The organism is Bacteroides sp. AR20 (assembly GCF_964250605.1).
Lineage (GTDB): Bacteria > Bacteroidota > Bacteroidia > Bacteroidales > Bacteroidaceae > Bacteroides > Bacteroides uniformis.
The window spans coordinates 173,015-230,685 of sequence record NZ_CAXUGK010000003.1; the positions used below are offsets into that span (position 1 = coordinate 173,015).

36 protein-coding genes and 2 tRNA genes (2 of these 38 running past the window's edge) are annotated in these 57,671 nt (G+C 49.6%); 20 read left to right on the forward strand and 18 right to left on the reverse strand.

Translation table 11 applies throughout. The features are described 5' to 3' along the window. The 14 genes from ACESTD_RS03150 to ACESTD_RS03215 form a co-directional block, all read right to left on the reverse strand. Positions 1-1,962, reverse strand: the 5' portion of a protein-coding gene (locus ACESTD_RS03150; RefSeq protein WP_120128550.1) for a glycoside hydrolase family 3 N-terminal domain-containing protein. Its footprint begins 309 nt before the window's first position; only the first 1,962 of its 2,271 coding nucleotides appear in the window; the start codon lies at positions 1,960-1,962; its stop codon lies beyond the left edge, outside the window. 11 nt (positions 1,963-1,973) lie between these two features. After that, positions 1,974-2,825 carry an endonuclease/exonuclease/phosphatase family protein gene (locus tag ACESTD_RS03155; RefSeq protein WP_373158654.1) on the reverse strand — a complete coding sequence of 284 codons (852 nt, stop codon included), beginning with the start codon at positions 2,823-2,825 and terminating at the stop codon, positions 1,974-1,976. Positions 2,826-2,887: 62 nt separating this feature from the next. Further along, positions 2,888-4,219 carry a glucoamylase family protein gene (locus ACESTD_RS03160; RefSeq protein ID WP_118274618.1) on the reverse strand — a complete coding sequence of 444 codons (1,332 nt, stop codon included), beginning with the start codon at positions 4,217-4,219 and terminating at the stop codon, positions 2,888-2,890. A 68-nt stretch (positions 4,220-4,287) separates the two neighbouring features. Further along, entirely contained in the window at positions 4,288-5,796 is a 1,509-nt protein-coding gene (locus ACESTD_RS03165) for a RagB/SusD family nutrient uptake outer membrane protein (RefSeq protein ID WP_373158653.1), read from the reverse strand. Between the two features lie 25 nt (positions 5,797-5,821). Continuing rightward, positions 5,822-8,827, reverse strand: coding sequence for a TonB-dependent receptor (locus ACESTD_RS03170; protein WP_120128556.1), 3,006 nt, complete (start codon positions 8,825-8,827; stop codon positions 5,822-5,824). 173 nt (positions 8,828-9,000) lie between these two features. Then, positions 9,001-10,152 (reverse strand): glycoside hydrolase family 172 protein, encoded by a 1,152-nt coding sequence (locus ACESTD_RS03175; RefSeq protein ID WP_243634936.1) that lies wholly within the window; start codon positions 10,150-10,152, stop codon positions 9,001-9,003. 18 nt (positions 10,153-10,170) lie between these two features. Continuing rightward, positions 10,171-11,367 carry a glycoside hydrolase family 172 protein gene (locus ACESTD_RS03180; protein ID WP_098031783.1) on the reverse strand — a complete coding sequence of 399 codons (1,197 nt, stop codon included), beginning with the start codon at positions 11,365-11,367 and terminating at the stop codon, positions 10,171-10,173. A gap of 35 nt (positions 11,368-11,402) precedes the next feature. Further along, positions 11,403-12,968 (reverse strand): arylsulfatase, encoded by a 1,566-nt coding sequence (locus tag ACESTD_RS03185; protein ID WP_373158652.1) that lies wholly within the window; start codon positions 12,966-12,968, stop codon positions 11,403-11,405. Between the two features lie 47 nt (positions 12,969-13,015). Further along, entirely contained in the window at positions 13,016-15,667 is a 2,652-nt protein-coding gene (locus ACESTD_RS03190; RefSeq protein ID WP_195288320.1) for a glycoside hydrolase family 2 TIM barrel-domain containing protein, read from the reverse strand. Positions 15,668-15,819: 152 nt separating this feature from the next. Then, complete coding sequence (bglX, locus tag ACESTD_RS03195; RefSeq protein WP_373138244.1) at positions 15,820-18,066, reverse strand: beta-glucosidase BglX; 2,247 nt, start codon at positions 18,064-18,066, stop codon at positions 15,820-15,822. 212 nt (positions 18,067-18,278) lie between these two features. Next, positions 18,279-21,113, reverse strand: coding sequence for a hypothetical protein (locus tag ACESTD_RS03200; protein WP_373158651.1), 2,835 nt, complete (start codon positions 21,111-21,113; stop codon positions 18,279-18,281). Between the two features lie 120 nt (positions 21,114-21,233). Beyond that, a complete protein-coding gene (locus ACESTD_RS03205) occupies positions 21,234-22,631 on the reverse strand; it encodes a DUF5723 family protein (protein WP_373158650.1) in 1,398 nt (465 codons plus the stop codon). 154 nt (positions 22,632-22,785) lie between these two features. After that, positions 22,786-24,552 carry a S41 family peptidase gene (locus ACESTD_RS03210; RefSeq protein WP_151874973.1) on the reverse strand — a complete coding sequence of 589 codons (1,767 nt, stop codon included), beginning with the start codon at positions 24,550-24,552 and terminating at the stop codon, positions 22,786-22,788. 22 nt (positions 24,553-24,574) lie between these two features. After that, positions 24,575-25,558, reverse strand: a complete 984-nt coding sequence (locus tag ACESTD_RS03215; protein WP_373158649.1) for an adenosine kinase — start codon at positions 25,556-25,558, stop codon at positions 24,575-24,577. A gap of 81 nt (positions 25,559-25,639) precedes the next feature. On the opposite strand from ACESTD_RS03215, the gene ACESTD_RS03220 reads away from it, so the two are divergent. From ACESTD_RS03220 to ACESTD_RS03230, 3 genes are all read left to right on the forward strand, one after another. Further along, positions 25,640-25,713, forward strand: a tRNA-Asn gene (locus tag ACESTD_RS03220). A 21-nt stretch (positions 25,714-25,734) separates the two neighbouring features. Beyond that, a tRNA-Asn gene (locus ACESTD_RS03225) sits at positions 25,735-25,808 on the forward strand. Between the two features lie 183 nt (positions 25,809-25,991). After that, a complete protein-coding gene (locus tag ACESTD_RS03230) occupies positions 25,992-26,600 on the forward strand; it encodes an outer membrane beta-barrel protein (RefSeq protein WP_229077943.1) in 609 nt (202 codons plus the stop codon). A 1-nt stretch (position 26,601) separates the two neighbouring features. On the opposite strand, the gene ACESTD_RS03235 is transcribed toward ACESTD_RS03230, so the two are convergent. From ACESTD_RS03235 to ACESTD_RS03245, 3 genes are read right to left on the reverse strand one after another with little or no spacing between them, the layout of a single operon-like run. Beyond that, positions 26,602-27,306 (reverse strand): ComF family protein, encoded by a 705-nt coding sequence (locus ACESTD_RS03235; RefSeq protein ID WP_057258845.1) that lies wholly within the window; start codon positions 27,304-27,306, stop codon positions 26,602-26,604. 53 nt (positions 27,307-27,359) lie between these two features. Continuing rightward, the gene (locus ACESTD_RS03240) at positions 27,360-28,157 is read right to left on the reverse strand and encodes an inositol monophosphatase family protein (protein ID WP_178291784.1); all 798 of its coding nucleotides are present in this window, start codon (positions 28,155-28,157) and stop codon (positions 27,360-27,362) included. A gap of 11 nt (positions 28,158-28,168) precedes the next feature. Continuing rightward, positions 28,169-28,642: a hypothetical protein gene (locus ACESTD_RS03245; protein WP_373158648.1), complete on the reverse strand. Its 474-nt coding sequence runs from the start codon at positions 28,640-28,642 to the stop codon at positions 28,169-28,171. A gap of 315 nt (positions 28,643-28,957) precedes the next feature. Between ACESTD_RS03245 and ACESTD_RS03250 the strand changes: the two genes are divergently transcribed. Beyond that, complete coding sequence (locus tag ACESTD_RS03250; protein ID WP_117902719.1) at positions 28,958-29,938, forward strand: IS982 family transposase; 981 nt, start codon at positions 28,958-28,960, stop codon at positions 29,936-29,938. A gap of 238 nt (positions 29,939-30,176) precedes the next feature. Further along, positions 30,177-31,172, forward strand: coding sequence for a DUF5106 domain-containing protein (locus ACESTD_RS03255; protein ID WP_057088866.1), 996 nt, complete (start codon positions 30,177-30,179; stop codon positions 31,170-31,172). Between the two features lie 152 nt (positions 31,173-31,324). Here ACESTD_RS03255 and ACESTD_RS03260 read toward each other — a convergent pair whose 3' ends face one another. Then, positions 31,325-32,533 carry an ROK family transcriptional regulator gene (locus tag ACESTD_RS03260; RefSeq protein ID WP_057088894.1) on the reverse strand — a complete coding sequence of 403 codons (1,209 nt, stop codon included), beginning with the start codon at positions 32,531-32,533 and terminating at the stop codon, positions 31,325-31,327. A 330-nt stretch (positions 32,534-32,863) separates the two neighbouring features. On the opposite strand from ACESTD_RS03260, the gene ACESTD_RS03265 reads away from it, so the two are divergent. The 15 genes from ACESTD_RS03265 to ACESTD_RS03335 form a co-directional block, all read left to right on the forward strand. Continuing rightward, positions 32,864-33,946, forward strand: coding sequence for a DUF4434 domain-containing protein (locus ACESTD_RS03265; RefSeq protein WP_373158647.1), 1,083 nt, complete (start codon positions 32,864-32,866; stop codon positions 33,944-33,946). Beyond that, on the forward strand, positions 33,936-35,420 hold the full coding sequence (locus ACESTD_RS03270; RefSeq protein WP_262893316.1) for a sugar porter family MFS transporter: 1,485 nt from the start codon (positions 33,936-33,938) through the stop codon (positions 35,418-35,420). Before ACESTD_RS03265 ends, ACESTD_RS03270 begins: the two co-directional genes overlap by 11 nt. Positions 35,421-35,469: 49 nt before the next feature. Further along, the gene (locus ACESTD_RS03275) at positions 35,470-36,639 is read left to right on the forward strand and encodes an AGE family epimerase/isomerase (protein WP_195288310.1); all 1,170 of its coding nucleotides are present in this window, start codon (positions 35,470-35,472) and stop codon (positions 36,637-36,639) included. 89 nt (positions 36,640-36,728) lie between these two features. Further along, positions 36,729-39,926, forward strand: coding sequence for a TonB-dependent receptor (locus ACESTD_RS03280; RefSeq protein WP_057088857.1), 3,198 nt, complete (start codon positions 36,729-36,731; stop codon positions 39,924-39,926). A gap of 13 nt (positions 39,927-39,939) precedes the next feature. Beyond that, positions 39,940-41,601, forward strand: a complete 1,662-nt coding sequence (locus ACESTD_RS03285) for a RagB/SusD family nutrient uptake outer membrane protein (RefSeq protein WP_057088855.1) — start codon at positions 39,940-39,942, stop codon at positions 41,599-41,601. Positions 41,602-41,622: 21 nt separating this feature from the next. Then, the gene (locus ACESTD_RS03290; RefSeq protein ID WP_057088852.1) at positions 41,623-43,320 is read left to right on the forward strand and encodes a DUF5018 domain-containing protein; all 1,698 of its coding nucleotides are present in this window, start codon (positions 41,623-41,625) and stop codon (positions 43,318-43,320) included. A 401-nt stretch (positions 43,321-43,721) separates the two neighbouring features. Further along, entirely contained in the window at positions 43,722-45,113 is a 1,392-nt protein-coding gene (locus ACESTD_RS03295) for an alpha amylase family protein (RefSeq protein ID WP_057088851.1), read from the forward strand. A 121-nt stretch (positions 45,114-45,234) separates the two neighbouring features. Further along, a complete protein-coding gene (locus ACESTD_RS03300) occupies positions 45,235-46,515 on the forward strand; it encodes a DUF4434 domain-containing protein (RefSeq protein ID WP_081027306.1) in 1,281 nt (426 codons plus the stop codon). A 131-nt stretch (positions 46,516-46,646) separates the two neighbouring features. Then, positions 46,647-48,065 carry a calcineurin-like phosphoesterase C-terminal domain-containing protein gene (locus ACESTD_RS03305; protein ID WP_057088847.1) on the forward strand — a complete coding sequence of 473 codons (1,419 nt, stop codon included), beginning with the start codon at positions 46,647-46,649 and terminating at the stop codon, positions 48,063-48,065. Then, a complete protein-coding gene (locus ACESTD_RS03310; protein ID WP_373158646.1) occupies positions 48,062-49,927 on the forward strand; it encodes an FAD-dependent oxidoreductase in 1,866 nt (621 codons plus the stop codon). Before ACESTD_RS03305 ends, ACESTD_RS03310 begins: the two co-directional genes overlap by 4 nt. Before the next feature lie 130 nt (positions 49,928-50,057). After that, positions 50,058-51,389: an alpha amylase family protein gene (locus ACESTD_RS03315; RefSeq protein WP_057088892.1), complete on the forward strand. Its 1,332-nt coding sequence runs from the start codon at positions 50,058-50,060 to the stop codon at positions 51,387-51,389. A 45-nt stretch (positions 51,390-51,434) separates the two neighbouring features. Then, complete coding sequence (locus tag ACESTD_RS03320) at positions 51,435-52,868, forward strand: DUF5009 domain-containing protein (RefSeq protein ID WP_373158645.1); 1,434 nt, start codon at positions 51,435-51,437, stop codon at positions 52,866-52,868. 126 nt (positions 52,869-52,994) lie between these two features. Continuing rightward, positions 52,995-54,095, forward strand: coding sequence for an SGNH/GDSL hydrolase family protein (locus ACESTD_RS03325; RefSeq protein ID WP_057088888.1), 1,101 nt, complete (start codon positions 52,995-52,997; stop codon positions 54,093-54,095). Positions 54,096-54,117: 22 nt separating this feature from the next. Next, positions 54,118-56,460 (forward strand): family 20 glycosylhydrolase, encoded by a 2,343-nt coding sequence (locus tag ACESTD_RS03330; protein WP_117902449.1) that lies wholly within the window; start codon positions 54,118-54,120, stop codon positions 56,458-56,460. A 196-nt stretch (positions 56,461-56,656) separates the two neighbouring features. Beyond that, on the forward strand, positions 56,657-57,671 hold the 5' portion of the coding sequence (locus tag ACESTD_RS03335) for a DUF4434 domain-containing protein (protein ID WP_057088842.1). 530 nt of this gene lie beyond the right edge of the window; only the first 1,015 of its 1,545 coding nucleotides appear in the window; its start codon is at positions 56,657-56,659; its stop codon lies off the right edge, out of view.

The window sequence follows — 57,671 nt, forward strand, 5'->3', positions numbered from 1 at the left end:
TTTCAGCTCCTCCTTGTCCAATTTCAAGTTATCCACCTCAAAGCTAGTATAACTTAAGCCATATCCAAAAGGATAAAGCGGAGAATTGGGACAGTCAATATAAGAAGACTTGTAGTCCATCTTCGGATTGTCCGGAGGAAGCGGTCGTCCGGTGTTCTTGTGGTTATAGTAAAGCGGGAGCTGCCCCACCGAACGTGGAAAACTCATTGTCAGCTTTCCGGCAGGATTATAGTCGCCTGCGATGACATCGGCAATGGCATGACCACCCATCGTGCCCGGATACCAGGCTTCGAGAATAGCATCCATATTCTCGTCCTCCCAAGTAAGTTCCAGCGGACGACCGTTCATCAATACCAATCCGATGGGCTTACCCGTTTTCTTAAGTTCCTTCAGCAAGTCGCGCTGCGAAGCAGGCAGGGTGATGTCCGTGCGGCAAGCAGCCTCGGCACTCCAGTTCTGGTCTTCACCGGCAGCAACCAGAATGACATCTGCCTGACGAGCCACGGACACAGCTTGTGCAAATCCTGCAGTTCCAGGCTTGCGAAGATTGCAGCCTTCGGCATAAAGAAAACGTACGTTCGAGTTTCCGTACTTTTTTTCCAACCCTTCAAAAAGAGTGACACTCCGTTGACGGTCTCCCCGTCCACCCCAACCACCGTTCACACTGTTACGTTCTTTCACCATAGGACCTATCAAGGCTACAGTCTTACGTTCGGAGGGTTGTATCGGGAAAAAGTTATTCTCATTCTTCAACAATACTACCGACTTACGAGCAGCATCGCGCGCTGCTTCCAAGAACTCGGGTTTCATGATAGTAGCCTTCTCACGCTCCTCATTCAGATAGCGGTAAGGATCGTCCATAATGCCTAAAAGGAATTTCATCTCCAGAATGCGGCGTACGGCATTATCAATGGTTTCTTCGTTCACCTTGCCCTCTTTCACGGCTTGCAGCAGATGTGCATGAAACACACCTCCGGTCATATCCATCTCGATGCCCGCATTGGCAGCCAACTCGGCGGCATGAGCCTCGTCGCGTGCCACGCCGTGGGGAACAAGCTCATTGATAGCCGTATAATCCGTCACTACAAAACCGTTGAACCCCCACTCATCGCAAAGCACATCCTGATAAAGGAATTTACTGGAAGTGCAAGGCACACCGGAAATCTCATTGAAGGCAGTCATGAAAGTAGCCACACCCGCATCTTTGGCAGCCTTGAAAGGCGGGAAATAAATATCGCGCAAAGAGCGCTCGGACACATCAGTCGTATTATAATCACGACCTGCTTCAGCAGCACCATATGCACAGAAGTGTTTGGCGCAAGCCAGCATCTTGTCCAGCCGCATCAAGTCTTCGGGCTTCTCACCCTGGAAACCACGTACACGTGCGGCAGAGAGCAATGAACCCAGATAAGGATCCTCACCAGAGCCTTCCATTACCCGTCCCCAACGTGCATCACGTGAAATGTCCACCATGGGGGCAAAAGTCCAGTTAACACCCACTGCCGAAGCTTCGGCAGCGGCAATGGACGCACTTCTTTCTGCCAGTTCGGCGTCCCAGGCACACGACTCGGCCAAAGGAATAGGGAATATCGTTTTAAAACCGTGTATCACATCGAAAGCAAAGAGCACTGGAATCTTCAACCGGGATTCCGCTAGCGCCGTCTCTTGTGTCTTGCGGATGGCGGCAGAAGAAGTGGCATGGAAAAGACTACCTATGTATCCTTTCTTCAATAGAGGTTCAATGTCCGTATTTACTTGCGGACCGGTCACAATATCGCTCTTGGCAGAATATTGGGTCATCTGACCTATTTTCTCTTCAAGTGTCATCAAGGCAAGTACAGAATCGACACGCTCTTCTATCCGTTTGTCACCGCTGTAACTCTGCCAATCACCGGCTCCTGAAGTACATGCCATACCCACAGAAAGTATCAGGGCAGCTCCAATCAATAATTTCTTTTTCATAGTAAATGCTTTTATAGTTTTAAGATAGCCATTACGGGAGCATGATCGGAGAGATAGCCGTTGTCCGGCTTATCATCAATGGTTCGGTAACGCTCCACCTCTACAGCACCTTTTATAAAAATAAAATCTATCAACCTACGTTTCTCTACCGGGATGCGCCCGAAGTCATGGAAACTCCATGTCGGTCCGTAAGCGACTTTCGCCGTAACGCAAGCATTCTTCATTCCACCTTCCGTCAATACAGTGACCGGCTCGGAATCTACCGTTCCATTAAAGTCTCCGGTAACAATTACCGGAAGGTCACCCGCCATTTGTTTTATCTTCTCAAGTATCAGCACGGCACTTTCGCGACGTGCCACTTTACCTACATGATCGAAATGAGTATTGAAAGCAGCTATTTCCCTACCACTCACCTTGTCTTTCAGTACCGCCCAAGTCACAATACGCTCGCAAGCCGCATCCCAGCCTTTCTTTCCGATGGAATCAGGAGTTTCACTCAGCCCAAAATTTCCACTCTTCAATAGTTCGAAACGGTCTGTCTTACAGAAAAGAGAGCAATACTCACCTTTCTCTTCTCCATCTGCACGACCTACACCGAGAGCGGTATATTGCGGAAGACGCTCCTTCAAGTCATCGAGTTGGTTCTTCACCACCTCTTGCATGCCTATAATGTCCGGAGCATAATAAGCAATCATTTGTGCCGCATGGTCCTTGCGGTATTTCCAATTGTTCATACTGTCCGCCACATGATCCAAACGGATGTTGAACGACATCACCTCTACTTTGGCTTCCGGTTGCCTGCCGCACGAGGCGACAAGCAATGCGAAAACAACCAATACACTATTGATAAACACGTTTTTCATGGTTACAAACCTTTTTAATCTATGTAAAACCTAATCAGAATCAAAGAATCCTATCAAACAACCTAATCGACCTTGTTCAAATAAGGAGAAGTAAAGCCTAATCTCCTCAAACCCTTCTGCACATCGGGATGACTCATGAAAAGTTTCCAAATCAAACCGGTACGATAGTTCTCTATCATCACAATAATCGGCCCTTGGTCAATGGCAAGATACGAAGGTGCAAACCAATTCTCCGTCAAATTGAACGCATCCTTGAAACCATATTCACCCCAAAGACGGTCACCCAACTCTTCATAGAAATAACGCATGGCTTCCAAAGAATATTCAGGTGCATATGGAATAGAGGAAAGAGCAGCGGTAGGTGTAATCACACCACGGTCATTACCGGGACTATGGGCAGAATAACCTTTGTCACCGTCACTGGCAGTCAATCCCCAACATTTTTCGCCGTAACCCTTGTAACCCTTCGGATTGTCAATGCAGTAGGCACGGTTAATCAAGGTATGAGCCTTCATCTGTTCCTCGTAATCGGCATAACGATCTTTCAAGCCACGTGGGTCAAGCCCCATGTAAGAATAATGAGTGAAGAAGAGAGGACCTCCCTTTCCGTGGTTGTTTCCAAGAGGAAGCTTGATACCGTAATACTCCCGACCGTTCAGAAAAGTATTCGCATTGGCCCAGCCTTTATGATAAACGCTCTCGGCAATCGGATAAGTAGGGGAAGACGCGCCCAAAATGTAAACAATGTGACACTCGTTATGACCTTTAATCTGATGATTCATCGCCCATCCGTTGTTTGGCGACCAATGCCAATACATCACATCTTGTCCCTGAGTAAAAAAGTTCCATTCTGCTTGACGCCACAGATTATTGATTATCCAGCGGATACGGTTTTCCGTCGGATTATCCTTTGTAAAATACTGATGGGCAGCCAACAAGCCTTCGAACATGAAAGCGGATTCTACAATATCCGCTCCATCGTCCTTACGACTGAAAGGAATGGTCTTGCCGGTTTTACCGTTCATCCAATGTGCCCACATGCCGTGATAGCTGTCGGTATTCTTGTCGCTCAGAAAGCGGACTATCTTCAACATACGTTCAGCGCCCTGTTCGCGAGTGACAAAACCACGCTCTATGCCGACAATGATAGCCATCACTCCGAAACCCGAGCCACCGATGGTAGCTGTCTCGGCACCTCCGTTGCTCCGTTCATGTGCCAATCCTGATTCGGGATGGGCAAAATCCCAAAAGTAACGGAAAGTTTGCTTCTGGACAAGAGTCATGAGTTCATCATCGGAGAGTTGCTTTTCTGTCACATCAGATGGTGGATTTATGGCATTTACCGAGCACGAACAAACCCCAAAAAACAAGAAAAAAAGAAATATATTTTTCATAATACCTATTTTTAAACATTTTAACCACATAAGAAGTAGGAGTAGCCTAAGGCTACTCCTCACACACCTTATTTATTTTGCTTCAATATTCCTTGAGAAATATCAATCTGCTTCTGTGGAATGTAGAATGTAGAATGCTGGCTCATATTGAAGTTTGTCTTTCCATGGGCCTTCAGCATCTTTTCCGCATATCCGGGAACAACTTTATCAGCACGAATCAAATCAAAGAAACGGTGTCCTTCCATTGCTAATTCAATGCGGCGCTCATTACATATGATTTCACGCAACTTAGCTTTATTCCTCTCTGTTATTTTAGGTAATACAGTGGGATCATCACCGGACTTACGAGCACGGTCTCTGACCAATTCCAATTTAGCCAGGGCGTCATCTACTAATGGATCGCTTTCACCATTTGCCAACTCATTGCAGGCCTCAGCATACATTAACAGTACATCCGCATAACGCAGAAAATACAAGTGGCAATTTTGTTTAGCAAAATTATTGGCATTCCAATAAGTTGTAGGCCACATTGTCTTTTTATTGGCGCGCGGTTGTACTCCCGGTTCGTCCTTGAAGTTTATAACCCCAACTCCTTCCATATTTTCGCCATCGTAAATGATAGTAGCCTCCCGTCTCGGATCACCTGATTCATAAGCCTTATCCAAAGATTCTGACGGAGAACAGAATCCCCAACCTTTGAAACCTCTGACACCTTGCCACTTCACATATTCGGAAGCCTTATCTCTCGTCTTGTCTGATCCCCACAAATACTGGTCGGCCAGCATCACTTCATCAGAATAATAAGAATCCGGGCTAAACAAATCACGGTAATTGTGATGCAGGTTATATTCTCCCCTACTTATTACCTGCCCTGCATATTGTTTTACACTTGCATAATCTTGACGGAACAAATAAACTTTAGCCAACAAGCCTTCTGCAGTTCCTTTCGTAACTCTTCCTCGCTCAGCAATCCCCCATTCATCACGGGTTGGCAAATTCATTGCCGCATAAGACAAGTCATCAATAATCTGCTGATAAATAGCTTCTTCAGAAGCGCATGGCTGATCGTATTCATCGGGATTCTGAACTTTAGTAACCAAAGGTACGCCACCGTAAGTTCTCACCAAGTTAAAGTAAAAGAAACCACGGAAAAAACGCGCCTGTGCAATGCTTCTAATCTTTAACTGCTCATCTTTCAACACATCCAAATTATCCAATGCTACGTTACAGAATCCGATTCCTTTATAATTGCCAGTCCACCAGCCGTTCAATTCAGAAGTATAAACATCATAAGTAAAATCATTCAATGAATTCACGCGAGCATAACTACCGTCTGCCGGTGAACTTCCTGTATCAGAATTGTCACTCGGCACCTCCATAATGCCAAACCAAGAAAACCCGATCAAGTCCCAACTTTTCATTTGAGAATATATAGCATTAATTCCCATCAAAGCACCTTCTTCTTCCCCGAAGAAAATATCTTGCGTCAATTTCCCTTGCGGCTTTGTATCCAAAAAATCAGAACAAGAGGTAAAGACCAATGCTGAAGCTAATAAAAGTGAATATATCTTTTTCATAATCATTTCCTATTTTTATTTTCCATTAGAATGTAAGATTCAAGCCAAAACGACAAGTAGCGGTAATCGGATAAATATCACGGTCAAGCCCCCCTAAGATTTCGGGAGTAAATCCGTTATAATTCGTAAAATAAAGCAGGTTATTACCTGAGAAGTACAATCTCAAATTCTGGATATGCACTTTTTGCATCAAGTTTTTTGGGAATGTATATCCTAATTCCACAGTCTGTAACTTCACATAGTTGCCACTCTCAACATAACGGTCGGAAACAAAATAATTGTTACCCTCAAATGTCATGCGCGGAATGGAAGTATTCCTATTGTTTTCAGTCCATCTATCCAAGAACGAACGATCCCAGTTATCAACACCAGCATTTCTTTCAGCTTGTTTGGCATTATAAATCTTATTACCAAAATTACCCTGCAAATCAATTGACAAATCAAAGCCTTTCCAAGCGGCAGTTATACCCAAACCACCGATAAACTTCGGAGTAGGAGAGCCTAAATCCGTACGGTCTTCAGCAGTTATATATCCATTGCCATCCGTATCTGCATAAATCAGATCACCCGGAGCTACATTTGCCTGATACTTCTTCTTCGCATCACCGGAAGCAGCCGCAGCCATCGCATTATACTGCTCAATCTCCTCATTACTTTGGAAAATACCAATAGTCTTGTAACCATAAAAATACTTGATTGGCATTCCTTCTTCTGTCATATGAACACTTTTTCCGGAACCTATATCCCCACTGGTGATACGTTTACCTCCCAAATTAGTCACCTCATTCTTAATTGTAGTTCCAGTCAAGCGGATGCCATAACGAAAATCCTTAAACGAGTCTTCCCATTTCACCGTAAAATCAAGTCCAGAGTTACGTACTGAGCCCACGTTTGTTTCTACAGAGGCAAGTCCTACAGAAGCAGGAACATCCACATTTACCAACATTTCTTTTGTATCTCTTCTGTAATAGTCAAACTCTAAAGAAAAGCGATTATTGAACAAGCCTAAATCAAAACCAAGATCCAACTGCTCTGAACGTTCCCAATGGATTTGTGTATTATAAAGAGAAGTTACAGTACCACCAGAATAATAATCACCACCAAATACAGCATCATAAGTAGGGGCTACATTAGCCAATGCATAATATTTGTCATTACCAATCTTATCATTACCAATTTGCCCCCAGCTACCTCTAATCTTCAAGTTACTCAACCATTCAACATTATCTTTAATAAAAGCTTCTTCAGAAATCCTCCATCCGGCAGCTACTGACGGAAAATATCCCCAACGGTTATCCGGTCCAAACTTCGAAGAGCCATCGGCACGTATAGAAGCCGTCAACAAATATCTGTCCATTAAAGCATAGTTGGCACGGAACAAGTAAGACATCATGGCTTCATGTTTTCCATTATTCTCAAGTCCACGTGTATCGCTTGAAGACTGATCCAAATACCAATAGTCTTCCACTTCTGAGAAGAAACTACGTCCTGACCCGCCTAACTTTTCATTAGTGTATTTTTGAGCAGTAATACCACCCAAAAGATTCAGACGATTTTTATCATTGATTTGCCAATCATAAGTCAAGATATTCTCCCACAGCCAAGTAAAATCTCTAGTCCATGTTTTAGACAAGCTGTTCTCATCTACCTTTTGATACTCCGAGATATAATACTTAGGAGTAAAATTACGACTTCTACCATTAATATAATCAATGCCCAAGCTGGTCTTAAAATTCAACCCTTTAATAACTTCCCAATTCAAGAATGCACTACCCACAATTCTATCTTTCCAATTATCACTATTCATATAATGGAGGGTAGCAAGCGGATTAGCAGTAGATGCCACCTGAGGATCGGAGAAATTACCATTCTCATCATAAGGAGTAATGATAGGACTCAGTTTATAAGCAGATTTTACAACTCCCTTATTTTCATTTTTTGTATGACTAAAAGAAGCCGATAAGTTATGCCCGATAGTCAAATGTTTGTTTATTTTATATGAATTATTGGCACGCAAAGTAAAACGGTCATAAGAATTTTCCTTTATGATACCATCCTGTTGGAAATATCCGGCACTCAAATTATAACGTACCTTTTCTGTTCCGCCACTAACAGCAACTTGATAATCACGGACAGACGCTACTCGGAAAATCTCATCGAACCAATTGGTCCCTTTTCCGAAAGAAGCCGGGTCATCATAAACAAGACCGCCATCTGGATTAATATTCAAGTTAGCTTCATTTTGCAGCATAGCATATTCAGAAGCCGTACACATCTCAAACTTACCGCTATTTTGGAACTGAAATCCTTCACTGGCAGTAATGTTCACCTGTGCTTTACCTTCAGCACCTTGCTTGGTGGTAACAATGATTACACCGTTAGCACCGCGAGAACCATACATGGCAGTAGCAGAAGCATCCTTCAATACCTCCATGGACTCAATATCATGGTTACTCAGGAATGATATATCGTCCATAAACATTCCATCAACCACATAGAGCGGATTGCTATTATTAGTAGTACCGATACCACGAATGCGCACTTCAGGAGAGCTACCCGGAGCACCGCTTGCAGAGATAAATACACCGGACACACGACCTTGCAATGCGTTAGCCACATTAGGTGTAGAAATCTTTTTCAAATCATCGCTCTTGATAGAACCAACAGCACCGGTCAAGTCTGATTTACGCTGTACACCATAGCCTACAACTACAACTTCATCAATCAACATATTGTCTTCTTGCATTACTACATTAATAGTAGTACGACCATTCACTGCTATTTCTTGGTCTTTCATACCAATATAGCTATAAAGCAAGACAGCGTTACTGGGAACATTGGTAATCTTATAATCACCATCAAGTCCAGTAACGACTCCTTGTTGAGGAGCCCCCTTTACCGAAACTGTAGCACCAATAACAGTCATTCCCGTCTTGTCGGAAACGACACCCGAAACCGTAATTTTGTTCTGCGCCATCGAAACAACGGCAAACAACAACATCACACATGTAATTAATAAATTTTTCTTCATTTTGTATTGATTTAAAATTCTTTTGCAAAAGTATAGGAGCAATTGATGTATGTCAAAAAACAAACTACCACAAGATTACCACAACCTGCTCAAGCACTACAACGTAACTACTACAGCATTGTATAAAACACTAATTACCAACAACATACACTAGGAAGTTATTTAAAGATTATTCAGACTGCAGGCCTATCCAAATAGAAATATGCTGTTGAAGTTACATGATCTTGGCGGTAGAAATTAACAAATCCTGGCGGAAAGTCTTTATCCGTGATATGTAGGTCTGAATCTTCATCTAATAAACGATAGAATTTCAGTTTACCGCTTCTATCTATAGTAACCGGTACAAGAGGAACCTTCGCCTTGTACAGTTCGAGTACCTTTTGATATGGAGCACCTCCAATCTGCTGCAATGTAACTCTTATATCATGACGAAAATAAATCGGGTCCTGCACGTGGAAACGATACATACTCCACCAACAACTGTCCGCATTTGCAATCGGACAACCTTGATAACGGTGGGAATACTCGCCCTGCCCCCAAGCCGTACCAATATAGTCTTCAACTCCCGTACCACTCAATGTGGGAAATTCCTTATCTCCGTCAATGTAGAACTTGATTTCACCTTCTCCCCACCAAGTAGTTTCATACGCCTTATTGGCAAAGATACCCAAGCTTACCCCCAAAAAGCGCCCCTTGCCCGATAGTTGGGGAAGAACAGTATAATCCACTCCCAACTTGGTGGATTTGTCTTCACGCCAGACAGCATGAAAATAGCTCATCTCCGAATCCCATTCCGGCAATTTAGTAAAGTTGATATCATAAAACAAGTGTGTCAGGTCCTCATCCGAGGTATTCACAAACACCACTTTGGCACCGATACGGTAAGGCATCGGAATAGAACAGTTAAAAGAACGCTTCTCCGGATTAGAAAAGAAACAGTTCTCAAAACGAGATGTACGTGACAGCGGATTCCCAAAAAAATCTCCCAATGGGACATCCACTGCCGGAACAACAGAATTATCCCAATAAAACTTGATACGCAACGCACGAAGCATCTTAGGGTTACGTTTGCTGACTGTCAGCCAAATACGGTTAATGATCCCGGGTCCTTGCTGAGACAACAAAACACAGCTGTCTCCCGCCATGATTCTGCCGAAAGCACTTCCTTTTGCACCTTTATTGACTTGAGCTGCCGTTCCCTTGGCACCGGTAGGATTTTCAAAACTTGTCCACCGCGTTTCATGACCTTCAGGCACTTTCCATATTTGGGCATGCCCCAAAAGAGTAAATGCTAATAAAACAGATATAACTAATAATGTCTTCATTTCATATCCTCCAGCAATTTATTCATTTCCCCAAAGGTCAGCCTTATTCCCTTTATTCTTTCTCCACTCATGACGCCATTTGTGCATCATCACATTGTTTACCATCGGCTTCAGCTTACGGCCCGCCTTGTCGGGTATGGTGGGAACAGCCGTCGCCTTGTCCTGATACCAGTAGGCAACGGTGGCCAGGTCGAGGGTCAGGCAATTGTTGTGCCCATGCTCAATGGTGGCTTTCAGCCCTTTCTCAAAGAAGACGGGATCTTGAATAAAGAACCGATAGACATGTGTACGCCCCAAGAATCCGACATCATTATTCACACGTGGATAGCCGAAGTAGATATGCTGGTAGGGCTCTTTCGGGCACCAGGCGGTGTTGAACAAATCTTCCGTACCGGTTCCTATCAAGGAAGACTGTTTTTCACCGTCGATGAACCACATGTCATCGCCTTCACCATACCACATGGGGGTAGGGCACTGTACATAATAATTCAATCCCACAAAATGGCCCTTTCCCTTGATATCGGCAAACACATAATTGTCGGCTCCGTCCTTATTCTCCGTCTGCTTACCCACGGAACCCCACTCGGTCTCCCCCTCGGGAAGCGCTTCGGTAATCTCACGGTTGAACCACGCATGGAAACGCCCCATGTCCTTGGGCAGTTCCTTCATCTCCACATAGTCTATGTAGTAGTAGAAGGCGCCGATGTTGACATCCGTCTGATTCTCTATCTCAATGCGCGCACCTTTGGCAAAAGGCATGGCGAAATAGCTGCACAAACCCGTACCACCGTTGGGACCGGAAGAAAGTGCAAAAGAAGCATAGTTATACTGTTCGTTCCATCCCTGGCCGAAAAAGGGACCGATGGGGGACACGACAGAAGGTTCGTCGCTGCCGTCCCAGTACATCCGAAGGATGATGTCGTTACGGGAAAGCTGGCGCGGTCCCGGAGACATCGTTATCCAGATATGGTTGATTACGCCTGCCCCCTTGATGTCGGCCAAGACAGCCGTTTCGCCCGGCTTGATGGCCTTCAGGTGGTCACGGTTGTTGCCCGTACGGTCATAACTGCTGACACGGCGGTTGCGCAAGCCTTCCTTCATCTTGGCAAGGTCATACATTTCACTAGACATATTGGTCTGCGCAAAAGCGCTGCCTACTCCCATCAAAAGGGAGAATAAACCTACAAAAAACTTTTTCATCACGGTATTCTTCATTTTTCAAATTATGTTTTTCATCAATCTATCGGTTGTCACTTTCTTGTGGCATCCGACTTCCTTATCTTCTCCTCCAGTATCCGCGCCAGCCTGCGTGCCACTTTGGGATGCTGTTCATACACATTTGTGGTCTGGTATGGGTCTTCCTCCAGATTGTAAAGCTGCACAGAGGGTGCATCCGGCTTTATCCGGGCATTTTCTATATCGCTGTTCACCCGATGGGTGAGCTGGAAAGCGGATGCCCCGCCCAAGTCATGGTCACCGACATTCTTTCCGGTAAATCCGCCGCTGTTTTGCGCCGGAATATAGACCCACTTCCCTTTGCGAATGGAAAGATGGCTCTTTTGGGAAGGACAGATTATAATATGGTCCCGAATCATTTTCCCGGGATTTCCGACAAGGGCAGGAAGCATGTTGAAACTGTCCGGCCCGTCCTGCTCCTGCAATTCATATCCTGTGAGGGCAGCCAAAGTGGCAAGCATGTCAACATTGGACATCAACTGGTTGGATACGCTGCCCGCAGGAATCCTGCCCGGCCAGCGGACAATCATAGGAATGCGATGCCCGCCTTCCCAAGCTCCGAACTTGAAACCAAGAAGCTTGCCGTTGATATGGTGTCCTGCCTTCCAAGCTCTCTGCCCTCCATGATTCAGCATTCCCCCGTTGTCACTGGTGAAGATGAGCAGAGTATTTCCCGCCAGCCCTTCCTCATCGAGGGTACGCATAATCTCGCCTACCACCCAGTCCAATTCATGGATTGAATCACCGTAAGGTCCTGCCTCACTGGTACCTACAAAGCGTTCGGCCGGTGTAAAAGGATGATGGATGTTGGTGGTAGCATAATACAAGAAGAAAGGTGAATCCTTATGTTCCTTTATCCACTGCACGGCCCGGTCTTTCAAAGTAGTGGCTACAGCCCGGTCTTTGTACAAACGGTGCGCAGCCGTGGCTCCACCAATAGAGTTGATACCGAATTTTTCATCGAACTCCTCCGTTTCTGCCCTCTTGCCTCTTACAAACGGGTCGTTGGAATCATAACCCACCACATGATGGTTCTCCACATAAACAAAAGGTGGATGACTGTTGAGAATAGGCACACCGAAGTAATAATCGAATCCCAATTCAAGTGGTCCGGGAGCCAGTTCCTTGTTCCAGTCCATCTTTTCGTCCGTACGGAATCCAAGATGCCACTTCCCCACGATGGCAGTGGAATAGCCGGAACGTTTCATCACATCCGCAATTGTGGTGCGTGCCGTATCAATTTGCAGAGTCTGATTCAGGAAGATTGCCCCCCAAATATCCTCACGGCAAGGATATTGACCAGTCATTAGTCCATAACGTGAAGGCGTGGAAACAGCCGAGGATGAATGAGCGTCCGTAAAGCTACGGCCCTGCGATGCCAGACGGTCTATATTGGGAGTCTTGACCTTGGTGGCACCGTAACAACCAATGCCGCCATAGCCCAAGTCATCAACGTTGATAATGATTACATTGGGCTTGACCTCAGTGGAAGCCGGAGATTGCTGCGCGACGGCAGGCAAAGCGCTGAATCCCATCCCTACTGTGAAGGAGAGGGACCCGGTGAGAAGTTTGTGTTTCATGTTTCACTCAATTTATCGGTTAATACAACATCCTTGCAAATAGAAGGTCAATGAATCCTGAATATCTTTATCCCATTCAAGAACGTCATTCCCTTCACCGCCTCAAAGTCCACTGTAAGGTTTCCACCGGTTACGGCAATACGCAATTTCTTGGATATGCAACGGTTCCCGCCTACTTCTATCGCCGGAGAGAAATGGCTCAACCAAGGCCGACCGTTGACAGAAACATTGAAGACACTGCCGCGGAAATCGGCATTGTCTAGGGTAGCGACAGCTCCCAAATCGTAAGTCACCCGTTCGGAACGTGCGTTCAGGTCAGCAAAAAGAAGTTCCACTTCATAGTCGCCGTCGGGCAAGTCGAAGCGATAGGCTTTGATGCCCTTGCGTTTGGTCTGGAGCAAAGGAACGTTACGGGTGTCTTTCACTTCGGCAGTGGTTCCGATACGTCCCGGAGAACGGCGGAAAATCTCTCCACCTATGTAGCCCCAACTCCCAGGAGTATAAGCTTGGTCGGGAAGCCAGCAAAGATCACTCTTGTCATCCGTAAAGAAACAGTTGCTGCCCACGTTCACTGCAAGTTCCAGCTGTCCGGAGCCGGCTGCCGCGATATAGCGAGGCTGCATCTTCACAAAAATGTCCGAAACCTGCTCCACCTTCTTCCCTTGATAGATGCCGGATGCTACAAGCGTGTTTCTTCCCACAACAAGAGGTACCCGCCACCCAGCATGGCAATTCTCAATGTCTTGTACAGAGAGTTTTTTCCCATTGACAGACAGCTCTACCTTATCCAGATTGGAATACACTTTCACCGGATGTTCCACTGCTTCGCCGTCCGAAACCACAGTCCGATGCTTCCAGTCATCCACAGCAATGTGCAGCACCGGAATATCCTTACGCAAAAATGCCTGAAAATAATAAAACACATCTTTAGGCCGGCGATCATTGTACATCAGCCCTTTATTATTAATGTGTGGCGTAGCCTCCTGGCGATTGGCAGAACTGAAATCAATGAAATTCCACTCTGTGGCGCCGACTATGAACGGCCGCCTCATGATAGCGGGCAGATAGTATTCGAGGTACAACTGCTGCCATTGCATGGAGAAATCGAATATCTGCGGCTCGAGCGACTGCAAGCGCGGGTCGGAACCGGCACCGAACTCACTGATTATTAACGGACGGTGCGGGTATTTACGATGCTCTTCGTCCACAAAGCGGTCGAAAGACTTGAAGTCGTTCTCATACCAGCCCTGATAAAGGTTCCAACCGGAAATGTCGGTGATATTGCTGAGACCGATTTTATTGTAAATCTGATTGCCGTGGTAGGCCATCGTACTCAGACGGTAGGGGTCTTCCCTCTTCAGAGTTTCCTCCAGATGCCGGGCAAGCGCCAAGGTATTCTCGTAGAAACCGTTGAGCCGTTGTTTCTTCACCCGATACTGCAGCTGGATGACAGCCTCGTTCATATACCCCCACATAATGACGGACGGATGGTTGTAATGCTGGCGAATCATTTCGCGCAAGGCGCTTGTGGCATTCGCGCGGAACTCGTCACCCAAAGCTATCAAATCTACTACCGGAATCTCCTCCCATACCAGCATGCCAAGTTCGTCGCAAGCACGCAACACGGCATCGTCCTGCGGGTAATGTGCCAGACGGACAAAGTTCACACCCATGTCTTTCAGCAACTGCATATCCCTGCGGTGCATCTCATCCGAAAGCGCTATGCCCATCGGCATCTGGTCCTGATGACGGCAAGCTCCCATAAGTTTCAGGGGTTCCCCATTCAACTTGAAGCCTTCCTGCGCATCCACGCTGAACCAGCGGACCCCCAAAGGGACACGTGTCTCATCTTTCAACACCTTGCCACGCACATCTTTCAAAGAAACTTTCACGCTGTACAGATAAGGGGAATCGGGCGACCACAACTGTGGCTTTTCCAACTGTAACCGCTCCTCGAAGGCGAACGCCCCGTCGGCATCTATCCGGACGCTGCGCAAAGATTGGGCTACGGTCTTCCCATCGGTATCCAGCACCTCGACGTCCAACTTCAACACCGCACGCCGCACATCACGGTTCACCAAAGTCCCACGCACACTGATTTCCGCCCTATCCTCACTCACGGAAGGCAAATCGACATAAATGCCCGTAGAGGCATAGTCGGTAAGGCTGATGTGCTGCTTTGCAGCACTGATGAGCCACACATTGCGGTAGATGCCGCCAAAGATGGTGAAGTCGCCGGACAAAGGAGGTATCCGGTCGTTCTGATTATTGACGTGCACCATCAGCAGATTCGGGGCATCAGTCCTTACTTTATCCGTAATGTCTACGGTAAAGGCAGAGTAACCTCCTTTGTGGGTAGTGAGCAGCTCGCCGTTGAGGTACACATCTGCCAGAGAATTGACAGCATCAAATTTCAGGTAAAGCTGCTTATCCCGCATCTGCGCGGCATCCGTACGGAACTCTTTCTTATACCAGGAAGAAGCCCTGCGGTAGTTACGGGTAGAATAGGCATCCGTATTCCAGGTATGTGGCAGATGTACCTGTTCCCAACCTTCCTCATGACATCGCACTTTCTGGAACCGATTGTCATTATACGCAACATAATACCAGCCGTCATTGAAACTCTGAACCACCCGCCCGGCATTGACAACCGGGTACATGGTGGACAGACACAATATTAATAAAAATATTTTCTTCATGTTTTTCAATAGATTATATTATTCCACACAAGTCAGGCAAATACTGCAAGAATGCTGCATATAGTTTGCAGTGAAAATGCAGACAATATGCAGCAACAATGCCATCTCAACGCAGTGTCTCGAATGCTGCATATTGCCGCCTCGGGAATCAGTTAGAGTAACGTGAACGTTGCTTTCTTTACGTCCCGGCTATTTCTGCCAATCATCACCTCAAAGTTACCGGACTCGCATACAAAATCAAGATTGTAGTTGTAGAACTTCAGCAATTCGGGGGTAATCTTGAAAGATACTTTTTTAGATTCGCCGGCTTTCAGGAAAATCTTTTCAAAGCCTTTCAACTCTTTCACCGGACGGGTTACACTTCCCACAAGGTCACGAATATAAAGTTGAACCACTTCTGCACCGTCTCTCTTGCCGGTATTGGTCACAGTCACGGTAGCAGTCAGTTCGCCCTTATCCGTCATGCTAGTCTTGTCCAAAGCCACGTCGCTATAAGAGAATGTTGTATAGCTCAAGCCGAAACCAAAGGGATAAAGCGGTTCATTGTCTATGTCTATATAGTTGCTGCGGAATTTCTGGAACCATGCACCGTCGGCAAGAGGGCGGCCCGTGTTCTTGTGGTTGTAGAACAAAGGAATCTGTCCCACGCTCTTCGGGAAAGTCGTAGTCAGCTTCCCACTCGGATTCACATCACCAAACAATACATCACCGATGGCAAAACCTGCCTCACTGCCCGCAAACCATACATTCAGAATGGCCGGCACGTTTGCCTGCTCCCAGTTCAGTACCAGCGGACGACCGGTAAACAGCACCAGTACCACCGGTTTTCCCGTTTTCAATAATTCCTGTAACAGTATGCGTTGGGTGTCCGTCATTTCAAGATTCGTGCGGCAACTGCTCTCTCCACTCATTTCCGAAGACTCACCGAGCGCAGCCACAATAACATCCGATTTGGCAGCCACGGCAAGAGCCTCGTCCAGCAACTCCTTGTCCGAACGATTGTCACGGTGTAAAGAACGTCCGAACATAGTGGCACGTTTCTCATATTCGGCATCACTCATCAAATTACAGCCTTTCGCAGTCAGTATTTCGGCTTTACCGCCTGCTACCGCCTTCAAACCTTCAGCCAAAGAAGTAGCATTCTTCAATACGGCAGCCACACTCCAAGTACCCGGCATATTACTGCGGCTGTCTGCCAACGGACCTACCACAGCAATAGTGCCCTTCTTGGCCAGCGGAAGCACATTACCCTCGTTCTTCAGCAACACCAAGCTCTCCGAAGCAATCTTACGCGCAACGGCACGATGCTCTTTGGTAAAGATTTGCTTCTTGGCACGCTTCACATCACAGTATTTATAAGGATTATCGAACAAGCCCAACTTGTACTTAGCTTCCAAAATACGGCGACAAGCCACATTAATTGCTTCTTCTGTCACTTTTCCTTCTGTCAATGACTTCTTGAGCGTACCAACAAATGCATCGCTCACCATATCCATATCTACACCAGCATTCAGCGCCAACGCGGCAACAGTCTGCGTATCGCCCATCCCATGGTCGGTCATTTCTGTAATTCCGGTATAATCTGTCACTACAAAACCGTCAAACCCCCACTGCTTACGCAATACATCCGTCATCAACCACTTGTTTCCAGTGGCAGGAATGCCATCGACCTCATTGAAAGAGGCCATCGCACTGCCCACACCGGCATCAACCGCCGCCTGATAGGGCAACATGTATTCATTGAACATGCGCTGATGGCTCATATCTACTGTATTATAGTCACGTCCTGCCTCACCGGCACCATACAAGGCAAAATGCTTTACACAAGCCATAATCTCATCATTACGGCTCATATCCTTTCCCTGATAACCACGTACCATGGCCTGCGCAATGGCTGCTCCCAGAAACGGGTCTTCACCGTTGCCCTCGGACACACGCCCCCAACGGGCATCACGGCAAATATCCACCATCGGACTGAATGTCCAGCAAATACCGTCGGCACTGGACTCAATAGCCGCAATACGCGCCGATTCTTCAACCGCCTTCATATCCCATGTACACGACAATCCCAAAGGAATGGGAAACACCGTTTCATATCCATGAATAACATCCATACCGAATAAGAGAGGAATACCCAAACGACTTTCTTCAACCGCCTGCTTCTGTACATCGCGGATACGTTCCACACCTTTCAGATTGAAAAGCCCGCCCACTTCACCGGCACGAATACGTTTGGCCACATTACTACTTTTAGCCTGACCGGTCGTAATCTCACCGGTAACCGGCAGATTCAACTGACCTATTTTCTCTTCCAGGGTCATCTTCTTCATTAAATCGTCAATGAAACGATTCATATCGACCGGAGATTTCTGCGCATACGCACTAACGGCAGTAAACATCAACAAGGCTAAAAATGATTGTAACTTGAAAAGTAAATGCTTCATGTCTTTCATGCTTTTAATTTATAGAAATATTATTTTGCTGCAAATAAAAGAAAAGCATGCGACAACCTCCACATCCCGCACTACAATAAAAGTACATCCATCACTAAAAAACAAAATAGGAAGTACAATATTAGTACTTCCCCCATTAATATTTTACTGTAAAACAGTTATTTAAAATTTATAAGGAAATCAGTTAGACTTTCTTCCGGAAGCAGATTGAATTTCTTGCGCAACCGGTATCTTGCAGCATCAACCCCACGCGTGGAAATATTGAGCAACTTCGATATCTCCTTTGTCGGCATATTCAAGCGGAGCAATGCACAAAAGCGTAAATCTCCTGAAGTCAAATCTGTATATTGAAGTTTCAGATTACGGAAGAAGTTTTCGTGTATACGGTCAAAATTAGCCTGAAACATAGTCCAATTCTCTTTATCGGACACTATATTGCTATTAACTAAAGTGAGCAGCTTATCCAAGTTCTTACGGCCATACTGCCCCGACAACTTTTGCCGCTGTATCTCTTCTTTCAAGGAATTCAGAAATTCCTGATGGGCGATATTTGTCATTACCACACTGGACAACTCCTTGCTTTTAAAACGCAAATCGGCCTCAAGCTGCTCCTTTTCCAACTCAACAATCTTCTTCTCTTGCCGCTCGAGTTCTGCCTGATGGGCTACGCGCTGCCGTTCAATCACACGGTCTTTCTTTTTCTTCACGAAACGGTAGACCAGATATTGCAACAAAGCCAACAGACACAATCCTGCCAAGATATAACTTCCCACAGCCCAATAAGACAAGTACCACGGAGATAATATCTCAAAAGGAAGCTCTACCGATGCCAAAACCCTATCAGTATTATATATCTCAGCTTGGAAAATATAATTTCCATAAGGAAGACGGGCATACATTTTCTGCAAACTGCGTCCACTGGGCACCCATTGTTCGGAATAGCCATCCAACTTATATCTTACCTTATAAGTATAATCACTATAAACCGGATAACACAAGGTAAAACTCACTGTATTAAATTCGGACTCCACCCGGACTCCCGGCTGCGCCACCAATGTTTTCCGCTCACCACTGAATTCATCAATAGCCCGCATTCCCGAAATCCATAAAGAACGTTTGACTCGGGATTTATACAACGAAGAACTATCCGTCTCAATACGGGCAATGGCATTGTTCAGGCAAAGATAGGAATGATTATTTCTCTTGTCATAAGCCACGCTTCCACGCTCTTCCACTGCCAGACCGTCAAACAAAGAATATGGAATCCGGAGTTCTATATCGAAAGTATTTATCGCACATTTCACCAAATACACCGTTCTGTCCCCTACAAACCAATAACGATCTCCACTTGCACGACTCACAGTCTTGATTTCCCTCAATTCCGCCAATTGTTCATTCATCGTTTCATAAGGAACAATCGAGTCGGTCATATCTTCATAAGTATAAAAGTATTCTCCATTAGAAAAAACCACCCGACCATTGATTTTAAAAAGCGTGAAACTTCCACCCTCTACTTCTCCCAAACTCTCATACTTCCGCACATCCTTTACCAGCTTCATATCCGGATCAATCCGAAAGCGATACAAACCATTCCTTAAGTGTTTCGCCCAGATATTCCCCTGATGGTCCACTTCTATATGGCGAATCATGTGACTGAACCCACGTAAGGACCGAGTAAAATAATACTCTCCCGAAGCAGTTTCCGTATATAAATTCAAAAGCGCATAAGTCCCCTCCAATAAAAAAGACTGTTCCTTCAATTCAATCTTTTCCATACACATCCCTCCCTTTGCGTCAGCCACCTGCTTTGACTTCAATCCCGATATAAGGAAAGTACCCTTGTTGTGTCCGCAAAAAATCTGTTTTCCCCATTCATCGACGAACCACGCTTGTTCTTCCAAGCCCGGAACCAATTCAGCCTTTCCATCCTTAAGCCAATAAAGTCCTTGATTAGAAGCAATATAAGCTTCATTTTCCCTTACTAGAACATCATATACCATACCTATTTTACGAAACGGAGGTTCATAATAATAGATTAGAGAATTATTGTGTATATAGGCAATACCTTCATCCAAAGCTGTCCATATATTATTGTCATCATCACAATACAACTTCAAAACAGTATTGTTCTGTAGTTTATTATCCGTATTGACCTTCCAAATCAGCTTTCCTTTTTTATCCAACGCATATATGCCATCGGATATTGTGCCAACAACGTAGCAACTGTCTTTGGTCATCACCGCACGATTAATGGTATGCTTCCTGAATACATCATCACATTCGGTTTCCCATTTTTCCACCCTCCCATCTCGATACAGGAAACCTCCCTGATTACGGGTAAACATTAAAACCGCATCATCATAAGGGAGCCCGGCCAGGACATCACTATCTCCAAATGCTTTTCTGGGAATAAGTTCTTTCATTTCCCTACCGGCAAAGACATAAAGTCCACCGTTTATTCTTTGAGAATAAAAAGTATTTCCAACCTGGAACAAATTCAGTGGAAGGTTCTTCATTCGAATACCTTCTACCGAATTTCCATTATAAAAAAAGAGAGAACCGAATGATTGAAATACAATTTCTCCTTGAACGCAAGCAATATCCCAGATTTCGTCATTATGAAACGCAAAATCTTTCACCTTATTTTTCAATGAATGATATTCAAGAGTGTCATAAGGAGTACGGACAAAATAACCGAATTCTTCGTAAGAGCCTACATAAATTCTTCCATCTTCACTGATATATATAGCACGCACAATTCCTTTTGTCGGTAATTCATACAGCCGCCAAGCACTTCCATCAAATTCCAACAGCCCACTGTTATTACCGAAATACATCACTCCTCTTTCGTCTTGAGCAATGGCCCAATTCTGAATACCGGCATTATAATCCGACACCGAATAGTTCCTCACTATAGGAGAAAAAGGTATGGGTGAAGCTTGCAGCAAACTACTGAAAACCAAAAACAAGAGAAACGTTATTGCAATTCTCATGAGTACTGTTTATAGGTATTTACCAGCAAAGATAAAGCTTTTTGCGTTTTCGTAAAAACAAAATCGCAGATTATCCTCTTTTATAGAAAGATAACCCGCGACAACTGATAACTCACTTTATTAATTTTCAGCCGTTTTCTGTTTTCCCAAAGGAATAGAAACCCCCAAGTAAGCATTGACATTCTTCGTATTCTTGCCAAAGAACATATAATCTGTTCCTGCAAAGAAGGAACCCAGCTTCAATGCCAGACCGAAGGTTTTACCAGCTCCTTGAAGTACGGAATAGCTGGCAGCTACATTGAAAGCATTCGTCGGACGGATGCAGGCAGAGAAAGTCAACTCATTCAAAGTTTTCGGTTTGGCAAAACGACCGGTATACAAGGCACCCACTACCAGCCAATCATTCAATAAGGCATATTCAGCGCCAAGAACCATTGTAGAAGTCAATCCACGGGTACGGCTCTTCTCAGAAGCCTCCTCCGTCTTGAGCTTCAACATGTCATAGTTAAGAATCTCGCCGCTGTTCACAATATTCATGAACTCCTGCTGCGAGGCCGGGTCAAGAAGATCATAAGTCTGCTCTGCATTAGCTCGCGCTATACTGGTATTCGATTTAGACCATTTGATAAAACCCAAATCAAGAACTGAAGCAGAAAGTGTCAATTTATCCAGTAACTTGTAAGATACTCCCAAATCAATAGCCCCACCATATCCGGCAAAACCAAAACTGCCAAAATCGATTTCATCGATATAATCACCATTCTCATTCTCGGGAAGTTCTAACAGCTTTGACGAGTTCTCCAAAGTTGCATCCACTTGAATGGAAGCTTTACTCGTCACTCCTGAAGAGCCGACAGAAGGAGTTTCCACATGAATCTGGTTGATGTTCAGCTTTAAGTTACCGATACCCAGCAGCATCTTCACCTTACCACCTACAGCCAGTCGGTCTGTGATATTCCTTGCAAAGCCAAGGCCGACTTCCGCATAGGAATTTATCTCAAGCTTCTGTCCATTAATGGTTTCGTTAATACCCAAATAGTCAGAAATATTGTCACCGAACTCCCGGCTGCTCATGTTATTCATAAACTGGAACATGGTTTTCGGTATGGCGGCACCGATATCATTACGCAACCCCACATTGACTGACCAGAAGTTCTTTCCTTTATACCACCCGGCAGACAGAATGTCGGTACTCAAATTCACATTCAAGTTATTGGTAGCATCCAGTCGGTTCATAAAGTCATTGCTCATGAAATAGTCGCTGTCATCACTGTTTTCAATAATGTCCATAATATCCCTATACCCCAGGGAACTGGAGTTGACGGTAGCATTCAACGAACCTATCACGGGAATATTCAGATAACCGCGTCCCGGCATCAAGGCCGGATTGAGCTGCATACGCTGGTTACTTCCTTCCATAAAGTAGGAAGTGCACAGGAACTGGGCTTGTCCGGAAAGAGAGAAGCAAAGCAACAATACCACAGACAGCCATACTTTCAGAGAATTCAATTGTTTCATAACCTTGTCAATATTTTCATTATCACCTGCAAAAATATAAAACAAGTTAATACCCTACAAACAACTTAACCGGATAGTCGTGTATAAAAGGCTTATACAGAGACTATCCGGTATAAATTAAGGAGCAAATAAAAGAATCCTCTTAAGAGTGTCCTTATACTATTTCATCATAAACATGTTCATTTGCTCTCGTAGCGGTACTCAGAAAAACCGGGGCTGTCTCCTTTCTTTGTTGCAGAGACATTGACGTCACTGCCGGAGCACTCAACATTTCCTTATATTTTTCCGGAGCAGTGAGTATCTTTACAGCCTCTTTCAAATCATCATCATCTTTCAACTGCTGGATAATGCTTCCACGCTGGAAATAATAACGCTTGATGATTTCTACCGCAATCATGCTCTTGATGTCCTTGGAGAAATGGTCAAGGTCACGGTCCAGATTATGCGACAATTTTTTCTCCAGCGCTTCAAACTCTTTCGAAGCATCAGTCAGATAGCCCTCAAATTCGGCCATCTCCTTCAGGTTCTTCAGCATCTTCTCTGTCTGCTGGTCGTATTTGAAGTCCGCCTTTTTCACCATCGCCTTGAAGTCCGCGTAATCGGCATCTGTAATTTCAAACTTCTCTGCTGAAGGAATGGTAGGATGTTTCAAGCAATAGTCCGTAGCATAATTGAAAATAAGATTGTCATTGACAAGATAGAACAGAATGTTGGGCAGCTTCTCCTGCTTCACCGCAATGTCCGGAGTCACGCCTCCACCATCACGCACTTCACGTCCGGCAGCCGTATGGAACACGGTAGTAAGGCTGTCCGGAATACGTCCCACACTGCCGTCCTCATTCCGGTGCTTGTAGTCGATAGCCTGCACACAACGGCCGCTGGGAATATAATATTTGGAAGTCGTCAGCTTCATGGTACCACCGTATGGCAACGGACGGGTGGTCTGCACCAATCCCTTACCGAAAGTACGGTTACCGATAATGACCGCACGGTCAAGGTCCTGCAAAGAGCCTGCAAGGATTTCTGACGAAGAAGCCGTTCCGCCATTGACCAGAACAGCCAAAGGAATTTCCAAATCCAACGGTTCACGCAACGTCTTGTAGGTATTGCTGGCTTGCTTAATCTTACCCTTTGTCGTCACAAGTGTTTTTCCGCGAGGCAGAAAGAAATTGGCTATCTCTATGGACTCATCCAGCAAGCCGCCTCCATTATTCCGCAGGTCAATCACCAACGAAGTCATCCCCCGCTTCTTCAAGTCCAGAAAAGCCTGCTTGAACTCCTTGGAAGGATTCCCCGAGAAGGTGCTGAGATTGATATAACCTATATTATTATCCAGCACCGTATAATAAGGTATGAACGGCAATTGGATGGAACGGCGCACAATGTCGAAATCCAACGGTTTCTCTGTACCGGGACGCTGCACTTTCAGCTTGAAGCTGGTACCCACTTGTCCGCGGAGCATCTCGCTGACTTCCTGGTTATTCTTTCCGGCAAGGTCTTTTCCGTCAATCTCCATCAAAATATCTCCGGCTTTCAGGCCTACATCGGCAGCGGGCATATTCTCATATGGCTCAGATATCATGGAACGTTTCAGTTTCGGGTTCCAAGTAATCACAGAACCTATACCACCATAGGAATTCTTCAGCATCTGCTCCAGTTCGCTTTGGTCATCTTCCGGATAATACTCCGTGTAGGGGTCCAGCGAGTAGAGCATGGCATCAATACCTTCACGGATAGTCTTGTTCGGATCAATCGTATCCACGTAAAACATATCCAACTCTTTCACAATGGAATTGAATATATCCAGATTCTTTGCTATTTGGAAACTACGGCTATCACCACTCTTAAACCCCCAAAAACAAACGGCTCCCGCTACAATTAGCAAGGCAACCATCCAGCGTATCTTTAAAATTCTTCTCATAATATGTCTATGTGATAATATGCTAATTAATTAATAAAATTTCTTCCTTAATTTTTTCCCATTGTGCTACCTGAAGCTCCGTACCCACCACTTGTATCACATCTTTGGAGAGAAGGGAGCCTATCTTGCCACATTTCTCCAGCGAGTAACCACACGTCAGTCCATACAAGAAACCCGCCGCAAAATAGTCACCCGCTCCTGTAGTGTCCACCACTTTCTCTACCGGAGCCGCTTGTACCTGCACCATCTCTGTACCTTTACGAATCAGAGAACCACGGGCACCCACCTTTACAATGGCTATGCTACACATTTTGGCAATGATGTCCAATGCTTCCTCCGGTTCCTTACCTGTAAAGGCCTTTACCTCTTCTTCATTGGCAAAAACAATATCCACATATTTGTTAACCAACAGAGAGAAAAATTCAAGGTCTCCTTCTACTATATTGTAGCTCGCCATGTCCAAACATACTTGTAAACCGGCCTCTTTAGCCAGCTCAATGGCACGGAGAATCATATCATGGTCTTGCACCAGATACCCCTCTATAAACAAATAAGCATATCCTTTGAACATATCCAGCGAAAGATCTTCCGCCTTCAATGTAGAAGCCGCCCCCAAATAAGTGCCGAAAGTACGCTCTCCATCAGGAGAAATGAAAGTAGAGGCTACACCGGACGGAAGGGTAGTGGAAAGCAATAAATCCGCCTCTGTCCCATGCTCCAGCAGACTATCCCGGAAAAAGTTACCATAAAAGTCATTGCTTACTTTTCCGATGAATCCCGTACCCGCACCAAGGCATGCCATTGCCCGAATTGCGTTTCCGGCAGAACCTCCGTTAGCCAGATGCGTCTCCATCCGGCTGAAATACTCACTAATTTTCAAGAACTTATCTTCATCAATCAGAGTCATACTTCCTTTCGGGAGCTGCATCTCCGTCAAAATATTATCATCCTCAATGATTGCCAGTGCATCAACCAAAGCATTGCCCAACCCAATTATTTTATCCATCTTCGATATTTTTTTTGCAAAGATATTGCATATTTCAAAATATCCTATTACTTTTGCAGCGCATTTGAGAAAAAACAACATTCTTCCTTAGCTCAGTCGGTTAGAGCATCTGACTGTTAATCAGAGGGTCCTTGGTTCAAGTCCAAGAGGAAGAGCGAAAAAAATTGAATGCATATTCTTCCTTAGCTCAGTCGGTTAGAGCATCTGACTGTTAATCAGAGGGTCCTTGGTTCAAGTCCAAGAGGAAGAGCAAAAAGGTTCGTCAATTAGGCGAACATTTTTTTGTTTTCTCCATCAGCCGCACTTAACAAACAAACGGAAATCTTTCATCTTTCATGAAATTAACATATATTTGTGGAATATTTATAGGGAATTTATCCCGACCTTCTGTCTTTATTTGCAGAACCATGAAATTTAATTCAAAAATACAACTATGATGAGAACAGCCCAACTTTTTTTAATCATCGGATTGACTGTATGTACATTTTGCAAAGCACAAGACATACCCGTTCTGCCCCAAGAAAAGTTCCGGCACCATGAATTTTCCGTCAGCTATGGTTTCCTGCCCATTACCGATGCCAACAGCATGGCCGAGGAGTGCTTCGCTCCGGTACTGAGTTTCGGAGTTTATACACGCGAAAAGACAAACTACTACGGTGCCCTGAATATCAGCTACATTTATAGATTCAACCGCAAAATCAGCCTGGGAGTAACCGGAGGAATAACCGGCAACAAAGGGACAGCCAGCAGCCTTTACGAAGCTTTGGATGAAAACACCAAAGACAACCGAAGGTATCTGTATGTTCTTCCCACCTTCCGGTGGCACTGGTTTACCCGCCCCAAATTCTCTCTGTATACCTCAGCAGGGCTCGGTGCCTATTTCCTTCGGAACAGTTTTGGAGGAGAAGTCTTTCACAAGACAAGATTCGCTTATCAATTCAGTTTTCTAGGCATCGAATACGGAAGCCGGTTTGCCTTCTTCACAGAATTCGGAGTAGGATATACCGGAACAATCGTAGCAGGCGGCCGTTATCGTTTCTGACTTATGAGGTCGCTACCGCCAGTGTCAATACACTGATGCGCACACCCTCCACTTCCTTGAGCGCATCGGCACAAGCCGTAGTGGTGGCACCGGTAGTCAATACGTCATCTATAATCAGTACATGCTTCCTTGCAAAAGCGTCAGCACGACGCAGACAGAAGATACCGTCCACATTCTCCCACCGTTCATAAGAGGATTTACGGGTCTGCGTTTCCGTATGCCTCATACGGGCAACGGAAGCAGTATCCATGGGAATACCGGTGACAGCGGAAACGCCGCGGGCTATACATTCGCTCTGATTGTACCCACGCATTTTCCGCTTACGCGGATGCAGAGGAACGGGGACAATGACATCCACATCACTGAAGAAACCGGTAGCCGACAACTCCGCCGCCATAAACCGCCCCATCACTTCGCCAAGGTCTTTCCTCCCTCCATATTTCAACTGATGGAGAATGCGGCGGAAATCACTCCCTTTATGGTAAAAGAAACAAGATGTAGCATGTTCCAGAGGTATCTTCCCCCAAAACATACGTTCCACCGGATTGTCCTTACGAAGATGATAGTTTGTCCGGGGCATATCCATATTGCACTTCATGCAGATGCCCTCTTCACCCTCTTGCAAGATAGCACCACACACGGCACACTGACGCGGGAAGAAGAGATGGACAAAAGAAAAGAACCAGGTTTTAACTATGTTTTTCATCGTATAGTATTAAAAAAACGGCAACAGAGCAATACACTCCATCGCCTTGTTTGCTATAATGGCGAGACCTCACCTGCCAGCTTCAAGAACAACGGATGCAGCGGTCCGTTAGTGGCAATGATATGATGTCCGTCCAAAAAGGCGTCACTACCGCAAAAGTCAGTGATTCTTCCACCAGCCTCCAGCACCATCAGCGCAGCCGCAGAAAAGTCCCATTTGCCGATAAACGCCTCAAGCCAGGCATCAAAACGTCCGGCAGCCACATAGCAGATGGCAAGCGCAGCAGAACCGGTCATGCGGATACCTGCCACACGCCCGTAAAGTTCATGAATCAAATGCTCACCGGTACGTGCATACCGGTCGGAATTATAAGGGAGTTCCGTCACTACAAAGGCGTCCTCCACCTGCTGGACAGACGAGACCTCCATCCGTTCTCCATTCACATAAGCGCCACCTCCCTGCCAGGCATAAAAACATTCATCCCGGCAAGGGTCATAAACAACTCCCAGCAACAGAGAATCCTTGTCGCGCAAAGCGATGCTGACACAATAGGGAGCATTATCATGAATATAATTCGTTGTCCCATCCAACGGGTCCACTACCCAACAGTAGGGTTCATCGTGATAGACAGCAGAACCTTCCTCGGCTATAAATCCAGCCTCGGGAAGAAGTTCCCGAAGCGCAGCCACCACCCGCTTCTCCGATTCCTTGTCTACATAAGAGACATAATCATGAGGTTGTTTCTTCCGTACCGCTTCCCGGCTGAAGTTTTTCCGCTCTTCTTTCAAGAAATATCCGGCTTCGCGGGCTATGCAGCAGACAGACTCTGTCAATATCTTCAAATCTTCCATCTCTCTACATATTAGTTCCCCGCAGCCCCTTCTGCCTGCCGGTAAATAAGCCGACCACGCTGGCTGACCGTCCATCTTCCATCTTCCAAACGCACATTCTTTGTATCATCATCTTCCACATTCCAAACATATCCCCCCGCAGGAAGGCCACGGCGCTCCAGAATCTCATTCGGCATTCCCTCTTCCGAAAAGAACAGTTCCACTTGGGTAGAATCGGGACTGAACACCAGAAACAACATCTTCTCCGCATCATCCACAGCGTTCATACGGACTCCTTTTTCCCACAGACGGATACAGTCTTTCTGAGTCTCACTCCAGGTATATCCGGCAGATGCAATGCAGCCATGCTTATCCTTATCATCACCAACGACATGTACCGTATCGGCTTGTCCAACAACTTCCGCAGTCTTTCTACTCTTGCTACCACAAGCCACAAACAGTGCTCCGACACATAGCAAGCACATAAATGTTCCTCTTACATTCATCTTTTCTCTTTTTAATTGCTTTTTGCTTGACAAAGTTAAGAACAAATAACCAATTTAAAAAATTTCCATTCATTATCAATGACATTCAGCCATAAATATTCAAATGAATAAAGTTTAGAATAAAACGGTTACCGTTCTAAACAAGAAAAGAATGTTCACCCACTTAATCATATATTACGACCACATAATCACAAAATGTCACAAATAGTACATTAGCGTCTAAAACAGCCTTGTAGGGCTACACACATTTTCATAAATTTGTAAAACATGTTATACTTCTATACCCGTTGGCGGAATTAAATTCAAAGAATACTTATGTCTAAAAAGTTGCGCATATCGTTGATTTTTGGTAATTTAGTAGTGGCCAAACTATTAAATACAAATCCCCGTATGCACAACTTATATACAAAATTCGCCAAAATTCTTGAGATATGCAAGCAGCTTTCTGATAAACTTGTGAATGAAAAAGGAAACATTCCTCGTCGTGGTCCAATTTCTAAATTTTCGGATTTGGAAGTTGTTGCATTATCTCTTGCAGCTGAATCTGAAAGTATAGACAGCGAGAACTGGCTCTTCGAATCAAAGCTCAATGAATACCAAGACAAGATACCCAATCTCATATCACGCAGGCAATTCAATGACCGGCGGAAACACACCGCGGGATTGTGTAAGCAAATCCGTAAGCGAATGGCGGAGATTATAGACGGCGGAGAAAACCTCTTTTTTGTGGATTCCAAACCTATAGAGGTATGCCGTGTTGCAAGAGGGAAACGGTGTAAAATGGGACGTACAGGAGAGTTCTCGCAAGCACCGGATTTCGGATTCTGTGCGGCACAGAATACTTATTATTTTGGCTACAAACTCCATGCTGTCTGTGGATTAAGCGGTGTCATACATTCTTATGACCTTTCAAAGGCAAGTATGGATGACCGTAAGTTCATGAAGGATGTCAAGCTCATTTATCACGACTGCAACATGTATGGGGACAAAGGATATATCGGAGCGGACATACAACTTGATTTGTTTGAAACAGCGCATATAAGGCTTGAATGTCCCTATCGTATCAACCAAAAAGACTGGAAGCCCACTTTCATTCCTTATGCAAAGGCCCGCAAGAGAATAGAAACGCTCTTCTCACAACTGACGAATCAGTTTATGACCATCAGAAACTATGCTAAAATAACAAACGGTCTATTTGCCAGAATTATTGGCAAGATTAGTGCGATGACCGTATTGCAATATATCAACTTTATTAACGGAAAACCTATTGGGAGAATTAAATACGCACTAATTTAATTCCGCCAATGGGTATGCAATCATTCTTTCCTACTCAGGGGTTACGTGTGCCTAGTGGAATGTTTTTGAGGTCAAGTTATTGTGGGAACTATCATAACGCCACCACCGATTTAAATAATCGGGTGAATATCTTGCATATTCATAGGGATGTCAGTCTTTTTAAAATATTCGAAACTGACTTTCAAATGTATTATGTCAAGTCAGTAGCCGGCTCCGTAAGATGCGTGCGCGACCATAAATGAAACGGAAAGAACTATTACTTGGGATTCCGGTGGCGGCAATTGCCATCGTTTGCATTGTTTGCATCGTTTGTGTCGTTTGCAGCGGTTGCAACAGTTTCCACGGACGGCAACGGGCCACTCATGGAGGGGACAACTCCTCTGCCGATACCCTGCAAGGCTCTCCCCGTGAGTTGCCCCTGCCGGAAGTTCCGGCTTTGCTCACCGCCCCCGAAGAACGGGCGGCCTACGTGCTGGAACACTTCTGGGACGGGATGGATTTCCGTGATACCCTCCGCAGCCGCGACCGCCTGTTCATGGAGCAATGCTTCGTGAACTTCCTCTCCCTCTTCCCCCATGCGCTGCCCCAGTCGCTGCCTTCCCCCGTAGGCAGGCTGCTGCAACGGGCGGCAGTGGATTCCGTCGCCTTCCGCTTGGTCAATAGCCTGGCGGAGCATTATTTGGACGACCCCAATTCCCCCATGCGCAACGAGGAGCACTACATCCTCTTTCTCGAAGCCCTGCTCAGCCTGCCCGGCTTGCCTGAAGCGGAACGCATACGCCCTGCCTACCGGCTGGAGACCACCCGGAAGAACCGTCCCGGCACCATTGCCGCCGACTTTGCCTACACCGACCACCGGGGAAAGAGGCAGACCCTGCACGGCACGCCAGCCCCCCGGCTCCTGCTGCTCTTCTACGACCCTGCCTGTTCCCATTGCGCGGAGATACTGGATGCCTTGCAGGAAAGCCCGGCTCTCACCCGGCTGATAGCCGCCGGAGAACTGGCCGTGCTTGCCGCCTATACCGAAGGCGACCGCCGCCTGTGGGACGAGACGAAAGCCGCCCTGCCGCAGGAATGGACGGTGGGCATCGACAACAGCCGCATCGTGGAGCGCGAGCTATACTCCCTGCCCGCCATGCCGGTCATCTACCTGCTGGACAAGGATAAGCGCGTACTGCTGAAAGATTCCTCCCCGGCCGGTCTTGAGGCATTTCTTTCTCCATGCCCGAAATAGAATTACGTGAGTTCGATATAAGAGATTGACTCACATCTGAGCAGTTATGAGTTAAATGTGATATACGGACTATCTCAATCAATCAGCCTCATTACTATCAGCAATATGAGTCAAGCATTTTATATCGAATTCACGTTAGAATGGGTGGAGCTTCATGATTCGAACACCCTGCTCCGTGCCAGCATGCAGGCGCCCACCACGCCCGCCTTGGCCTTCAAGCCGGACTGGATGATGACGGCATCGCGGTTCACAAGGTTCAGCGAGTATTTCCTCACGGCGGTGCGGATGGGCTGGATGATGTAGTCGCCCGTCAGTGAGAGCGTTCCCCCGATGATGACCAGTTCCGGGTTGAAGATGCTGATGAGCCCAGCTATCTGACGGCCCAGCTTCTGCCCTATCTCTTCCACAATCTCGATGCAGAGCAGGTCCTCCTTCTCCACCGCCTCGATAATTTCGTCCATCGTGATCGGGTTTTCGGCCTCCGCCGCCCGTTCGGAGAGGATGGAACTTTCGCCCCGCGCTATCCGTTCCAGCAGGGTGCGGTGCAGGGCCGAACCGGAAGCCTCCGTCTCCAGACACCCCTTCTTGCCGCAGTGGCACAGTATCTCGTTGTCGAAGGCGTTGACGTGGCCGAACTCGCCCGAGAAGCCCGACTTGCCGGTGTATATCTTCCCGTCGATGATGATGCCGATGCCCAGCCCCCAGCTGATGTTGACAAAGAGGATGTCCTTCTCCCCCTTCACGCAGCCCTGCACCAGCTCGCCGTAGGTCATGGCGCGTGTGTCGTTGTCTATGCATACGTTGCATCCTATCTTCTCGCGCAAGACTTCCGCCAGCGGCCGCTCGGAGAAGTTGAAGGTACTGAAGCTGTAGCCCGACTCGGGGTTCACCCGCCCGGAGATGTTGAGGTTGACATTGAGTATCTTCCCGGTTTCGATGCCCGTTTCGCGGATGAACTCCCGGACGAGGACACACAGCTCTTCCAGCCCCTCCGCCGTATTCTTGAACTTATAGGGGATATTCATCTTCAGATCCACCATGTCTCCCTTGAAGTTCATCAGCCCGATGTTCAGGGTGAACTTCTTGATGTCCACTCCGATGAAGTAGCCCGATTCCGGGTTCAGGCCGTAGAGGCTCGGATGGCGGCCGCTGACGGTCTCCAGCTTGCCGTAGTCGTTGATGTAGCCGTCGTCACACATCTCGTTGATGAACTTGGTGACGGTGGGTACGCTCAAGTTGAGCTCCCTGGCAAGGTCGGGAATTGTGGAGCTACCGTTGTGCATGTAGTGGGTTATGATCCGCTTCTTGAGGAGCCCGTTCTTGCTCCCGATTTCTATTTCATTTAGTAAATTATGTGCCATATGCTTATTGTTTTTCCATATTATCCCTTACATACTAAATTCCATATTTTTTCGAACTCTATTCAGTCGATATTTTGGTATATTCAACCGTATATCCATAATATATTTAGAAATACATGATTAATAATTGTTAATTATTAAACAATTATTAATGAAAAATCTTATAAGATGATGCAAATATAATAAATATATTTATATTTGCAAGGTGACAATTAAACATTTATCATAGTAAGTTAATTTAAAATCTATACTTCGAGTGAAAAACACAACTGTTCTCCGCTCCGTAAAGAGAAACAATACCTGATAAGCTTATTTTTAAATTTATTAAATATGAGTACTCGCAGAGATTTTCTGAAAAAAACAGCGTTGTTCGGTGCTTCCATGGTGGCTGCGCCTTCGCTGATAGCCGGAGGCCGGGAGGAGGGTTCGTTCTTCGTTCCCGGGCAGGAAGAAATTGCCCCCGCACCGGCAGCGGGCAATGCACTCCGCATCAGCGGCACCTTCCTGGACGAGATTTCCCACGACATCCCCCACCAGAACTGGGGCGAGAAGGAGTGGGACCGGGACTTCCGCCACATGCGTGCCATCGGCATCGATACGGTCATCATGATCCGGTCCGGCTACCGCAAGTTCATCACCTATCCCTCCAAGTATCTGCTGGGCAAGGGTTGCTACCGTCCTTCCACCGACCTACTGGACATGTTCCTCCGCCTGGCGGACAAGCACGGCATGAAGTTCTACTTCGGCCTCTACGACTCGGGACGCTACTGGGACACGGGCGACCTCTCCTGGGAGATTGAGGACAACAAGTACGTGATAGACGAGGTGTGGCAGCAGTATGGCAGCAAGCACAAGAGCTTCGGCGGGTGGTATATCAGTGGCGAGATAAGCCGTGCCACCAAGGGTGCCATCGATGCCTTCCATGCCATGGGCAAGCAGTGCAAGGACGTTTCCGACGGACTGCCCACGTTCATCTCGCCGTGGATTGACGGCAAGAAGGCCGTCATGGCAAGCGGCAGCAAGCTGACCAAGGCCGATGCCGTCTCGGTGGACGAGCACGAGCGCGAGTGGAACGAGATATTCGACGGCATACACGACGTGGTGGATGCCTGCGCCTTCCAGGACGGGCACATCGACTACGAAGAGCTGGATGCCTTCTTCACAGTGAACAAGAAGCTGGCGGACAAATATGGCATGCAGTGCTGGACCAACGCCGAGAGCTTCGACCGCGACATGCCCATCAAGTTCTTCCCCATCAAGTGGGACAAGCTGCGCATGAAGCTGGAGGCAGCCGGGCGTGCGGGCTACGACAAGGCCATCACCTTCGAGTTCTCCCACTTCATGAGTCCGCAGTCCGCCTACCTGCAGGCAGGCCACCTGTACGACCGCTACAAGGAGTATTTTGGAATTTAAGATTTCTGATTTCAAATTTCAAAGTACTTGTCAACCCGTCAAATCAAGAACTCAAAAACTCAAATCATCCATGAAATCTAAAGTCAATTTCTCTTATCTGATCTTCCTCTCCGTGGTGGCCGCTTTGGGTGGATTCCTCTTCGGCTACGACGCGGCGGTCATCTCCGGCACCATCTCGCAGGTGACGGCCCGCTTCTCGCTGGACGAGATACAGGTGGGCTGGTTCGTGGGGTGCGCCCTAATAGGCTCCATCATCGGCGTGCTGATGGCAGGCAAGCTGAGCGACCGCTGGGGACGTAAGGTGACGATGCTCGTGGCAGCCGTCTTCTTCTCCGTGTCCGGTATAGCCTGCGCGTTTGTCGGCTCGTTCGAGCAGCTGGTGGTGGCACGCATCCTGGGCGGCATCGGCATCGGCGTGGTCTCCATCGTCTCGCCGCTCTACATTTCCGAGGTCTCCATCGCGCAATACCGCGGACGCCTGGTTTCGCTCTACCAGCTAGCCGTCACCATCGGCTTTCTGGGAGCCTACCTCACCAATTTCCAGTTGCTTCACTTCTCGCAGAGCGGCGCGGTGCTCAATACCGGATGGATGAACCTGGTGTTCGTCTCCGAAGTGTGGCGCGGCATGCTCGGCTTCTGCAGCCTCCCTGCCATCCTCTTCTTCTGCATCATCTTCTTCATCCCCGAGAGTCCCCGCTGGCTCATCCTGAAGGGGCGCGACGAACGGGCAGTGGGCATCTTCCGTAAAATCTACCTCTCCGAGGTGGAGGTGGACACGCAGCTGCAAGACACCAAGTCCGTGGTGCAGTCCGAGACCAAGTCCGACTGGAAGTTCCTGCTTCAGCCGGGCATCTTCAAGGCCGTGCTGATAGGGGCTGCCATAGCCATCCTGGGCCAGTTCATGGGCGTGAATGCCGTGCTCTACTACGGTCCCACCATCTTCGAGGAGGCCGGCCTGTCGGGCGGTGATGCCCTGTTCAGCCAGGTGCTAGTGGGCATTGTCAACGTGGTGACTACCGTCATCGCCGTGTTCATCATCGACAAGGTAGGCCGCAAGAAGCTGGTCTACTACGGTGTGTCCGGCATGGTGCTCTCCCTGCTGCTCATCGGCTTCTACTTCCACTTCAGCGAAAGCATGGGCCTACCCAACTCTTTCCTGCTGTTCTTCTTCCTTTTCTATGTCTTCTGTTGTGCCATCTCCATCAGCGCGGTCATCTTCGTGCTGCTGTCCGAGATGTACCCCACGCGCATCCGCGGCATGGCCATGTCCATCGCCGGCTTTGCCCTGTGGATAGGCACCTACCTTGTGGGCCAGCTCACCCCCTGGATGCTCCAGAACCTTACCCCCACCGGAACATTCCTGCTGTTCGCCCTCATGTGCGTGCCCTATATGCTCATAGTCTGGAAGCTGATTCCCGAAACCACCGGCAAGTCGCTGGAGGAGATAGAACGCTACTGGATGAAGAAAAGATAAAATCGACCTGACACTATATATAAGGAATACTCAACTAAATACATAAACTATGGATTTTAAAAAATTAGCAGAACAGTACAAAAGCGAGTTGTTTGACAATGTGCTTCCTTTCTGGCTGCAACATTCTCAAGACCGCGAATGCGGAGGCTACTACACCTGCCTGGACCGCGACGGACACGTGTTCGACACGGACAAGTTCATCTGGCTGCAAGGCCGCGAGGTGTGGCTGTTCTCCATGCTCTACAACAAGGTGGAGAAACGCCGGGAGTGGCTCGACTGTGCCATCCGGGGCGGTGAGTTCCTGAAGAAGTACGGCCACGACGGCAACTATAACTGGTACTTCTCCCTCGACCGCCGGGGCAACCCCCTGGTGGAACCCTACAACATCTTCTCCTACACCTTTGCCACCATGGCGTTCGGCCAGCTCAGCCTCGCCACCGGCAACCGGGAGTATGCCGAGATTGCCAAGAAGACGTTCGACATCGTCCTCTCCAAGGTAGACAACCCCAAAGGCAAGTGGAACAAGCTGCATCCCGGCACGCGCAACCTGAAGGGCTTCGCCCTGCCCATGATTCTCTGCAACCTGGCACTGGAGATAGAGCACCTGCTGGACGAGGACTTCATGGTGAAGACCATGGATACCTGCATCCACGAGGTGATGGACGTGTTCCTCCGTCCCGAGCTGGGCGGACTCATCGTCGAGACCCTGAACGCGGACAACACGTTGGTGGACTGCTTCGAAGGCCGCCACATGAATCCCGGCCACGCCATCGAGGCCATGTGGTTCATCATGGACCTGGGCAAGCGCCTCAACCGCCCCGAACTGGTGGTGAAAGCCAAGGACACGGCACTGAAGATGCTGGAATACGGCTGGGACAAAGAGTATGGAGGCATCTTCTACTTCATGGATCGCAACGGCTGTCCGCCCCAGGAGCTGGAGTGGGACCAGAAGCTGTGGTGGGTACACATCGAGACCCTCATCTCCACGATAAAGGGCTACCGCCTGACCGGCGACCCGAAGTGCCTGGAGTGGTTCGAGCGCATCCACGACTACACCTGGAGCCACTTCAAGGACACCGAGCATCCCGAATGGTTCGGCTACCTCAACCGCCGCGGCGAAGTGCTTCTCCCGCTGAAGGGCGGTAAGTGGAAAGGCTGTTTCCACCTCCCCAGAGGCCTCTACCAATGCTGGCAGGTGCTGGAAGAACTCAGTAAATAACGGAAAATGGAAAGTTGAAAATTGAAAATTATTTTCCATTTTCCACTTTCCATTTCATAAGAATTTTATTAACTCAAAACCAAAACAAAATGAGAAAAGAAACTCATGCTAAGAAAAACACCCGATGGATGAAAGCCGTGCTGCTTTCGTTCTTCGCGCTGTTGCTATGCTCCGTGAGTGGTTATGCCCAGAACATAACCGTTACGGGTAAGGTATCTGATGCCATGGGCACGTTGCCCGGTGTCAGTGTTGCCATCAAGGGTACCACTAACGGTACGGTGACCGATGTGGACGGAAAATACTCGCTGAATGTAGCAAAGAACGCCACGTTGGTATTCTCTTTCGTAGGTATGAAGTCACAGGAAGTGACTGTCAATGGCCGCAAGGTGATAGATGTTACCATGACGAACGACACGGAGTTGCTGGACGAAGTGGTGGTGGTAGGTTACGGTACTTCCAAAAAGTCATCACTGACCAGTGCCGTATCTGCCGTGAAGGGTGACGAACTGCTGAAAGCCCCCGCCACCAACGTATCGCAGTTGCTCGGTGGCCGCTTGCCGGGTATCTCTTCCTTGCAGGAATCCGGTGAACCGGGCTTGGACCAGGCTTCGCTGAAGATTCGTGGTTCTGTATACAGCGTATCGTATATCGTGGACGGTTTCCCCGTGAGCAATATCAACGACCTGGATCCGAACGACATCGAGAGCGTATCTGTACTGAAGGACGGTGCCTCGGCTGCCGTTTACGGTTTGGCAGGTGCCGGTGGTGTCATCATCGTCACTACCAAGCGCGGTGAGGCCGGCAAGACCAAGGTGACTTACGATGCCTCCTACGGTGTCTCCATGAATGCCAATTTCCCGAAATTCATGAATGGCCCGCAATACGCACACTACTACAACATGGCGCAGATGATGGACCAGCTGGCAAGCGGGGCCATCAAGGATCGCAGCGAATACACACCCTACTATACGCAGGAGAACATTGCCGCCATGACCAACGGCGACCCCACGGACGGATGGGACAACGTGGACTATATAGATAAGGTATTCGGCACGGGTACCAACCAGAAGCACAGTGTGACCGTGCAGGGCGGCAACGAAAAGATGCGTTACTTCACTTCGCTCGGCTACTTAGGACAGAACGGTAACATCGACAACTTCACATACCGCCGCTACAACCTGCGTGCCAACATCGAAAGCGAATTTGCCAAGCATTTCAACTTCAAGCTTGGTGTATCGGGCGTAGTAGGCCGCCGCAGTACACCTGCATTCAACTCCGGTGGTGGTGATGACGGCTACGAAGAAGTGGGTTTCCTTTCCATTGCACGCCAGACCATCCAGATGCACCCTTATCTGCCCGAACGCTATAACGATATGTACACGGCAGCTATACAGAAAAACACATCTTTGCCCAACAGCCCGCTGGCAGCCATTTATGAATCCGGCTACAAGAAAACACGCAGTTTCGAGGGCAACGTCAACCTGGAATTGACCTACAATGTGCCTTGGGTGAAAGGATTGGCATTGAAGGCCAATGGTTCTTACAACTATTCCACTTCACACAACAAGAACCTAAATACGCTATACTCCGTCATGGGTTATAACAATGGTACTTGGAGCCAGTACGAAGATCCGCGCGGTACAGCCAACGGTACGGAATTGGGCGAAGGACAGACTAATTACGAACAGATGGTAGGCCAGGCAAGCATCAATTATGCCAACAGCTTCGGCCTGCACAATGTGGAAGTGCTGGCACTGGTGGAGGCACGTGACAATAAAAGCCACGGTTTGTCAGCCTACGCCAAGAATCTTCCTTTCATCCAGTTGCCGGAACTCGGTTCTGATGGCGGTGGCGTGCCTACCGACTCCCCGATTGGCGGATGGAGCGCAGCTTCACGCACAGCCGGCTATGTATTCCGTCTGAAGTATGATTATGACAGCAAATACATGGCAGAATTCACCGGTCGTTACGATGGATCCTACAAATTCTACGGCATGGGCAAACGTTGGGGTTTCTTCCCCTCGGCTTCATTGGGATGGAGAATCTCAAAAGAGAACTTCATGGAGAGCCTCGAATTTGTCAACGACCTGAAAGTACGTGCCTCTGTCGGCTTGCTGGGTAACGATGCCGTTTCCGAATATGCATTCCTCGGCACTTACAGTCCATGGTCCACCGGCGTGATTTATCCTTCGGGTTCTGCAGTGAAAGCACCGGGCATTTATACCAGTGGAATCCCTAACCCCGCACTGACTTGGGAGAAAACTCTCTCTTGGAATGCCGGTTTTGATGCCACCCTTTGGAATGGATTGTTAGGCATTGAACTGGATGCTTTCTATAACTACACATACGATGTGTTGACAGGAATGGGTGGCAACAAACCCTCTTCCATGGGTGGTTATTATACCACGTATGGCAACAACAATGCACTTGATTCAAAAGGTATCGACATTTTGCTGACTCACCGCAATAAATTCCATGTGGCAGGAAGTCCGCTGCAATACACCGTCAGCGGTAACTTGACTTACTCCAAGACACGCTGGCTGAAGTATCTGGACGAGCCCAACACCGTGGAATGGCAGAAGGTAGTGGGCACCGCCTATGGCACCATCTACGGTTGGAAAGCCGACGGGCTGTTCCGCACGGAAGAAGAGATAGACAACTCTGCCTGGTATGGAAGCCGTCCCTGTGTGGGCGACATCAAGTATGTGGATATGAATGGTGATGGTAAGATTGACAGTCAGGACCGTGGTGCTTTTGGGCGTTCCAACCGCCCACAACTGACTTTCGGCTTGAATCTTGGTGCCTCTTGGAAGGGATTCGACTTCAACGCCCAGTTCACCGGCGGTGCCCTCTTCGACGTTTCCATGACCGGTACTTACTATAACGGCTACGATGACAACACCATCTGGACACAAACTTTCAAAGAAGCAGCCAATTCCCCACTCTTCTTGGTGGAGAATGCTTATAGCATCGACAACCCGAACGGCTCTTTCCCGCGCATCACACTGGGTGCTCCCGGCCACGGCGGCGACAACGGTCTGAGTTCTTCCTTCTGGTGGAGAGACGGTAAATATGTGCGACTGAAGTCGGCACAAATCGGTTACACCTTCCCCAAGGCCTGGATGAGCAAGCTGAACATCGAGAACCTACGCATCTTCGTGGAAGGCAGCAACCTCTTTACCATCGACGGGCTGCCCGAAGGCATCGACCCCGAATCGCCGGGCGTGAACAACGGTTACTATCCGCAACAGCGCACTGTGATGGGTGGTCTTACATTAACTTTCTAAAAAACTGATAAATATGAAAAAGATTATAGCAGGATTGTGTCTTATGGGAGCTACGCTGGGGCTGACCTCCTGTAACGACTTTCTGGATATGACCCCTACCGACAAGATTTCCGACAAGGGGGTATGGACCAATGTCAGCACAGCTGAATATTCTGTAAACTATCTATATAGTTACATTTATGATGTGGTAGCAAGTCAGTGCGTGGCGGGAGAGACGGAAGCCTTGACCGACCAATTGAAATACGGTTCCTATAACTACAATTCGCTTTGCTTCATTCCCAGTGAGATAGCCTACGGCGGAAGCAACCTGACAGCGACCTACGTAGATGCCTATTTGGGTTATTGGGGTAGTTGGTACAGTGCTGTACGCAGAACCAATCAGGAAATTTCTTCCCTGAAGAAGTACGGGACCTTGGCAGAATCGGATGCCGTGCGGCTGGAAGCCGAGATGCGCTTTGTACGTGCTTACCTCTATTTCGACCTGATGAAGCGCTACAAAGAGGTCATCATTTACGATGAAGACCTGACTGCCATCACCGAAAACAAGGCACTCAATACCGAAAAAGAGGGCTGGGACTTCATCCAGCAGGATTTGGAATACGCGGCAGCCAACCTGCCCGAGGCTAAGGATGCCAAGGGCCGTGCCAACAAGGGACAGGCATGGGCTTTCATGTCGCGTGCCATGCTTTATGCCGAGCGTTGGGAAGCCGCCAAGAAAGCAGCCGAAGAGGTGGAAAAGCTGGACTACGCTCTGGAAGCGGACTATGCGGACAGCTATATGAAGCCAATAACCGAAGGAAACAAAGAAGCCATTCTGCAATACTGCTTCGACCGCAAGCTGGATATCACTTACGGCTTCGACTTCTACTATACTCCGGGCGGAGACTATAAACTGAACGGACAGACCGGCGGCGGTTACGGCACGCCTACACAGGAGATGGTAGAATCTTACGAATATGCCGAAGAAGGTGGTTTCCCGGACTGGAGCGCATGGCATGCCGAAGGCGTAACGGACACTCCACCCTACGAAGAGTTGGAACCCCGTTTCCAAGCTTCCATCCTCTACAACGGAGCATCCTGGAAAGACCGTACCATCGAATCGTTTGTAGGAGGCAGTGACGGTTTCTGTGTATGGAACAAGGAACCGGAGCCCCAAGGCCGCACCACGACGGGCTACTATCTGCGCAAGCGCGTAGACGAGAGCCACGACGTCATCAACGAAAACGGAAGTGTACAACCTGTCACTATCATCCGCTTAGGCGAGGTGTTGCTGAACAAGGCAGAAGCTTGCTACCGTCTGAACGATGCTGCCGGTGCCAATGCTGCCGTGAAGGCTATCCGCGACCGTGTAGGACTGCCTTATCAGGACAAGGCAGGCGAAAACTTGTGGAAAGCCATCCGTCAGGAACGCAAGGTGGAACTGGCTTACGAGGGACAGTGGTATTGGGATCTCCGCCGCTGGAAAGTGGCACACGAGCAATACCCTACAGGCTTGAACGGCTATCAGGTGCACGGCTTGCGTATCGAGCAACAGCCGAACGGCGACTTTGTGTACAACTATGTATCTGTGGATGACAAAGACCGTAACTTCCCCGAACGGATGTACCGCTTTCCGTTGCCGTCTGGCGAGTTGAGCAGCAATGCCGCAGTCTCTCAGTACCCCGAATGGAAATAAACTATAGACAAGTATGCAATTATGAAGAAGATATATACTTTATTAGTAGGAGCCTTGGCATTGCTTTCCGCTTGCCATGAACCTGAGTATGTGCTGCCTACCGCAGACCGTCAAGGTCTTTCCAGCCTGACTGCCATCTTCACTTCCGGTCCGTTTGTAGACCAGGAGATGGCCAAGCTCAGCATCTCAGAAGACGAAACGAGTGACCGATATGTCATCCAGGTGCCCTGGTACTATCCCGAGACATCGGACGACGAGACTGCACAATACATGAGCAAGGTGCGTGTGCGTGCAGAGTTGCAGCCCAACTGTAACATTGAGCCGGGACTGGGTATCCTTGACCTGACTCAGGAGAACTACTTTACCTACACCAATGCCCAGGGCGTGCAGCGCAAAATCTGTATCACGGGCGAACGGGTGAAGTCGAACAAGTGTGAGTTGCTGGCTTTCAGCATCAACGAACCGGTCGTGGCCGGTGTGGTGAACAAAGGTGCCAAGAAGGTTGCCTTGATTACGCCGGACGATTTGTCCGCCTGCCTGGCCGAGGCACAGGTATCTCCCCATGCCACCATCTCGCCCGACCCGTCGGCAGCCGCCATCAACTACAACGAACCGGTAGAGTTCACCGTAACGGCAGACAACGGGGTAGACAAAGCCGTTTATACCGTGATGAAGGAGATTCCCGAAAAGATAGCCAAGGGATTCAATGCCAACCATACGGAACTGCTCTTCAACTTCGACCCGGTTTCCAACTTCGGTGCGCCTAACTATGCCGTGGGAGTAGGTCCTACACTGGCTGCTTTGGGCGGCCGCCTGGTAGTTTGCTACGGCGACGGCTCTACGCCGGTTTACCTGAACGGCTTGAACGGTTCCAAGATGGGTGAAATCAACTTGGGCAGTGCCCAGGCCGGTAGCGTGACGAACGACGAGGCAGAGAACTTACTGATTGTAAACCACGCCAACGGTGGCGAAACGGTGAACATCTACCGCACGGCTTCCGTGAAGGATGCGCCCACGCTGTTCCACTCGTTCACCAATTCTTCAACGTTCCCGATGGGTGCCAAGATAAAGGTAATCGGTAACATCGACGGGGATGCCATCATCATTGTACCGAACGAAGGTATTGCCGGAGTATCAAGTAGCAGTGAATTTACTGTAATCTTGGTTCGTGGCGGTGCTGTGGCCGGTGTACAGGCTATGAATATCGCATCGACAGGTGTTGCTTGGGGCGGTGCACCCGTCAACACAGCCGGTATTGCAGCCGCAGGCATTGACCCGACAGCAGGTGTATTCGAATCTATGTACGACCCGAGCAATTTCCATTGGATTAAGAGCGATGGCAGCATTGGTGTTGAACTTGGCTCCGACTCCAGCGGCTGGGGCAAGAATCCGAACTGTATCGACACGAAACGGTTCAACAACGCTACTTACGCAGCATTGTTCGTTGTCAGCCACTTCCCGCATTGGGGCATGGGACCGGAACTGTACGTATTCAATGCCGACGACCCGGCTGCCATTTCGGGCGACAACGTATGGGATTCTCCAGCATTGGCCATGAAAAATAATGCTATCGACTGGTATCAGACAGCTGATGCAGGCATTGCTTCAGGTGACGTGGTGATAGCTCCCTCAGCCAATGGTTTCAAGATGTATGTTTATTATTACGACCACAACAGTGGTGTAATCGGTGGTTATGCCACTGACTGTATTGCCGATTGACCTGGTTTAAGTTTTCAGATGGCGTCTTCCCCCTCTACCTTATTAGGTAGAGGGGGAAATACCCTCTGTTTTCCGTAACAAGCGTCCAAAGGAAGCATGGAGGAGGCATAAAGTAAAGAGTAAGTTTTCAATAGGTGTTTTACCTCTCCTGTCGTTTCTCTTACGGATGCTTCTCTTTTCCGTAGCTTGGCAAGGTATTATTCCTTCCATTAGAAGAATACCTTATGCGGATATAGACTGGAATTAGTGCAAATAAATTCACTACCATCCTATAATTATAGGTGTAACGGGCAATTCGCTTATAGTATGAAGCATCCCGGATAAGAAAAAGAACCAATAAATCCTACAAACTATACTTACTTGGAGCGGTATGTATGGCTCCTAAAAATATTGATACCAGAATGAAAAAAAAATTATGGATAGCCTCGTTCTTCTGCCTATGCCTCTTTGCCTCCTGTGGGGGCGATGACAACAAAGTGCCTGACTGGAACTGGGGCGAAGAAGAAGAGGAAGGAGGCACAGACAAGCCGGAGGCGAAAGAGAAGCCGCGGTATGTCTGGATAGATGCTGCCGGCAATTTCGAGCGCTATGCCAACAGCATAGACAACATCAAGGAAGACCTGCGAAAAGTGAAAGAGACCGGATTCACCGACATTGTGGTGGACGTGCGCCCCACGACGGGTGACGTGCTCTTCAAGTCATCCGTGGCCGAACCGCTGAAGAGAATCGACATCTGGAGCAATGCGGGCTACGTATGGGCGGAGCGGACTGCCACATGGGATTATCTACAGACTTTCTTGGACGAAGGGCACAAGCTGGGTCTGAAAGTGAATGCCTGTATCAACACCTTTGTAGGTGGCTATCTCTGTCCCTACGGATTAGGCTATGAAGGTATGCTTTATCGCGATGCCTCGAAAAAGAAGTGGGCCACGGTAATCAATGCCACAGGCAGACAAGTGAACACCATGGACCTGCAAAACTACGAAACAGACTGGGGAGTGAAATTTCTCAACCCCGCCAACAATGAGGTGCAGGAGTATCTGCTATCCTTGCTCTCCGATCTGGCCAAGTACAAGCCTGACGGCATAATACTGGACCGTTGCCGCTACGACGACTATGGCCTAATGAGCGACTTCTCGCCGGAGAGTCGAACGGAGTTTGAATTATTTATAGGTGAATCAGTGGAAAACTTCCCTGCCGACATCATGAAACCCGGAACGGATATCCCCGGAAAATGGTATAAACGTTGGAATGCGTTCCGTGCCAAAACGATACACGACTTCATCATAAAGGCGCACGATGAGGTAAAAGCCGTCAGCCCTGACACTCGCTTCGGAACATACGTGGGAGCATGGTACTCCACCTACTACACTAGCGGTGTAAATTGGGCAAGCCCCAAGTACAATCCCGCAGCAGATGGTTCTTACTCCCGATGGGCGGACAGCGACTATAAGGACTATGGTTATGCCGACCACCTGGACTTCATCTTCCTTGGTGCCTACGCGGCTGTCGATAAAATCTATGGTTCTACGGAATGGACTGTGCAGGGCTTCTGCAAACTGGGCGGTGCCAAGCTGATGGGCGACGTGCCTTTTGCCGGCGGACCGGACATAGGCAACGGCTCGGGCTGGGAGAACGGAGGACAAGCCAACCAGGTGCCCAAGTCCATCAATGCCTGCATCAACGCCTGCGACGGCGGCATGTTCCTCTTCGACCTCTGCCACATCCGCATGCACAACTATTGGGATGCCTGCAAGCAGGGGATAGACAATTATCTGAAAACAGTAAAGTAAATCAAAGTGATTTAGGCGCGGATTGCGTGAGTTCCGCGGAATCCGTGTAATCCGTGCCTAAATTATAATTGCATCGTAAGGGAATCCTTACCCAATTCATAATTCAAAATTCATAATTCCAATGAATCATCTGTTAAGAATCTTGTGGACTCTGGTTCTTCCGCTGATGGCGGTAGCACCGACGGCTGCCGCCATCAGCGGAAGTTTTATCCAACCCTGGCTTGTGGCCGACTGGGACGATGCCCGCTGGCAACAGGAGTACGCCATGCTGTCCGAAGCAGGCATACACCGACTGATCTTCATGCACACCGTACACACGGACAAGGAGGGAAAGGCACAGGCCGTTTATCCCACCCGGATAGAGGGTATCGCCCCCGGCACAAACGACCTGCTGGACGGCTGCCTGCGCAATGCACAAAAGGCGGGGTTCGAGGTCATCGTGGGGCTGAACTTCGACGAACGGTGGTGGAACACGAGCAAATGGACTCCCGAATGGATAACGGAACAGATGATGCTGGGCAACCGTGTGGCCCAAGAAATCACGGAGAACTACCGCTCACGCTATCCCGGCACGCTGAAGGGATGGTACTGGGTATGGGAGATTGAAGCCTCTTTCATTGTGAACTCTCCCGAACTGGGCGACCTGCTGGTGAACGCCCTCAACATCAATCTGGACTGCCTGACCCGGCTGACACCCGACCTGTCGGTGATACTCTCCCCCTTTATGAACAGCCAACGGTGCACTGCCGAAGCCCACGCCAAGGTGTGGGGCGGCATACTCCGCAACGCCCACCTCAAGGACGGCGACATACTGGCACCGCAGGACTGCGTAGGGTCGGGATTCCTGAAACCGGAAGAGACGGCACAATGGTTCAAAGCACTGGCCGCCGTCATCCCCGCCTCGCCTAAAATCAACTTCTGGGCAAACATCGAATCGTTCGACCAACGGTTCTGGACTACCGCACCGCTGAACCGCATCAAGATGCAGGCGGACAACGTGGCTCCCTACGTGAGCGACATGATTACCTTCGCTTACAGCCATTACTATTCGCCGGAGCGGATTCGTCCGGCGTTGCACCGGGCCTATTGCCAATGGGCAAAGAGCAGTGAACTGCCTGCCGCAGCACGCCCGGCCCAAGTGAACAGCCTCTCCATCGAAAAGGACGGAGAGAAAACCCTACTGAAATGGACATTCAACCCCCAAGAGCCAACCCTCCTGGGACACCATATATATAAGGATGGCATCCTGATAGGTGACGTGCAAAGCAATCATTGGACCGCAACCGCCACACCGGATACTGCCACCGCCACCTTCGACCTGACCGGCAAAGGAAACGGACACTACGAAGTACGCGCATATAATGTGATAGGAGAAGAGGCGGAGAAGATTTCTGATTTCTGATTTCATCCACTATATGCAGGAGTTAAGCTGAAAAAATGGCTAATGGTTAATGATTAATGGGTTGTGCTATCTTGTGGCTTGTAACTTGTAGCTAAAAATTAACGAACTAATAAACTTAAAAACTTAAAATAATGAAAAGACTTTTTATCTGTACCCTGATGACCCTTGGCATACTCGCTTCATTGAGTGCCGCCAATCCGTATGGCGGCAAAGTGACCTGCAACGGCAAGGGCGTGCCCGGCGTAATCGTGACCGACGGCATAGACTGTGTGACCACCGGCAAGGACGGTGCCTATACTTTGGAGCGTAACCGCGGTGCCCGCTTTATCTACCTCTCCACCCCGGCAGGCTATCAAGTGGCCTGCAAGAACAAGACCATCGGGCAGTTTTATCAAAAGATAGACCCGGCAAACGAAGTCTACAACTTCGAGCTGGCCAAGAACCGGATAGACGACAAGAAGCATCTCTTCACCGTGCAGGCCGACCCGCAAGTGACCAGCGAGAAGGAGATAGCCCTCTACGGCAAATACTTGGATGACATGAACGCCTACCTGAAGCAGTATCGTGGCAAGACCGACCTTTTCTCCATAGACTGCGGCGACATTGTGGGCGACTCCCCCCAGCTCTTCCCCGCCTACATAGACACGGTGGCGAAGCTCGGCATGCCCGTCTACCGCGCCATAGGCAACCACGATATGACCTACGGTGGACGTTCCTGGCAATACTCCTTCAAGACGTTCGAGGAGTATTTCGGCCCCTCGAACTACTCGTTCAACAAGGGCAAGGCACACTACATCGTCATCAACAACAACTTCTATGTGAACCGCGACTACCAGTACATAGGCTATGTGGACGAGAGCATCCTGGCATGGATGGAGCAGGATCTGAAGTATGTGCCTGCCGACCACTTGGTGTTTGTCATAGCCCATATCCAAATCAGCACGGAGAAGGAACTGGAATGGAACACCCTGCACCAGGACGAGACGAGCAATGCCCGTGCCCTGTTCGACCTGCTGGAGGGAAGGGAGGTGCATTTCCTGACGGGACACTCCCACTTCAACCACAACGTATGCTTCACCGACAGGATGATGGAGCACAACACCACGGCTGCCTGCGGCATCTGGTGGAAGTCGGAACTGAGCATGGACGGCACGCCTGCCGGATATGGCGTGTACGAGGTGGACGGCAACCGGGTGAAATGGCTGTACAAGAGTGCCGGACAGCCGGACGGCTACCAGTTCCGCGCCTATCCTGCCGGAAGCAGCGACGAATATCCCGCAGACATCCTTGCCAACGTATGGAACTGGGATGAGTTGTGGAGAGTGGAATGGATGGAAGACGGCAAGGTAATGGGCAAAATGACCCACTACACCGGCTACGACCCGCTGGCAGCCAAGATATGTGCCGACAAGAGCATTGTGGAATACGACTGGATAAACCCCATCCACACCCGTCACATGTTCCGCGCCACGCCCAAGAACCCAAAAGCAAAGTTGGAAGTCAAGGTGACCGACCGTTTTGGCAACGTATATACCCAAGAAGTGAAATGAGCAGAAGGTGTTTCCACAGAGCCGTTGTGATGCTGGCAGCCGCAGTTGTGCTGGCCGGTTGTTCCCTCCGCACCGCCGAGAAGGTGGATGTCCTGGTGGTGGGGGGCGGCACGAGCGGCGTGGCTGCCGGGCTGCAATCGGCACGGATGGGGGCGCGTACCTTTATTATAGAAGAGACCGACTGGCTGGGCGGCATGCTGACCGCCGCAGGAGTCAGTGCCGTGGACGGTAACTACCGCCTGCGTGCCGGGATATGGGGCGAGTTTCTCGACAGCTTAGTCATGCACTACGGCGGATCGGACAGCCTCAAGACGGGCTGGGTGAGCAACGTGCTGTTTGAACCAGCTGTGGGCAACGACCTCTTCCACCGGATGGCTGCCGCCGAACCGCTACTCACCGTGAAGCACGGCACTGCCTTTGTGGATGCCCGCCGCGAGAAAGGCCGTTGGATAGTCCGCACGGAGCACGCAGGCAAGACGGAGACCGTGGAAGCTCGGGTACTGATAGATGCCACCGAACAGGGCGACGTGGCTCGTGCACTCGGTGTGCCCTACGACATCGGCATGGAGAGTCGCGAGGCGACCGACGAAGACATTGCCCCCGAAACGGCCAACGGCATTGTGCAGGACTTGACCTATGTGGCCATCCTGAAGGACTACGGGCACGATGTACGGATAGCCCGTCCCGAAGACTATGACCCCGCACTCTTTGCCTGCTGCTGTGCCAACCCGCTGTGTACCAATCCGCGCGAACCGAACCGTGTATGGTCGAAAGAGATGATGATGAGCTACGGACGGCTGCCCGGAGGGAAAATCATGATAAACTGGCCCATCGAGGGGAACGACTACTATACCAACATGATAGACCTGAGCCGCGAGGAACGCGAAGCGGAAATCGCCAAGGCGAAGCACAGAACGCTCTGCTACCTCTACTTCCTACAGAACGAGCTGGGGCTGACTACCCTGGGGCTGGATGACGAAACCTTTCCCACCGAAGACCGCCTACCGCTGATTCCCTATCACCGGGAATCGCGCCGCATACATGGCAAGGTGCGCTTCAATCTGAACCACGCCATGCATCCCTACGAACAGCCCGAACCGCTCTATCGCACCTGCATTGCCGTGGGCGACTATCCCGTAGACCATCACCATACCCGCTATACCGGAGCCTACTCGTTGCCCGATCTCCATTTCCACCCTGTGCCCTCGTATGGCGTGCCTCTCGGTGCGTTGATACCTGCGGACAGGCAAGGGCTGATTGTGGCCGAGAAATCCATTTCAGTGTCCAACATCATGAACGGCTCCACACGCCTGCAACCGGTGGTGCTGCAGATAGGCCAGGCGGCAGGGGCATTGGCTGCCTTGGCAGTGAAGCAGGGCTGTACGGTGGACGAGGTGCAGGTGCGCGAGGTGCAACGTGCCGTGCTGGATGCAGGCGGTTACTTGCTGCCTTATCTCGACGTGCCGAAAGATTCCCCGTACTTCAAACCCTTGCAGCGCATAGGCTCGACAGGCATCCTGAGATGGGAGGGGCGCAACGTGGACTGGAGCAACGAGACGTGGATTCATGCCGACTTCCTGCTGCGTGCCTCCGACCTGCATTGCCTGGCGGAATACGGAATGAATGCTCCTGATGACAAGGCTTTGCCGGAACGGACGGTCAGCATCGCCGAAGCGGTGCATATCGTCACAGGAAAAGAAATGGGAACCGTGTGGGAACAAGTGGAGGCGATAGTCCATAAGTATGCCTGGAGCGACTGCGACACCCAACGTCCGATACTCCGCAAGGAGTTTGCCGTATTGGCGGACGAACTTTGCAACCCGTTTGCGCGGGCGGTAAATATAAAGGGAGAGAGTGACTGATTTCATTTAAGAGAGCCATCGGCTTTTAACTCCCTGAACGGAAGGAGTGAAGTGAAAACTTTCGAATAACTTCCATAAAAGGAAGAAGCATAAAGCATAAAGTATAAACTAAAAAATAAACGTAATGACAATGAAAGCGAACTTAAAAAATCTGTTGCTGGCAGTCCTGGTTTCCACGAGTGGCGCAGCATTCACCTCTTGCGGACAGCAGGCCGCTGTAGAACCTACCAAGCCCGCCTTGATGTGGTTTGATGCCGAAGCGAACTTCGGAAGGTTTAATCAGAAAGACTCCATCGACTTCTATCTGGAGAAAATAAAGTCATTAGGCTTTACCCATGCCGTGGTAGATGTGCGCCCCATCACGGGCGAAGTGCTGTTTGAAAGCGCCTACGCCCCCAAGATGGAAGAGTGGAACGGTGCCAAGGCGGGTGACTTCGACTATCTGGGTCACTTCATCGAGAAGGGACACGAGCTGGGACTGGAGATTCACGCCTCACTCAACGTGTTCTGCGCCGGGCACAACTACTTCGACCGCGGATTAGTGTACAGCGGACATCCCGAATGGGCATCCATCGTCTACAACCCTGAGCGTGGACTGATACCTATCACGGAGGAGAAAGACAAGTATGGCGGCATGATAAATCCCCTGAACGAGGAGTATCGCACCCACATACTCAATGTGCTGAAAGAACTGGTAGGCAAGTACCCGGCATTGGATGGCCTGATGCTGGATCGCGTGCGTTATGACGGCATCAGTGCCGACTTCTCCGATCTCTCCCGTGAGACCTTCGAGGCATACATCGGTGAGAAGGTAGAGAACTTCCCCGAGGATATATTGACGTGGAACAAGGAGGGCAAGCGTCCCAAACCCGAATTGGGCAAATGGTCGAAGAAGTGGTTTGAATGGCGCACCAAGACCATCACGGAGTTTATGGGCATCATGCGCGATGCGGTGAAGAGTGTCAACCCCAATATTTCCTTCGGCACATACACCGGTGCATGGTATCCCTCTTACTATGAAGTAGGGGTAAACTTCGCCAGCCGTGAATACGACCCCTCGCAGGAGTTCGACTGGGCCACACCGGAGTATAAGAACTACGGCTATAACGAGCTTCTGGACCTCTATGCCACCGGCAACTACTACACCGACATCACCATCGAGGAGTATAAGAAGAGCAACAACGTAATCTGGAACGAGACCGACAGCCAGGCACAGCAGGGCATCTGGTACTGCGTGGAAGGTTCCTGCCAGCAGTTGCGCCGTATCCTCTGCGGCCGACCCTTCATGGGCGGCATATTGGTGGACCAGTTCTACGACCATCCGGAGAAGCTGACCGCCACCATTGCAGAGAATCTGAAAGACGCTGACGGCCTGATGGTGTTCGACATCGTGCATATCATCACCAAAGACCTTTGGAAAGAGGTGGAGGCAGGTATGCGTGAAGGTGGAAATCTGAAGTAAGGGACGAGCTACGAGTGACAAGATATATACATATATAATATGGCTATGAACAAGACAACTGATAATAACAAACAGCCCACCCGTCGTGCATACTCGCTCGATGCGCTGCGAGGCTACGCCATACTGACCATGGTGCTATCCGCCACCGTGGTCTACGGCATATTGCCGGCATGGATGTACCATGCACAGGAACCGCCCCCAACCCATGCCTACCAGCCAGACCTGGCAGGACTGACCTGGGTGGACCTTGTATTCCCCTTCTTCCTCTTCGCCATGGGTGCGGCATTCCCCTTCTCGCTGCGCCGCAAGTACGAGAAGGGCTGCAGTATGTGGCAACTGGCCTACGGGGCGGTGAAGCGCGGCGTGCAGCTGATGTTCTTCGCCATCTTCATACAGCATTTCTATCCCTATATGCTCAGTGCACCGCAGGACGTAAGGGCATGGCTGTTGGCATTGGCATGCTTCGCCGTACTGTTCCCCATGTTCATGCGCATACCGTTGAAGATGCCCGAGTGGGCGCATACCTCCATCAAGCTGGGTGCCTACGGTGTGGCTACGGCGATGCTGCTCTGCACGGACTATGCCAACGGAGCGGAGTTCAACCTCTTCACCAGCAACATCATCATCCTGCTGCTGGCCAACATGGCGCTGTTCGGTTCTCTAACCTATCTGCTGACCATGTACAGCTGGTGGGCGAGGGTGGCGGTGTTGGCTGCCCTGGCCGGCGTGGTACTAAGTGCGCAGGCGGACGGCTCGTGGGCACAGATGTTGTGGGGCTATACCCCCGTGCCGTGGATGTACAGGTTTGAATACCTGCGCTACCTCTTCATCGTGTTGCCGGGCAGCATGGCGGGCGAGCTGGTGATGAAGTGGATGAGCCGTCCCACGAGTGAGGACGGTGCGGAAAGCCCCCCCCGTAAGGTGGCCTACGCCATGCTGTGCATCTCGGTAGGCATCATCCTGGCCAACCTCGTGGGGCTGTACAACCGTTGGAGCTTCCTCACCCTGATACTCTCCGCGCTGCTCATCCTTGCAGGCTGGTGGCTGACCCGTGGCCTGTCGGACAGCGGCATCCTGTGGCATGACCTGCTCCTGCTGGGTGCGGCACTGCTGCTGGTGGGTCTTTGCTTCGAGCCGTTCCAGGGGGGTATCAAGAAGGACGGGCCGACCTTCGGCTACCTCTTCGTCACCTCCGGACTGGGCTGCATGGCACTGATGGCTTTCCATGTGGTGTGCGACTACTTCTGTTGCCACCGCAGCATGTCGTTCCTCGTCATGTCCGGTCAGAACCCTATGATTGCCTACGTGGCCTGCGACCTTCTCATCTATCCCTTGTTCAATCTCTTGGGAATTATGAAATGGTTGGGTATCTTTGCCACCAATCCGTGGTTAGGCTTCCTGCAAGGCCTGCTGCTCACGTCGATGGCCTTGCTGGTGACGATGTTCTTCACACGCATCAAGTGGTTCTGGAGGACATAAGGAGAGTGACCGGCGATTGATGTATAACGATAATCTGATATATAAAGGATGATGACAAACGGCTGTATGTTCAACCGTTCCCGTCATTCATCCCTTAGAATGGAACAACTAATGATAAAATACAATATGAAAAAACTTTCTATCTTCGTCCTGGGCGCCCTGTTGTGCGGTGCGCAGGGAGTGAATGCAAAAGGTACGGACAAGGAAGTACGGGGCGACGATGCCGCCGTGCGTTACACGGGCCGTACACAGGTGGACAACGATGGATCGGTGACCTTCGACTGGGTGGGCACTTACCTTGAAACCCGTCTGACAGGCGGCAGATTGGCCGTGCGGCTCTCCGAGACCGGGACGAGCTATTACAATGTGTTTGTGGACGGCAAGCTGCACAACGTGGTGAAGGCTTGCGGTAAGGATACGGTGATAGACTTCGTGAGTGGAGTAAGCCGCAACGCCCATGCCCTGCGCATACAGAAGCGCACCGAGGGCGAGTTTGGCAAGACCACCATACACCGCTTCCTGCTGCCCCAGTCGGGTGCGTTGCAGCAAGCAAACATCGAGCGCAGCCGTCACATCGAGTTCATCGGCAACTCGCTGACCTGCGGCTATGGCACCGAGGGCAAAGACCGCAACGAGCCGTTCAAGTTAGAGACCGAGAACTGCAACCTGTCGTTCTCCACCATCGTCTCCCGCTACTTCGATGCCGACTACACGCTCGTGGCCCACTCCGGACGCGGTGCCGTGCGCAACTATGGCGACACCGTGCGTGTCTCTGCCGTGACCATGCGCGAGAAGATGCTCCAGACTTTTGACGAAGGTTCCAAGGAGCAGTGGGACTTCAAGGCCTACACCCCCGACCTGGTGGTCATCAACCTCGGCACGAACGACTTCTCCGTAGAGCCGAAACCCTTCAAGAGCGAGTTTGTGGCATCGTACACCAAGATACTGAAGCAGTTGCGCCAGCACTACGGTGATGTGCCCATCCTCTGCATCTATTGCTGTACCATCCCCGCCCCGGTGTACGACTATTACGAGACCGCCCTCGTCGAGATGAACGATAAGAACATCCACCTGTTGCAGATGAAGAAGGACCTCTTCAATACCGAAGCAGACTACGGTGCCGTATGGCATCCCAACTACAACGGCCAGCGCAAGATGGCCATGGAAATCATCCCGATGGTATCGACAATCACAGGTTGGGAACTGTCGGGGAAAGCAGTAGAATGACCAATTATTAATCATATCCCTCATGACCAGCTTTCTCAAATCCGCAGCCCTCGTCGCCCTATGCGCCCTGGCAAGCTGTACAAAGCCGCTGGAAACGGCTTCTTACTCGGTAGTGCCCCTGCCGAGCGAAGTGACTCCCTCGGAAGGCACTCCCTTCCGCCTGAACAGCAGGACTTCCGTGTTCTACCCCACAGGCAACGCACTGCTGAAACGCAATGCAGAGTTCCTCTCCGAGTATGTGGCACAATCCATGAACTTCGCCCTCCCTGTCAGGGAACAGGCGGAAGGCGAAGCCCCCGAACATGCCATCACGCTGGTACTCGACTCTACCATAAATAATGAGGAAGGCTACCGCCTCTCCGTGACGGAAAAAAGTATCAGGATAGAAGGGCGCACCGAGCAAGGAATTTTCTACGGCATACAGACCTTGCGTAAGTCGTTGCCTGCCGTGGCCGAGAGCAAGAGCATACTGCTGCCCGCTGCCGTAGTGAACGATGAACCGCGCTTCACCTACCGCGCCATGCACCTCGACGTGTGCCGGCACTTCTTCCCCGTGGAGTTCGTGAAGAAATACATCGACCTGCTGGCTCTGCACAACATGAATACCTTCCACTGGCACCTGACCGACGACCAGGGCTGGCGCATCGAAAGCAAGAAATATCCCAAGCTGAATGAAATAGGTTCTGTGCGCCACCGTACCGTGGTGGGCTACTTGGGCAGCGGCGAGTATGACAACACCGACTACGGCGGCTACTACACTCAAGAACAGATGAAAGAGGTGGTGGCCTATGCGGCAGAACGCTACATTAACGTGTTGCCTGAGATAGACCTGCCCGGTCATACCCTCTCCGTGCTTGCCTCCTATCCGGAGTTCGGCTGCACGGGCGGCCCGTATGAGGTGTGTCCCGACTGGGGTGTCTTCCCCGACGTACTCTGCATCGGCAACGAGCAGGCCATGCAGTTCGTGGAGGATATTCTGGGCGAGCTGATAGAGATATTTCCCTCCAGGTACATCCACATCGGAGGCGATGAGGCACCGCGTGTCCGTTGGAAGAATTGTCCCAAGTGCCAGAAGCGCATCGCCGAGGAAGGCCTGAGGGCAGGAGGCGGATTCACTGCCGAAGACCGCTTGCAGAGCTACTGCATGCAGCGTGCCGAGCGTTTCCTCAACGCCCGCGGACGCAGCATCATCGGTTGGGACGAGATACTGAACGGTGACGTGGCTCCCAATGCCACGGTGATGTCCTGGCAAGGCTCTGCCGGTGGCATCAAGGCTGCGCAGATGGGACACGATGTCATCATGGCTCCCAACACCCACTGTTATTTCGACTTCTATCAGACTGCCGACACCAAGGACGAACCCCTTGCCATAGGTGGATGCCTGCCCGTAAGCAAGGTGTATGAACTGGAACCCACGGCAGGACTGACCGAAGAGCAGGCCAAGCACGTCTTGGGTGCGCAGGCCAACCTTTGGACGGAATACATCGCCACTACCGAACACGTGGAATATATGCTGTTGCCCCGTCTGGCCGCCTTGGCCGAAGTGCAGTGGACGGCTCCCGACAAGAAGGACTATAAGAAGTTCGAGAAGCGTGTAGTGCACCTGATGGAGTTCTACCGCCGCGATGGATTCAACTTCGGCAAGCATCTCTACAACCTTCATGCCGCTGTGCAGCCCGATGTGGAGAAGCATCAATCCCTTATTACCCTGAGCGCGATAGACGATGCCCCCATCTATTACACCCTGGATGGCAGTGAGCCTACCACGGCTTCCACCCGCTATACGGAGCCTGTCTCCATAACTGCCTCTACAGAGTTTCGTGCCGCAGTGATACGTCCCGATGGCTTCAACAGCTCGTGGCAAGAGACCTTCTCCTTCAACAAGGCTACGCTCTGTCCGGTGACTTTCCTCACGGTGGAGCCGTTCCCCAACTATACCTTCGATGGTCCCGTGCTCTTGGTGGACGGCAGAAAGGGCAACGAGAACTTTGCCACCGGTGCATGGATGGGCTTTGCCTCTGACCGGGCGGTGGAGCTGCTCGTCGACCTGCAACAGCCCACCGAGGTGAAGCACATCAGCGTGAACACCATGACCTATATGGATGCCTGGATTATGGCACCCACCTCCGTCACGGCATCCGTCTCCACCGACGGCAAGGAGTTCACCGCTGTGGGCACCCAGGGCGCTCCTGTGGATACCGACATCCATAAGCATTGCGTCGATACGCACGACTTCGATTTCGACCCCGTCAATGTCCGCTACGTGAAGCTGAGCCTGCAGCCTTCGCCCGCCTTGCCCGTGGGCCACGCTGCCGAAGGCAAGGCTCCCTTCCTCTTCATGGACGAAATCGTGGTCAGTGATTGAGGCTTGATGTACTTGTGCCCCAATCGTCACTCTTGAATAGATAATCTTCAGGCACGGATGACACGGATTTACACAGACGTTGTTTAATTCTCTCCGTGAAGTTCCGTGTCATCCGTGCCTGAAAGAAAACAATAGAAGCGTTTGTGCGTATCCCCTTTAATCCTTTCATTCTTTAATTCTTTCATTTTTATAATAGATGAACATTCATTTCTCAAAGAATATTGCCGCCATGCTGCTCTGCCTGCTCTATGCGCTGAACGGTTTTTGCGGAGACAAGCCGGTGAAACCCATTACCGGCACGTGGATAAACCTCGCCTATCAGGACGTGCGAAACAAATATACCAACCCCACGGTATCGGACAATACCGGCCCCGAACTGTGGGAGCAGAAAGTGCAGGAACTGCACGAGATGGGTATGGAGTACCTCGTCTTCATGGCAGTGGCGAATGAAGGTCGTGCCTACTACCCCTCCCTACTGATGCCCCACGTCTATCCCGAAGGGCGTAAAAGCCCGGTAGATGCCATCATGGATGCCGCCGCACGCTTCGGCATGAAGGTATTCATGAGTACCGGCTGGGCCAAAGACCAGGACGACAACCTGCGTGACCCCGCCATTCGCCGCCGCCAGCAGGAGATGATGCAGGAGCTTGCCGGGCTGTACGGCCACCATCCCGCCCTCTACGGCTGGTATCTTCCTGTGGAAGACTGCCTCTGCCCCCTCTTGTCCGAACATGCCGTAACCGCCGTCAACGCACTGACCGACAAGGCACGTTCCCTCACCCCCGGCAAGAAGATCCTCATCTCCCCCTACGGGCTGGTGGACTCCGACTTCACCAATCCGGAATACGAACGCCGCCTCTCACGCCTGAAGGTAGACATCATCGCCTACCAGGACGAGGTGGGCTGCGTGCGCGAACCCTTCCCCATGCCCCGCCTGAAAGAGAACTGGAAGAAACTGCGCGACATCCACAACCGTCTGAACATCGCCTTTTGGGCCAACTGCGAAACCTTCACCTGGGAGAAAGCGACGAACGACCGCACCTCTGCCCTCATCCCCGCCGCCTATCAACGGTTATTGTCACAACAGGTAGCCGCTTCTGTGGCCGGTGTGGAGTGCATCATCTCCTTCATGTTCTGCGGCATTATCGAGAAGCCCGATTCTCCCTTTCAATTGGGACAGCCCTACTGGTCGGGCATCGCCTACCGCAACT

What these genes read in the sequence shown, in the direction of transcription:
- ACESTD_RS03300 (WP_081027306.1), top strand. Translation starts at nt 45,235, where the DNA reads ATGAATCATCTGTTAAGAATCTTGTGGACTCTGGTTCTTCCGCTGATG.
- ACESTD_RS03190 (WP_195288320.1), bottom strand. Translation starts at nt 15,667, where the DNA reads ATGAAGAAAATATTTTTATTAATATTGTGTCTGTCCACCATGTACCCG.
- ACESTD_RS03205 (WP_373158650.1), bottom strand. Translation starts at nt 22,631, where the DNA reads ATGAAACAATTGAATTCTCTGAAAGTATGGCTGTCTGTGGTATTGTTG.
- ACESTD_RS03330 (WP_117902449.1), top strand. Translation starts at nt 54,118, where the DNA reads ATGACCAGCTTTCTCAAATCCGCAGCCCTCGTCGCCCTATGCGCCCTG.
- ACESTD_RS03320 (WP_373158645.1), top strand. Translation starts at nt 51,435, where the DNA reads ATGAACAAGACAACTGATAATAACAAACAGCCCACCCGTCGTGCATAC.
- ACESTD_RS03295 (WP_057088851.1), top strand. Translation starts at nt 43,722, where the DNA reads ATGAAAAAAAAATTATGGATAGCCTCGTTCTTCTGCCTATGCCTCTTT.
- ACESTD_RS03185 (WP_373158652.1), bottom strand. Translation starts at nt 12,968, where the DNA reads ATGAAACACAAACTTCTCACCGGGTCCCTCTCCTTCACAGTAGGGATG.
- ACESTD_RS03230 (WP_229077943.1), top strand. Translation starts at nt 25,992, where the DNA reads ATGATGAGAACAGCCCAACTTTTTTTAATCATCGGATTGACTGTATGT.
- ACESTD_RS03240 (WP_178291784.1), bottom strand. Translation starts at nt 28,157, where the DNA reads ATGGAAGATTTGAAGATATTGACAGAGTCTGTCTGCTGCATAGCCCGC.
- ACESTD_RS03255 (WP_057088866.1), top strand. Translation starts at nt 30,177, where the DNA reads ATGAAACGGAAAGAACTATTACTTGGGATTCCGGTGGCGGCAATTGCC.
- ACESTD_RS03235 (WP_057258845.1), bottom strand. Translation starts at nt 27,306, where the DNA reads ATGAAAAACATAGTTAAAACCTGGTTCTTTTCTTTTGTCCATCTCTTC.
- ACESTD_RS03170 (WP_120128556.1), bottom strand. Translation starts at nt 8,827, where the DNA reads ATGAAGAAAAATTTATTAATTACATGTGTGATGTTGTTGTTTGCCGTT.
- ACESTD_RS03160 (WP_118274618.1), bottom strand. Translation starts at nt 4,219, where the DNA reads ATGAAAAATATATTTCTTTTTTTCTTGTTTTTTGGGGTTTGTTCGTGC.
- ACESTD_RS03155 (WP_373158654.1), bottom strand. Translation starts at nt 2,825, where the DNA reads ATGAAAAACGTGTTTATCAATAGTGTATTGGTTGTTTTCGCATTGCTT.
- ACESTD_RS03280 (WP_057088857.1), top strand. Translation starts at nt 36,729, where the DNA reads ATGAGAAAAGAAACTCATGCTAAGAAAAACACCCGATGGATGAAAGCC.
- ACESTD_RS03180 (WP_098031783.1), bottom strand. Translation starts at nt 11,367, where the DNA reads ATGAAGAATACCGTGATGAAAAAGTTTTTTGTAGGTTTATTCTCCCTT.
- ACESTD_RS03165 (WP_373158653.1), bottom strand. Translation starts at nt 5,796, where the DNA reads ATGAAAAAGATATATTCACTTTTATTAGCTTCAGCATTGGTCTTTACC.
- ACESTD_RS03285 (WP_057088855.1), top strand. Translation starts at nt 39,940, where the DNA reads ATGAAAAAGATTATAGCAGGATTGTGTCTTATGGGAGCTACGCTGGGG.
- ACESTD_RS03245 (WP_373158648.1), bottom strand. Translation starts at nt 28,642, where the DNA reads ATGAATGTAAGAGGAACATTTATGTGCTTGCTATGTGTCGGAGCACTG.
- ACESTD_RS03250 (WP_117902719.1), top strand. Translation starts at nt 28,958, where the DNA reads ATGTCTAAAAAGTTGCGCATATCGTTGATTTTTGGTAATTTAGTAGTG.
- ACESTD_RS03305 (WP_057088847.1), top strand. Translation starts at nt 46,647, where the DNA reads ATGAAAAGACTTTTTATCTGTACCCTGATGACCCTTGGCATACTCGCT.
- ACESTD_RS03315 (WP_057088892.1), top strand. Translation starts at nt 50,058, where the DNA reads ATGAAAGCGAACTTAAAAAATCTGTTGCTGGCAGTCCTGGTTTCCACG.
- ACESTD_RS03265 (WP_373158647.1), top strand. Translation starts at nt 32,864, where the DNA reads ATGAGTACTCGCAGAGATTTTCTGAAAAAAACAGCGTTGTTCGGTGCT.
- ACESTD_RS03210 (WP_151874973.1), bottom strand. Translation starts at nt 24,552, where the DNA reads ATGAGAAGAATTTTAAAGATACGCTGGATGGTTGCCTTGCTAATTGTA.
- ACESTD_RS03290 (WP_057088852.1), top strand. Translation starts at nt 41,623, where the DNA reads ATGAAGAAGATATATACTTTATTAGTAGGAGCCTTGGCATTGCTTTCC.
- ACESTD_RS03275 (WP_195288310.1), top strand. Translation starts at nt 35,470, where the DNA reads ATGGATTTTAAAAAATTAGCAGAACAGTACAAAAGCGAGTTGTTTGAC.
- ACESTD_RS03215 (WP_373158649.1), bottom strand. Translation starts at nt 25,558, where the DNA reads ATGGATAAAATAATTGGGTTGGGCAATGCTTTGGTTGATGCACTGGCA.
- ACESTD_RS03200 (WP_373158651.1), bottom strand. Translation starts at nt 21,113, where the DNA reads ATGAGAATTGCAATAACGTTTCTCTTGTTTTTGGTTTTCAGTAGTTTG.
- ACESTD_RS03310 (WP_373158646.1), top strand. Translation starts at nt 48,062, where the DNA reads ATGAGCAGAAGGTGTTTCCACAGAGCCGTTGTGATGCTGGCAGCCGCA.
- ACESTD_RS03325 (WP_057088888.1), top strand. Translation starts at nt 52,995, where the DNA reads ATGAAAAAACTTTCTATCTTCGTCCTGGGCGCCCTGTTGTGCGGTGCG.
- bglX (WP_373138244.1), bottom strand. Translation starts at nt 18,066, where the DNA reads ATGTTTACTGCCGTTAGTGCGTATGCGCAGAAATCTCCGGTCGATATG.
- ACESTD_RS03260 (WP_057088894.1), bottom strand. Translation starts at nt 32,533, where the DNA reads ATGGCACATAATTTACTAAATGAAATAGAAATCGGGAGCAAGAACGGG.
- ACESTD_RS03175 (WP_243634936.1), bottom strand. Translation starts at nt 10,152, where the DNA reads ATGAAGACATTATTAGTTATATCTGTTTTATTAGCATTTACTCTTTTG.